This is a genomic window from Sphingopyxis sp. JAI128 (assembly GCF_014207235.1).
In the GTDB taxonomy this organism is placed as follows: Bacteria; Pseudomonadota; Alphaproteobacteria; order Sphingomonadales; family Sphingomonadaceae; genus Sphingopyxis.
In genome coordinates, this window is record NZ_JACHDA010000001.1 from 509671 (window position 1) to 567341 (window position 57671).

The window sequence follows — 57671 nt, forward strand, 5'->3', positions numbered from 1 at the left end:
ACCCGTTCGACTTCGCGCAGCACCCAGTCGCCAAAGGCATAGCAGGTGCCGCCACCGTCGAGCGCGCGGCCGCCCTTTTGGGTGCGGCGCAGCACGGAGCGGATGCGCGCGACCAGTTCGCGGGGATTGAAGGGTTTGACGACATAGTCGTCGGCGCCAATCTCGAGCCCGATGATCCGTTCGGTATCCTCGGCACGCGCCGTCAGCAGGATGACGGGAATATTGGTCGTCTCGCGCAGGTGACGGGTCAGCGAAAGCCCATCCTCGCCCGGCATCATGATGTCGCTGACGACAAGGTCTACGCCCTGCGCGCGCAGCACCGAGCGCGCCTCGGCAGCGCTCGCGGCGTCGGTTACGGCAAAACCCTGCGCAGTCAGATATTCGCCCAGCGGCTCTCGGATCGACGGCTCATCGTCGACGAGGAGGATACGCGGCGCGTCGGTATCGGTCATGGGATTTCCGCCAAAGATGGAGCCAGGGTCGGGATGCTGGTTCGCCCATCGGCCGCGAAGGGCCGATGGGCGATAGCTGGCAGGGACCGGCGGCAAAGGCAATGCCCGGGAGGGGGAGGAAGGCCGTGCGCTTCGCGCCTTGTCCCGGCCAAATGGTCAGGGGTTGGCGGGGGCGGCGGGTGCCGCGCCGCGCTTGGCGCGCCATGCGCCGCGCTGCGCCTTGCGTTCCTCCGGCGTCAACTGGCCGTCCTTGTTGGCGTCGGCGGCGTCGAAGCGGGCGAGCGCCGCGGTCTGGAACTCGGCCTGGCTGATTGCCTTGTCGCCGTCGGCGTCGGCCTTCATCCAGCCGCCGTGACCGGCGCGCATCCCGTGCCCGCCACGCTTGCCGCCATGGCCGCGCATATAGTCGCGCTCGCCTTCACCGGCTTCGCCCGCGGCGGCGCGTTTTTTCTTGCGTTCGGCGCGTTTCGCGGCGCGGTCGGCGCCATGCTGGTCCCATTCGGCCTTGCTGATGCTGCCGTCCGAATTGGCGTCGAGCGTCGCAAAGCGCTTCGCCTGCATTTCGGCACGTTTGGCAGCGCGGTCGGCGGCGTCGAGCTTGCCATCCTTGTTGGCGTCCATCTTGGCGAACATGTCCGCCGCTCTGGCTTGCGCTTCGGCGCGCGTGAGCGTGGCATTGCGGTCCCCGCCGGGAGCGGCAAGGACGGGCACCGCGATCAATGCGGCGCCCAGAGTCAAAAGGGTGATTTTCTTCACGTCATAAACTCCTGCAGGGGATCCTTGGGGAAAGCCCCGGTCCCGATGAAGGCGTTCTAGATGCGATCTGTCCCAACGAATTGCCGGATCGACGATAAATTGTCGCAATATGTTGCAAAAATGCAGCGCCGTTCATTTGCGGGAAAGCGGCGGCGGAAAATTGCGGGCACGTCCGCCCCGCGCGCTTCTTTTCCAAGCCCGGAAACAGGTAAGCCCCGTCGCATTCCTGCGGCGGGGCTCCCTAGACTTCGTCCGAGGACGGAAGTCAATTCCACTCTTTCTTTCGATCAAGCAGATATATAAAACGCGGCTGGTCCAAGATCGTTCCCGTCCGCGCCAATTATTTTCATCGCAGCTTTCGCGCGGCGGCCGAACCCATGATCAGGAAAAGCACGACCAGCGCAAGGCCGACGAAAAACAGGATTTTCGCGATGCCGGCGGCCGCACCGGCGACACCCCCGAAGCCGAGAACACCGGCGAGCAGCGCGATCACCGCAAAAATCAAAGCCCATTTGAACATCTGATATCTCCTTGCATCTCGCGCGGCACACCCGCCTCGAAAGCCATGGCTTTCGACGGGAAACACCGGTGGCCGCGCCTCAAATCTCCGATTGTCGATACGAAGGCATAACGATGCCGCTGCGCCAAAGTTCCCCAAAGCCAGCCACATAAGTCCTTGCCTATCGCGCGCGCGATGCGCTTATGCGCATATCGTTCGAGGGAGTTTCCATGCCAAGATCACCGATGAACCCGCTGCTTGCCGCTACGGCCGCCGCGTTGTGCCTTTCCTCCCCAGCGCAGGGTCAGCCGGCGGACAAGGCCGCGGGTCCGAGCACCGCCTATCTGAACAAGCAGATGGCGGCGCTTGCCGAGCGCAGCGGGATCGACGGCTGGCGCGCCACCCCGTCGGGGCTGCGCTGGCGCCGGATCGCCGGCGACGGCAGCGGCGCCCACCCCGGCCCGACCGACGAAGTCACGGTTCATTATGTCGGCACCTTTACCGACGGACAGGAATTCGACAGTTCGGTCCGGCGCGGCGAGCCGACGACCTTCCCGCTCAACCGCGTGATCGACGGCTGGCAGGAGGGCGTCGCACTGATGGGCGTCGGCGACAAGGTCGAACTCGCGATCCCTTGGCATCTCGCATATGGACCGGACGGCAAGGGCCCTATCCCCGGCGGCGCGACGCTGTTGTTCACCGTCGAGCTTCTGGGCGTCAAACCCGCAGGCTGACCAGGGAAAGCCAACCGGGACGGCTGCGGAAAGGGGATCATACCTCCCCCTTCCCTCTTGCGCTCGCCTCGCGAATAGGTAACAACTTTACGTGAACGTAAAGGTAAAGCAGCCGCGAGAGGATTCTTCCCCATGACCCTTCCGACCTTCAACACCATCAAGCTCGACATCGCCGACAATGTTGGGACGATCACGCTCAATCGTCCCGACCGGCTCAATTCGATGCCGCCAGCGATGGCGGACGATATCCGCGAAGCGCTCGATCATTTGCCGGGCCTTGGCACGCGCGCACTGCTGATCACCGGCGAGGGCCGCGGCTTCTGTTCGGGCGCCGACCTTGCGGGCGACCGCTCGGCGGGCGGCGCGGTCAGCGGCGGGGCGCGGAGCCGCAATGCACTGCGCGGCCATTACAACCCGATGCTGCTTTCGCTCGCCAATCTCGACATCCCCGTCGTCGTTGCGGTCAACGGCCCCGCGGCAGGCGTGGGGTGCAGCTTCGCGCTGTCGGGCGATTTCACCATCGCGGGCAAGAGCGCCTATTTCCTGCAGGCTTTCGTCAACATCGGGCTAGTTCCCGACGGCGGCTCGTCGTGGCTGCTGCCGCGCCTGATCGGCGTGCCGCGCGCATTGCAGATGATGATGCTCGGCGAGAAGATTTCGGCTGATCAGGCCGCCGACTGGGGCATGATCTACAAGAGCGTCGACGACGCCGAGCTGATGGCTGAGGCCAAGGCGCTCGCGGCGCGCCTCGCGAACGGGCCGACCGTGGCGCTCGGAACGATGCGCAAGGTGCTGCGCGACGGGCTGACACAGGATTTCGCGACGACGCTCGACGCCGAAGCCAAGGGGCAGTTCATCGCCGGCGGCACCGCCGACGCGATGGAGGGCATCATGGCCTTCCAGCAGAAGCGCAAGACCGAGTTCAAGGGGAAGTAAACATTGTGATCCCCGGTGAAAGCCGGGGCCTGCAACCAACCGTGAATGGGCCCCGGCTTTCGCCGGGGATCACGATCCTTATTCGGCCGCTTCCTCGACCATCACCTTCTTGTAGATGCTCGTGCGCGGGTAGGAACATATCCGCATCACCATCGGCTCGAAGAATTCAAGCGGCTCGCTGTCGTAATCGGGATCGAACGCCGGCGCGTCGTATTTCTCGCAGAATTCGGCGCACGCCGCATAATGGGGATGATCGCGGAACTGATCGCGCATGTCGCGGTCGAGCCCGAGATAGTGGAAGAAATAATGCCCCTGAAAGATGCCGTGATGCTGGACGATCCACAGATTTTCTTCTGACAGGAACGGCTTGAGGATCGCCGCCGCGACGTCGGGATGATTGAACGCGCCCAATGTGTCGCCGATGTCGTGGAGCAGCGCCATCACGACATATTCCTCGTCGCGGCCGTCCCTGTGCGCACGCGTCGCGGTTTGCAGGCAATGTTCGAGCCGGTCGACAGGAAAGCCGCCATAATCGCCGCCGAGCAGCTTGAGATGCTCGAGGATGCGCTTGCCATTGTTCGGCGCGAACTCCTTCTGTTCGCGCGCGATAATGTCCCAATCTTCCTGCGTCCCGTCGATCATCGACCGGAAGGTCGCATGCTCGTGCGTCATGTCGTTCATGGCAGCCTCTCCTTGTTGGCCGCCAGTCTACGTCATTCGTTGCTGTTTGCAACTATCCGGAGATCGAACCCCGACTGTTCGGCGGCGCCTATTCGAACTCGGCGTTCATGACGCCATATTTGCGGGCTTCGTCCAGCGTCAGGCAGCGCCTCGTCGACTTGTCGGGACCGCTGCCTTTCACCGCCTTCTGCTTGTACATGATGTCGGTAAGCAGCTCGCGCGACAGGAACATGCGAATCATGAAATCATTGTCCTCGCTTGCGAGCTGCGCCGCATCCTGCTCGATCTCGCCGATCAGTTCGGTCGTCGCGTCGGTCCCCATGGCGACGCTGTAGTCGATCGTGCTCCTGTCGCCGGTGCGGGTGAACATGTGCACGATAAACTCGCCGCCGGGATCGATGGTTCGCGATCGCCCGCCCATGAACATGAAGTTGCACGCGCTGTAACAGGCCCAGCCCGAAGGGATGCGCGTGACGACGTCCAGCGTGTCGCGGATCAACCGCCCCGCTTCATTGCCTGCGCGAGCATCGCCGCCTGGCGAGCTCAGCCATATTTCATCGAGGTCGGGATGCTTCGCGAGCGCGGCCTTCAGCCGGGGCACGACATCCTTGTCGATGCGCCCTTCGCCCTTGATGATTTTCCACCCGCCCTGCTCGAAATAGGTGAATTGCATCTGCGGATTGGTCGACCAGCCAGGGTTGAGCGGGCAGGTCGGATTGACCGGATCCTTGGCCGGCGTGCCGCCGATCGCAAGCAGCGCGGAGGCGGCGGCGATCGAAAGACGGGCGAACGGCTTCATGCCGCAACCACATATCGTGCCTGGCCGGGCTCCTTGCACATGCGCTTGGTGACCCGCGTTTCCTCGCCTTCGACAATGATGAAGTCGGTAACGCTCATACAGCGCCGGCCGCCTGCCTCGTCGTTGCGCGCCACGACCGTCGACGATCCGCTGACATTCTCGCGCGTCGCGCTCGTCCAGTTCGCGGTTGCGCCGACCTCTTCGCCGCGCGTCACCTCCTCGGTCGCCGCCGCCGCCTGCACCTGCTCGCCGGGATCGAGGCGGCAGGCGATCGCGTCGGTCAGCGTCCCGCTCACCTCCGCGATCGGCACATAGGAATAGACACCGGCCTTGCTCGCCGCATCGCCGACCGCATCGTTCAGCACATTGCCGATGATGTTGCGGCCGATGCTATTGCCCTTCTTGCCCTTGGGACAGCCGCCATTGCCGCCTTCGCTCGATTTGGGCGCAGGCGTCGTCACCTTGCGTAGCAGACTGCCGAACTGCGCCTGCGCCGGAGCGACGGCGAGCAAGCAGGCCGCAAGAACGGCCGGGGTCGCCCATATTTTACGCATCATAATCCACCCTCGTGGCGCCCGGTGTCGGGCCATCGTGCGACCTTTTATAAGCGCTTTTCATGCCACCCGCTGTGATTTTCATCAACCTTGCAACTTATGTCATCCAGACAGGTTGAATTAACGCCGAATATGTCACAGTAACGCCGCCATGCTCTCGCAAAAGACCCGCTATACGATCCGCGCGTTCCAGCACCTTGCCGACCATTGGGGCAAGGGGCAGGTGCAGCTGGCCGACATTGCGGAGGCGCAGAATATCCCCCCCAAATTCCTGACCGTCATCCTGTCCGAAATGGCCCGCGAGGGGCTGCTCATCTCACAGCGCGGGCGCGACGGCGGATATCAGCTGGCCCTGCCGCCGGTTGACATCAGCTATGGCGACCTTGTCCGGCTGACGCGCGGCTCGCTTGCGCTCGTTCCCTGTGCGGCGCGCAACGCGCACGAACAATGCAAGAACTGCCTCCCCGAAATCGAATGCCGGATGCGCAGCCTGATGCTGAAGGTCCGCGACGACACCGCGGCGATCCTCGACCGCATCACGCTGGCCGACCCGATCAAGATGGAGCCCCTGTTCGAAAAGGACGAGGCGGCCGAATAGCGATAGGAAGCTTCGGCAGACCAGTGGACTTCGGCCGATTGTTGACGTTCGCTCTATCCTAACCCGTTCGCATCGAGCGACGTCGAGATGCCCCTCGGGCTGAGCGCCGCGTCGATGGGTGTCCCGACTTCTGCCGAAGGTCGGAGTTTATGCTGAGCACGCTCAGGGGCAGTCGAAGGGCTCGGCACAACCGGAAAAGATGTTCGTCGACTAGCGAGCGATTGCGGACGCTTTGTTCAGCATGTCATTCCTCCAAATAGACCCGAGAGATATCTTGGCCATTCACAACGCAAATCATACCTCCACCGTCCGGTGTCGGAACTTTCGGAAAAAATTCGAAACATCGCTCGGTATTTTTGCTCGCTTTTTCAAACACGTATTATTTTCGATGAATTTCTGACCCAGACTGTTCCATTACCTTGCCTGCCTGAACCAATGCGCCACGCACAGCCGGATCTCTATTCAACATATTACGACAGTGTAATCTTCCAACCGAAAATTCTCGGTTACGCATAGTCGTTCTTGAGCCGCCTCATGTCCCGCATCTTCGGATAGAGGATGTGTCGTCTGATTGCAGCCCCAAGCGCGAATTTGAACAGGCGGAGAGCCCAAAATACCGCCGCCGGGGGCAGGATGACGTTTGCCGTGCTCATAAACACTCCGCTGACCATTCTTCATTTTGAACACTACTGGAGTGAACGTTCACCACCCCAAACCGACCCATTTTAGGCGGCGTTAGCCCTTGGCTTCCATCCGCGCGCACAATTCGTCGATCTTCGCCGCCAGATCGTTCACGCGCATCTGGTCGAGCTTTTCGTGCAACCGCATGATTTCCAGCTCGGCGCGCAGATTGATCTCGTAATCGACGCTCGCGGTCAGCCGGTCCTTCGCGGACTGCCGGTTCTGGCTCATCATGATGATCGGTGCCTGCACCGCGGCGAGCGTGGAGAGCATCAGATTGAGGAAGATGAAGGGATAGGGATCGAACGCCAGGCTCCAGCGTTCGAGCACCTCGGAATTGAGCAGCATCCAGCCGAACAGCACCAGCGAAAAGACGATGATGAAGCCCCACGATCCGCCGACCGCCGCGACCTTGTCGGCCAGCCGGTCGCCATAGCTCGCCTGCGCATCCTCGATATCGGCGGCGTCGCGGCTGCTCGGCGCACGCGCGGCGATCGCTTCGACGACGCGCCTTTCTTCAGCATCGAGCTGGTCGAACGCGCGGCCCAGCAACCGCAAGGACAGATCGTTGAGATGCGTGACCGCGTTCATCGGGCTCCTATCCGACCCAGCGCCAGATGCCGGCGACCATGTAACCAAGCGCACCATGCGCCCAGGTCGCGGCAATCCAAAGCACTATTCCGCCCAGGAGGGCATGCGGACGGGGGATCGCGTCGCCCCACGGCGATTGGCCCGAAACCTGCTGTGCATAGGGAATGAAGCTCGTGCGCGCCGCCCAACCGCGCCAGGCATCGCCCATCAACCGCGCCTTTTTCGCATCCTGCCCCGCCGACCCGACGAGCGCGAGGAAGGCGATGATCGCCGACAATATGATCTGGCCCGGCATCGGCATTACCATCGCATGCGCCACCGCCCAGAGCGCGAAGCCCCACATCATCGGGTGCCGCGTGATCGCGAACACGCCGCGTGGCGGCGCCGCGGCGGCCTTTTCGGCGCCCGGTGCGGGCAGCGCCGGGTTACCGATGAGCGATCCCATGAACAAAATGCTCGCAAAAAGCACAAGCAGCGACGCGACCGTCCAAAGGCCGTCGCCCACCGCCCACAACGGCGGTTCGGGCGGCATCCCGCGCCACGCCTGCACAACCATGATCAGCGTGGCGATCGCGACGATCGAATAAACGATCTGGAATCCGCGCTCGCCCAGCCGCGCCGCAAGTCCGGCGCGCAAGGGATGCGACAGCAGAAGGTGCGAACCGACGAACAGCACGCCGGTGACGATCAAAAGCGATATCGGTTGCATGGCCATCCTTCCCCGTCCCGCCGATCCCGCCCGTGGCGGGCGACTCGCGGCCTCTGCCGGTACCATCCGCTACAAAGATAACAGTGTCAACATAGAGGTGGAAACGAGGCAGGCGCGCCGCGCCTGTCCGTCGCTAGCGGTCGTAAGCCTTGGGCAGCGCCCCTTCCTGCGGGGTCCGGTAACGATTACGCAGGCGGTCCTGCCGCGTCGTGAGCGATTGCGCCTTGCCGTCGATCCAGATCGCGGTCGGGCGGCTGCCAAGCTCTAGCGGATCATTGTCCCAGATCACGACGTCGCCGGCGCGGCCGGGGCGCAGCGACCCGATGCTGCCCTCCATGCCGACGGCGCGCGCGGGGGCGCTGCTGATCGACGCGAACGCCTGATCCCAGCTCAGCCCGCTCGCACCGGGCAAGCGCGTCAGCCCGACCAGATTGCCCGCATATTGCGTCGCATAGCCCATCTTGTGCGCGTCATCGTCGTCGAACACGCCGACCGCCACGTCGACGCCTGCGGCCTTCAGGCGGCCCGCGTTCGATTGCGTCGCGCCCAGCTGCTCGAAACTCGACGGCAGGTCGGTCAGCGGCGACACCAGCACCGGCACCTTCGCCGCTGCCAGTTCGCGCGCAACGAGCCAGCCTTCAGTCACCCCAACCAGAACGAGCTTCAGCGCGGGAAACTCACCCTTCAGCTTCAGCACATTGACGATGTCGGCGGCGCGGTCGACGCGCACAAACAGTGGCGTCGTGCCGTCGATCACGCGGACGAGCGCGTCGGCGTCGGCGCGCTGGATCATCGCGTCATTGCCCCATTCGGCAAGCGTCGCGGGATTGCGCGCATAGCTGCGCGCCGCGAGCAATTGTTCGCGGAACAAGAGGAAGGTCGCGGCGCGGCTTCCGCCCGCCTTGGCCGATCCATCCTCGCCAAACGCGACATATTGCAGCGCGCGCGGTTTGGTCACCATTTCCATGTCGTCGGCAAGGTCGACGACCGCGCCCTGTCCGGCGAACAGATTGCTGCTGCTCTGCGGCGCGACGATCGCGCGCGTCACGCCCGATGCGCGGTTGACCGCGACGGGCGATCCCATCGGGTTGAGCGCCGGGGCGATATCGAGCCCCGCCGAAAAGCGCGACCGGGTCGCCGAACGATCGTTGGTGCCGCTGACGGCGTCGACCTCGGTCAGTCCGACGCGGCTGAACGCCGCGACGATGCCCGGGGTGACATATTTGCCCTGCGCGTCGACGCGCTCGATGCCCGCGGGCACGGCAACGCCGGCGCCCGACGCGACGATCTTGCCGCCGCGCACGACGACCGTGCCGCCCTCGATGGGCGCGCTGCCATCGCCGATGACAAGCTTCGCATTGACGATGGCGACATCCTGCGCCGCGGCGGGAAGTGCGACCAGCGCCGCGGCAGACAGAAGGAGCGAACGGATCATTTCACATCTCCCTCGCCCGGTTGGCCGAGTTCGAAATCGCTCACCGGACGTCGCTTGGGATCCATCGCGTCGAACATCAGTGCGCCGTCGATCCAGACCTTTTCGGGACGCGTATAGGCGCTGAACGGATTGCCGTTCCACAGCACGACGTCGGCCATCTTGCCCGGCTTCAGGCTGCCCGTCTGGTCGGCGATGCCGAGCGCCTTCGCCGGGTTATACGACAGCCAGGTCCACGCCTGTTCATCACTCACGTCGATGCCGATGCGGCGCCCCGCCGCGCGCGCCTTCGCGGCTTCCTGGTTCAGCCGCTGGATCTGGTTCGCGTCGTCCGAATGGACGATCGTGCAGGCGCCGGCATTATAGACCAGCGGGATATTCTCCGGCACCGAGTCATAGGCTTCCATCTTGAAGCCCCACCAGTCGGCCCACATCGCCGAACAAATGCCTTCCTTCGCGAGGAGGTCGGCGATCTTGTAGCTTTCGACCGCGTGGTGAAAGGTCGACACCTTGTAGCCGAATTCCTTCGACATATCGATGACGAGCGCCATTTCGTCGGCGCGATAGCAATGGTTGTGGACAATTATCTCGCCCGCCAGCACCCCCGCGAGCGTCTCCATCGCCAGGTCGCGGTCGACCGCCTTGCCGTCGTCCATCTTCTTCTTCTTGTAGGCAACCGCCTTTGCCCAGGTCGCGCGGTTGACCGCGAAATTGCCCATGCGGGTCGAGGGCATTCGGCCCTTGCCGCCATAGACGCGCTTCGGATTCTCGCCGCACGCCATTTTCAGGCCATAGGGCGCGCCGGGGAACTTCATCCCCTGCACCGTGCGCGAAGGTACGTTCTTGAGCGTGATCGAACGCCCGCCCATCAGATTTGCGCTGCCCGGCAGGATCTGGAGGGCGGTCACGCCGCCATTCGCCAGCGCACGGCTGAAGCCGGGATCCTGCGGCCACACGCTATGTTCGGACCAGACTTCGGGGGTCGTCGGCGACGTCGCCTCATTGCCGTCCGAATGCGCATCGACGCTGGGCGACGGGTAATCGCCCAGGTGGCTATGAATATCGATGACGCCGGGGGTCAGGAACTTGCCCGTGCCGTCGATCACGTCGGCGTCGGTCGGCAGTTCCATATCGGGACCGCCGATCCGGTCCACCTTCCCGCTCGACATGACGATCGCGCCATTGTCGATCCGCCCGCCCTCGCCGTCGAAGATGGTGACGCCTTTCACCACCGTCAGGCGGGTCGGATATCCCTTGTAGGTCGACGGATAGGGATCCTTTTCGAACTTGGCCGGCTTGGCCGCGGGTGCAGCAGGCGCATCGCCCGCAGACTTCGCCTCGCCCCCGGTCGCCGCGCAGCTGACGAGCGCCAGCGACACCGCAGCCAGCAGGCTGCCCTTCACGCCCCGGATCATCGATTACGCCCCCTTGGGTTCGGGACGAACGCCGGCGGCCTGTGGTTCGGCCAGTTCGCTCTCGCCTGCCAGATCCTCGGCATCGCGTAGCGTGTCGAGATGCATCAGCTTCTTGATCAGCGGCGACACGAGGATCACCAGCACGCCAAAGCCGATCGCCCACAGGCCAATCGTGCCATAGACGTCGAGCACCAGCGCCTTGCCCGCGCCCTCGCCGCTCGCCTTTTCCGAACCCGTCGCCGCCGCGATCAGGCCCGCGGCGAAATTGCCGGTCGCCGATGCGAAGAACCAGGTGCCCATGATCAGCGACGCCATATGCGCCGGCGCCAGCCGGTTCATCGCGCTGAGGCCCACGGGCGACAGGCAAAGCTCGCCCGTCGTGTGGAGCAGGTAGATCAGGAAGATGAATAGCACCGGGGTCGCGTTTTCCAGACCCGCGGCTTCGGCACCCCATTTGAGGACGAAAAAGCCGAGCCCGAGCTGGAGCATCGCAAGACCGAACTTGGCAGGCGCCGAAGGCTCCCACCCCCGGCGGCCGAGCCAGGTCCATAGCGTGGCGAATACCGGGGCGAAAAGGACGATATAACCGGCGTTGAGCGACTGGAAGACCGACGCCGGAACGCCCGCGCGGTCGACATAACGGTCGGCAAAGAGATTGAGCGACGAACCCGCCTGTTCGAACAGTGCCCAGAAGAGGATCGATCCAAGGATCAGGAACATCGCGGCGAAAATGCGATCGCGGTCATGGGGCGGCAGCTTCACGACCGCGGTGAAGACGACATAGAGGACGAGCGCCGCGCCCGCGACGCCGAGCAGCGTCCCGACGAGTGCCTGATTCTGCACCATCCACCAGCAGACACCGACCGCGAGCAGGCCGACTATATAGAGTAGCCATTCGAACTTGATGCCCATCACGGGCTGCGCCAGCTTCGCCGGGTCGTCGGGCTCACCGCGGCCAAGCAGCAGCGGCTTGCCCCAGATAAAGACGATCAGGCCGAGCAGCATGCCGAAGCCCGCGGCGCCGAAGCCATAGGACCAGCCATAGGTTTCGCCGAGATAGCCGCAGAGCAGCGAACCGAGGAAGGCGCCGAGGTTAATCCCCATGTAGAAGATCGTATAGGCGCCGTCGCGGCGCACGTCGGTGCGCGGATAGAGTTGGCCCACGATCACCGAGATGTTCGCTTTCAGGAAGCCCGAGCCGACGATGATGAAGGCAAGCGCGAGCCAGAAGATGCTGAGGCTGCCCGGATCCTGCCCGCCATCGCCCTCGAATCCCATGATGAAATGGCCGAATGTCAGCAATATGGCGCCATAGGCGACCGCTTTCCGCTGCCCCAACCAACGGTCGGCAAGATAGCCGCCGAGCACCGGGGTAATATAGACCAGCGCCGTATAGGCGCCATAGATCACGCCCGATTCACTGTCCGAGAACAGCCAATGCTTGGTCAGGTAGAAAATGAGCAGCGCGCGCATCCCATAATAGGAAAAACGCTCCCACATTTCGGCGAAAAACAGGACAAAAAGGCCCTTCGGGTGGCCGAGAAAAGTCCCGGCGGCATCCCCGTGCTGGGCATAGGCTTTGGTCATGGCGACCCTTCCCTGGAATATGATGTTGGCCCCGGAAACGGGGCGGATGGCGGTAACACTAGCGTCAAAATTGCGTATGGGAAGAATCTAATTGCGCGCGAAACCATCGCAATCGGTCGGAAATTTGCTGCGAATCGTTCGCAACACTTGCGCAAAGCAGCGCAAAAGGCCAAATGGCGCGCATGTTCAACGACCGCTCCTCGCTCCTCGCCCACCTCGCCACGCGCCGTTCGGGCAAGGCCCGCGACATGATATCGCCGGGTCCTGACGCAGCGCAGCTCAGGGACATCATCGCGCTCGCGCTGCGCACCCCCGACCATGGCAAGCTCGCCCCTTGGCGGATCGTCACGATCGCCGACGACCAGCGCGAAGCCTTCGCCGCGCTGCTCAAGGCAAGCTGGGTAAAGGAAAACCCCGGCGCGGCGGGCGTAGACCTGTCGGCGCTCGACCAATTCGCGCATCAGGCACCGACGCTGCTCGTGCTGCTTTCGACGCCGGTCGCGGGGAGCAAGATCCCGGTCTGGGAGCAACAGATGTCGGCGGGCGCGGTGGGGATGAACCTGCTCCACGCCGCGCACGCCCATGGTTTCGTCGGCAGCTGGCTCACCGGCTGGGCCGCCTATAATTCCGATGTTGCCGCGGCCTTCGGTGCGCGCGACGGCGATACGATCGTGGGCTATTTCTTCCTCGGCACCGCGGGCCGCGCGCTCGACGAACGCCCGCGCCCCGAATATGACGATACTGTCCGCGCTTGGGAAATTTAATTTCGTCGTTATGGTATACTTTGTAACGGAACGAATTTGACTGTGCTGCTGTCTTATGGCATTAAGGCGGCATGCTCGATCAGTCCAAACCCGTATACCAACGTTTGCGCGACGTCATCGCCAATGCGATCCTCGACGGCAGTTTTCGCGACGGCGACATGCTCCCCTCGGTTCGCTCGCTCGCGGCCGAGGAAGGCGCCAACCCGCTGACGGTCGCCAAGGCGTACCAGACATTTCAGGACGAAGGGCTGGTCACGGTCAAGCGCGGGGTCGGCATGTTCGTCGCCGAAGGGGCGACCGAACGGCTGCGCGACCTGATGCGCGCGGATTTCCTGACCAATGTGTGGCCCCCCGTCGCCCAGCAGATGCGCCGCATCGGCCTTGACGCCCGGACGCTGCTCGATCTGACCGAGGCGTAAGCCGTCCCTCGGCTTCGGGGTGGGGAACCGACGGTGCAGCCCCCCTCCACCACCGCTTCGCGGCGGTCCCCCTCCCCATGGCTGCGCCACAGGGAGGACTTTATGTCCGCAACCAGTCGAAACCGGCTATCCCCTGCCTACCGGCCGATCTGCGCCGCCTTGTCGCGCAAATCCGCCGCGGCCTGGCGCTCCCCTCGCCGGTCGAGCAGGCCCGCATAAAATTCCATGATCCCGGCATTGAGCGGCTGCAACCGGTACGCCCGATCGATCAGCGGCAGCGCGCGCCGGTCGTCGTCCTTGGCGGCCCAGGCGCGCGCCAATTCGCGCAGGATCACCACGTCGCGATTGCCGATCCGGCTGCGCACCCGCTCGAAATGTGCGATCGCCTGGTCCCAGCGCTCCAGGTCCATCGCCAGATGCCCGGCCAGCCGATCGGCGGCGATACTCGATGGCTGGCTGTCGCGCAGCGCCAGGATGGCCGCACCCGATCCCGCGACATCGCCCGCCCGGAACAAGGCATTGGCAAGTCGCAAGGTCGTCCGCTCGCCGGCGTCAAGGTCGCGCGCGGCGCGATAGGCCTGCACCGCAAGCTCGTAGCGCCCGCCGGCGAGTGCCGCGTCGCCAAGCAGGATATGTGCGTCGGCAACGCCGCGGTTCGCGTCGCGCAGCCGCATCGCGCGCTCGATCGCGCTGCTGCTGTTCCCGCTCGATATGTCGGCCGAAATCGCCGGGATCACTTTTGCCGGATCGAGCGGCGCATTGTCGGCCGCCATCGTCAGCAGGCCATAATCATTGTTCGCGGCAAAGGGCACCGCCTCGCCGCGCGTCAGCATCGCTGCGCGTGCCAGATAATCGGCGGCTTCGCCGCCCCGCCCCAGTTCGGAGGCGGCGCGCGCGGCGAGCAGCAGCGACCAGCTGTCGGCATCGGGCCGGTCGACGATGGGCGCCAGCGCCTCGATCGCGCCGTCGGCATCGCCGTCGGCCCAGTTGGCGGCCGCGAGGATACGGTGCGCGCTGAAATTCTGCGGCTGCTGCGTGATCAGCCGGTCGGCCCAGGTCGCGGCGACCGCTTCGCCGCCCAGTTCCAGTTCGACGATCGCGCTCAACAGCATGAACGACGGCTGGTCGTCGAGTTCGCCGCGCGTTCGCTGGAGCAGGCTGCGCGCCAGCCTGTAATTGTCGGCGCGCGCCGCGAGCACGGCTTGCAGGTAAAAAAGGCGCGGGTCGCGCGGGACGAGCGTTGCGGCATGGCGGAGCGCAGCCAGCATGTCGCGATACCGGCCGAGGTCGCCGAGCGTCGCCGCCTGTTCGATCAGCGCGTCGGCATTGTCGGGATCGGCAGCGAGCGCGCGGTCGTACCAGTCGAGTGAGGCGTTGAGGCCGTCTTCGGTGCGGACAAGGTTCGCCTTGAACGCCAGCGCGGCGCTGTTCGCCTTGTTGAGTTCGATCGCATAATCGACCGCGTCGCGCGCGCCGAGCGTGTCGGCATTGGCATCGCGGAACCGCGCGACATCGACCCACAGCGCCGCGTCGCGCGGCAGTTCGTGAACCGCGCGGTCATAGGCCTCGCGCGCCGCGCCGAGGTCGCCGTTTTCCAGATGGACGTCGCCCGCGACCCACGCCGCCTCGCCGATCATCTCGGGAATGATCGGCCCGGCATCGATCGTCTGGAGCGCCCGCGCGCTCGCGCCCTGCATGGCATAGGCCCGCGCGAGCAGCGGACGCAGCGCCGCTTCTTTCGCTCCCGCCGCCAGCGCGCCCTTGACCGCCGCCTCGGCGCCGACGCCGTCACCCAGCCGGATCGCGACGCGCGCCAGTTCGACGCGCTCGGCGATCGCCTGGGGATTCTCGCGGATCGCCTCTTGCAATTCGGCGCGCCGCTCCTCGAACGCGCGGCGCGGCGCGGGGGCACCGCCCCCATCGCACCCTGCGAGGAACGCCGCGATCAGCAGCGTGCCGGTCCAGGAACGGAGCGAGCGCACTCAGGCCTGCATCCGATATTGTTTGAGCAGGTCGTACAGCGTCGGGCGGCTGATCCCCAGCAGCTTGGCGGCGAGCGAGATATTGCCCTCGCTCTGCGTCATCGCGCGGCGGATCGCGACCCGGTCGGCCGCCTCGCGCGCGCCGCGCAGGTTCAGCCACGCCTCGTCGCCCCCCTCGCCGCTTTCGCTGCCCGCCATATCGAGATCCTCGCGCATCACCAGCTTGCCGTCGGCCATGATAACGGCGCGCTTGATGCGATTTTCAAGTTCGCGCACATTGCCCGGCCAGCGCGCCTCGTCGATCGCCTGCAACGCATCCGGCGCAAAGCCGCGCACGCCGGGGTTCATGTCGGGCGCATATTGATGGAGGAAGTGCCGCGCGAGCAGCACCGCATCGCCCGGCCGCTCGGCCAGCGACGGTATCTTCACCACCATTTCGGCGAGCCGGTAATAGAGATCGTCGCGGAAACTTTGTTCGGCGATCATCGCATCGAGGTCGCGGTGCGTCGCGCAGACGATGCGTGTATCGACGGCGATCGGCTTGCGCCCGCCGATCCGCTCGATCGTGCGCTCCTGCAGAAAGCGCAGCAATTTTACCTGCAAGGGCAGCGGGATGTCGCCGACTTCGTCGAGGAAGAGCGTGCCGCCATGCGCGAGCTCGATCTTGCCTTCGGTCGTCTTTACTGCCCCGGTAAACGCCCCCTTCTCGTGCCCGAACAGCTCGCTTTCGAGCAGGTTTTCGGGGATGGCGGCGCAGTTGATCGCGACGAACGCGCCGTCGCGCCGCGTGCTCGCTTCGTGCAGGCCGCGCGCGAGCAGCTCCTTGCCCGTCCCGCTGGCGCCGAGTAGCATCACCGACACGTCGAGGTTCGCGACGCGTTCGATGGTGCGCGCGACTTTCAACATTTCGGGGGCGCCGGTGATCATCCCGCCGAGCGTGCGGTTGTCGCTGGTCCCCTGCTGCGCCAGCCGGGCATTTTCGGCTTCGAGCTCGCGCACATGAAAGGCGCGTGCGACGATCAGGCCCAGTTCCTCGATATTGATCGGTTTCTGGTAGAAATCCCACGCGCCGCTGGCGATGGCGGTCAGCGCGCTCGCGCGCTCGCCATGCCCTGATACGACGATCACCTTCGTATCGGGCTTCGCCTCGGCGATCGCCTTCAGCGTCCGGAACCCCTCGCGCGTACCGTCGGGATCGGGTGGCAGCCCCAGGTCGAGTGTGACGACGTCGGGCTCCTCGGCGCGCAGCAATTCGATCGCGGTATCATGGTCGCCCGCGACGAACACCCGATAATCCTCATAGGCCCATTTAAGCTGCGCCTGCAGCCCGGGATCGTCCTCGACCACAAGCAATGTGCGGATATCGACCCCCGCCTCCCTTGTTTCCGCACTCATTTCGATCCCACTTTCATCATGCGCGGGTCGATGCCCGCTTCGCCCTGCGCGTCGGCAAGCGGCAGCCACAGCGTGAAGTCGCTGCCTTGGCCGGGCTCGCTCGCTACGTCGATCGCACCGCCCATTGCCTGGGCGATCTGCAAGGCTTCAAAGGCACCCAGCCCGAATCCCGCATCCTTCGTCGACACGAAGGGTTTGAACAATTCGTCGCGAATGAAATCGCGAGTCATGCCGCACCCTTGGTCGATCACGTCGATCCGCACCCGCCCCTGTTCGGCGACCGCGACAAGCTGCACCGGCGTTTCGGGCGCCGATGCATCGACCGCATTGGTGACGAGGTGCTGAACGACCTGGCGGATTGATCCCCTGTCGCCCCAGGCGGCGAGCCCCGCCTGGCAACCGACGAACAGCGCGCGGCGCGGACGCACCTCGGCGGCGACGTCGGCCAGCAACGGCTCGATCAGTACCCGCCCGGCCTCCGCTGCGGGGCCGCGCTCGCGCGGCGACAGGCGGACGAGCAGGTCCGAGAGCCGCCCCGCCGAAATCTTCAGCGTTTCGACCATGTCGGCGCGAAAATCGGGTTTGTCGGCATGCCGTTCGGCGTTGCGCGCAAGCAGGCCGATCTGGCTCGCCAGATTCTTGATGTCGTGCATGATGAAGGCAAAGCGGCGATTGAACTCGTCGAAACGCCGCGCCTCGGACAGCGCCTGCTGGCTCTGCGATTCGGCAAGGTAGCTCGCTGCCTGCTGGCCCGCGATGCGCAGCACGTCGAGGTCTTCCCAATCGAGCGCGCGCGACACCGGCGGGCGGTGGAGCACGACGACCGCGATCATCCGCTGGAAATGCACGACGGGCACCACGACCCAGGCGCGATTGTCGGCGATCAGCCAGTCCGGGATCGCAAGATCCTGCGCCGGCTGGCCGCGCCGCTGGGCGTCGAGGTCGACGATATGCCGCGATTCCTGCAGCATGAACGCCGACCGCAATGACAGCGTCGCATCCTCGTCGATCCCCGCCGGCCAGCGCCATTGTTCCGCGACGCGAAAGCCGCCCCTCGCAGCCGGCAGCATCAGCCACGCGCCGGGGCTGCCTGTCAGTTCGGCGAGCGCCTTTGCGACGCGGCGGTAAAGATTGCCGTCGTCTTCGCCGTCGCCCTTGGCCCCTTGCCCCAGCGTCGCGGTGAACCGCATCCATTCGGTACGATAATCGTAGCGATGCTCGAAAAAATGCTTGGAAATCATAACCGACAGCCACGCGCGCGCGCGCGCCGACGCCAATAATATGCCGCCGGTCCCCAACGCCACGACCAGCGACGTCGCCTGCGCCAGTTCGGTATAATCGCCGCCGATCATCCGCGCCACGGCGCCGGTCAGCCCGATCAGCACCAGATAGGCGGCGCCGCCGAGCAGCAGCAGTGTGCGCATCGCGGCGGTACGCGACAGCTGCATCCGTTCGCGGCCGGCATCCATCGCCGCCACGACATAAGTCGGCAGGACAAGCAGCGCGACGGCGGGCAACAGCTGGATCAGCGTCGATGCCGTCTCGCCCGTCAGCGCGCCGATCAGCTGCACATTGAGTTCATACGCCCACAGCATCGCAAAGCCGCCGGCGACCGCCATCATCGGCATGCGTTGCCCCGCACCGGCACGGCGCACCCCGCTGTCGACGATCAGTAGCCCGCCGACCGCCACCAGCATCGCGCCGACGGTCAGCGTCGGCGTCATCCACGGGAAGGCCGCCGCCCCCGCGCGCAAATAGGCCGCGCCGCCCAGCAGCAGCGCGAACAGGTCGATCGTCACGAGCATCCACAGGATCACCCGCTGCGGCCGCGACATCGGCGCGCTCGCCGACCAGAAGGTTCCCGACAGCCAGAACAGCATCGCCAGGTCGCGAAGCGACTGGATGACAAGCGCCTGCGACGATCCCGGGGAAAAGGCATAAAGCGCGCCGCACCATATCGCGGTCGCGGCCGCCGCCAGCGCCAGCCGGCGCGGCACGGGCGTCGGCGCAGCCATGCGTGCCGGCGGTCGCGCCGCCAACCACAGGGCGACCCCGGCAAAGCCCGCAAGGGCCATCATCGACAGGAATTGGGACAGGCTCACGAGCGCGGTCATGGCGTCAACGCGCGCCGTCCGGCCACAGCACGACGCGCACCGTCTGGAGCAGGATCAACAGGTCGAGAAAGGGCGAGTAATTTTTGGCGTAATAAAGGTCATATTCCAGCTTGACCCGCGCGTCCTCGACCGACGCCCCATAAGGATAGTTGATCTGCGCCCAGCCCGTCAGTCCGGGCTTCACCATATGGCGCTCGGCATAATAGGGCAGCTTCTGTTCAAGCTCCTCGACAAAGCTCGGCCGTTCGGGGCGCGGGCCAACGAAGCTCATATCGCCTTTCAGCACGCACCAGGTCTGCGGCAGTTCGTCGATGCGCAGCTTGCGGATCACCCGGCCAACGCGAGTCACGCGCGGGTCGTTCTTGCTCGCCCACACCGCCTTGCCCGCGGCTTCGGCGTCGGTGCGCATCGACCGGATTTTGAAGATTTCATAGGTTTCGCCGAACAGTCCGACGCGCGGCTGCCGATAGAAAACCGGCCCGCGGCTGTCGAGTTTCACCGCGATCGCCGCCACGATAACGATCGGTAGGCCGATTACCAGCACGCACAGGCTGGCAAGGATGTCGAACAATCGCTTGCCGACCTTGGAAATCCGCTGCCCCGCCGAAAAGCCGTCGGAAAAAATCAACCCGCTTGGATTAGTGGTCGCCAGGTCGACGCGCCCCGTTTCGCGTTCGATGAAGCTCGCAATATCGTTGACATGCACTCCGGTCGTCTTGACGCGCAGCAGGTCGTTCAGCGGCAAGGTGTTGCGCCGTTCCTCGAGCGCGAGCACCACCTCGCCCGCCCGCAGCGAGAGGACATGATCCGACAGATTCTCGATCGCCTCGCGCGGGATCGCGCCCGGCACCGTCTTTTCGATCCCGCTCATCGCGACGAAGCCGACCATTTCCAGCCCGCTTCCGGGTTCGCGCGCCAGCGCAGCGAGCCGCGCCGCGCGCGGCCCCGCGCCAAGCACGAGGATGCGGCGGCGAAAGGCGTCGGCGCCCGCCGACTGGGTGAGCGCCAGCCGGATGACGAACAACGCTGCGATCGCGAACACCATCGCATAGAGGCTGTTCGCGCGCCACAGCGTCGCGGTCGGCAGCAGGAACCCCAGCACCGACAGGAAAATCACGCCCAGCGAAATCGCGGCGAGCAGGCGCGCGGTGGCAAAGCGCATCGACCGCAGCCCTTCGTTCCCGTACATGCCCGTCGCCATCATCGCGAGCGAGTTGGCGATGCCGAAGGTGACGAGCGGCAGCCAGCGGTTGCCCAGTGGCCCGGCGTCGAACCCCGCCTGACGCGCATAAAGATGCCACGCCCCCTCGGCCGAGATGAGCAGCGCGACGAACTCGATCAGCGCCAGCCAGACGACGGCGTGCGGGACATAATGTTTGAACAGCCGGAACATCTTATCGCGGGACCCTTTCGCCCGCGCGATACTACAGCCGAGGCGTCAACTGTCGGTTAATTTTACACTTATCATTTGCTTCTTCCGGCGGCCACATCACAGCCGCCGCGCATGCTCACCCCATCTTATCGCTTGCCCCCCCGGCAGGGGGCGATAGACCTGCCTTATGACCTTGATGATCCAGCCCGTTATTTTGTGCGGGGGTGCCGGGACGCGCCTCTGGCCCGAATCGCGGGGAACGCGCGCCAAGCAGTTCCTACTCCTCCACGGCCGGCGCAGCCTGTTCCGCCAGACGGTCGAACGTACCCCCGCCGGACCCGATTTCCTGCCCCCCATCGTGCTGTGCGGCGATGGGCATGTCGCGATGGTCCGCGAACAGATGGGCGACCGCGAGGAACAGTTGCTCGTCGAACCGATGCCCCGTAACACCGCCGCCGCAATTGCGCTCGCCGTCGCGCAGGCCGACGCCGATACGCTGCTCCTCGTCATGCCGAGCGACCATGTCATCTCCGACGTCGCGGCCTTTCACGCCGCGATCGCCAAGGGCGTGCATCTCGCGCAACGCGACTGGCTCGTCACCTTCGGTATCACGCCCGACCGGCCCGAAACCGGTTTTGGCTATATCGCTGCGGGCCGGCCGCTCGGCGATGGCGACGAAAATTGGGGCTTCGCGGTCGATCGCTTCGTCGAAAAGCCGCCGCTCGTCGATGCCGAGGCGATGCTTGCGGCGGGTGGTTACAGCTGGAACGCCGGGATTTTCCTGTTCCGCGCGGCGAGGATGCGCGATGCGATGCTGACACATTGCCGCCCGATTTTCGAAGCGGCGGACAAGGCGATCGCGGCGGGCATGCGCGACGGCGATGCGCTCTATGCCGACGCGATCGAATTTGCGAAAGCGTCTTCGGATTCCATCGATTATGCCGTGATGGAAAAGGATGATCGCGTCGCCGTCGTCCCCGCGGCGATGGGCTGGTCCGATCTTGGGTGCTGGCACACGATCCATGCGCTCGCCGAAAAGGACGATGCCGACAATGCCGTAACGGGCGACGCCTTTCTCCACGAAAGCCGCGGCAATCTCGTCCGCGCGGGCGACAAGCGCGTGTCGATACTCGGCATGGACAATATCGCGGTCATCGTCGACGGCGACGATATATTGGTCATCCCGCTCGAACGGTCGCAGGAGGTTCGCGCGGCGGCAAAGGCGCGCGAATAGGATCATGGCATCGCCGCCCTGCTTCGCCGCCGCCCCGCTGGGCCTGCTCGACCACGGCCCCGGCGAATTGCGCGACCGCCATTGCCACAACGACGCCTTTGTCGCGGTCGTGCTCGAAGGCGGATATCAGGAGGCCGGCGACGAGGGGCGCTGGAACGTTCGCCCTGGCGACGCGCTGATCCATCACGCCTATGAATCGCATCTCGACCGGTTCGAGGCGAAGGGCGCGCGCGTGCTGGTGCTCGACCTGCCGGCGAGGCTCGCCGCGACGACGGTCGTCCGCGGGCATGTCGCCGATCCCGACAGCCTCGTCCGGCTCGCCGAGCGCGATCGCCGGGCCGCGTCGGCGCTGTTCGGCGAGATGTTCGCCGCCGCCGCGCCCGCCGCGCTCGACTGGCCCGACATGCTCGCCGACGATTTGCGCCGGCTGTCCCCCTTCACGCTCGCCGACTGGGCCGACGACAAGGGCGTCCGCCCCGAAACGCTCAGCCGCGGCTTCCGCTCGGCCTATGGCTGCACGCCCAAATCCTATCGCGCCGACGTTCGCGCGCGTGCCGCCTTTGCCGCCGCGCGCCTCGGCGGCGAGCCCTTCGCCGACATTGCGCATCGCCTGAACTTCACCGACCAGGCGCATATGACGCACGCGGTTACGGGCCTGACCGGCGCTACACCCGGTTGGTGGCGGCGACGTCAAATGGGTACAAGACAGCGCTGACGCGGCGCCGTTATATTCGGGCAATACACAGTCAACGGAGACCTCCCCATGCTCGACCGCCGTACCCTGATCGCCACGCTTGCCGCGACCTCCACCCTCGCCGGCGTCCGCTCGCCCGCGCGCGCGATGACCGCAGACGGCCCTGACGGCGAAGGCGCGAAGCTTACCGCGCTCTACGAACGCCTCTATGACCGCCTCGTCGATGAAAGCCCCGAATTCGCGACCGCGCTTGGGCTCGACAAGGACGCCCGCCTGCCACTCAAGGCGAAGCTCGACGACCGCTCGCCGGCGGGCATCAAGCGGAGCCATCAGCTCTATCGCGACGGTCTCGCCGAACTGAAAAAGATCGACGCGTCAAAGCTTTCTGGCATGGACCTCGTAAATTACGAAACTTTCCGCGGCCCATGGGAACATTTCGTCAACGCCTATAACACGTTCGACTATGGCCTCCACAGCTGGCCCGAACCGCATCCGGTGACACAGCTTTCGGGCACCTACCGTTCGATCCCCGATTTTCTGATCAACCAGCACAGCATCGCGAACGCCGCCGATGCCGAGGCCTATCTCGCGCGCTGCGCCGATTTCGCGGTGCAACTCGATAATGAAACGGGCCGCATCAAGGCCGATCATGCGAACGGGGTCATCCCGCCCGATTTCGTCATCGACCGCGCGCTCGGCCAGTTCGACCGCATCTGGGCCCCCACCGCCGACGCCAACGGCCTGACGAAGAATCTCGCCGCCAAGACGAAGGACATTCCCGGCGACTGGGCCAAACGCTGCGCCGAGCTTGTCGAGGGCAAAATCTATCCTGCGATGCGCCGCCAGGCCGAAGAGCTCCGCGCCGCGCGCCCGCGCGCCACGCATGACGCCGGCGTCTGGCGCCTGCCCAAGGGCGACGAATATTATGCCTATGCGCTGCGCTACGCGACAACCACGGGCATGTCGGCCGAGGAGGTGCACCAGCTCGGGCTCGACCGCGTCGCCGATCTCAGCGCGCGCGCCGACGCGATCTTCAAGGCGCAGGGCATGACCAAGGGGACAGTCGCCGAACGGATGCGCGCGCTCGGCAAGGACCCGCGCTTTCTCTATCCCAACACCGACGACGGCAAGTTCAAGCTGATCGCCGAGCTCAACGCCCAGATGCAGGCGATCCAGGCGCGCCTGCCCGAAGCCTTCGGGCGCCTGCCCAAGGCGAAGGTCGAGATTCGCCGCGTCCCCGCCGATATCGAGGATGGCGCAACGGGCGGCTATTACCAGATCCCCGCGCTCGACGGCTCGCGCCCCGGCGCCTATTATATCAACCTGCGCGACACCGCCGAAAACCCGAGCTGGACGCTGCCGACGCTCACCTATCACGAAGCCTCGCCCGGCCATCACCACCAGATTGCGCTGGCGCAGGAAGCCGAAGGAATCCCGCGCCTTCGCCGCCTTCCCGCCTACTCGGTCTATACCGAGGGCTGGGGCCTCTATGCCGAGCAGCTCGCCGACGAGATGGGTGTCTATAAAAACGACCCGTGGGGCCGGCTCGGCTATCTGCAATCCTATATGTTCCGCGCCGCGCGCCTCGTCGCCGACACCGGGCTTCACCATTATAGATGGACCCGAGAAAAGGCGATCCGCTATTATAGCGACACGCTCGGCACCCCCGAACCGTCGAACGTTACCGAGATCGAGCGCTATTGCGTCTGGCCCGGACAGGCGACGAGCTACATGGTCGGCCAGACGCGCTGGGTCGCGATCCGCGAGCAGGCGAAGGCCGCCCTCGGCGACAAGTTCGACCTGCGGGGTTTCCACGACACCGCGCTTGCGGCGGGCGCGATGCCGATTTCGGTGCTCGAATCGGTGATCACCCGCTGGACCTCCGCGCAAATGACCTGACGCGGGCAAGACTTCGCCGCTTCGAGCAGGCGGAAGGTTGCACGCCCCCGGGGGCGGCGCGAGGCATTTTTCGGCCAACACTCATACGAATGTCAATATCCCTAGCCACGCGACTAATTGAGATCGAGTCGCAAAAAAGGGAATATATGAACTTCGTCCGGACGCTCGTCATGGGGGGCGCCGCGGACCTCGTCTTCACGGCCGCCGCCGCGCGCGCCGACGAAACGGCGAACACGCTCGTCACCGCCACCGCCTTCAAGATCGAGGAACGCAACCGCGTTCTCTATCTCGCCGCCGGCGGCACCGCCCAGTCGGGCGTGCTCGATACCAAGGGTTTCGAGATCGAGGTCAGCCACACGCTACCCGGCAATTTCGAGCTCCTCGCCAACTACGGCTATTCGAAGCTCAAGTCCGAAACCAACACCAGCCTCGATCATATGCCGCGCCATACCGCGTCACTCTGGTCGACCAAGACTTTCGGCCTCCGCGAAGACGCGCAACTGCGCCTCGGCGGCGGGGTCGCCATAGCGGCGACGGTCGATGTACTCGCCGAAATCTATTGGAGCAATCTGCGGTTCGCGGTCAACGCCACGAACCTGCTCAACAACAAATATTACGCATCTGCCTCGCCCGCGGCGACTGCTTCGTCGGAGTTCCGCGCAACGTCATGGGAACGATCAGCTACCGCTTCTGACCGCCGCATTCGCTATCGCGGCATCCGCGGCGGCGCCTGCAGTTTGCGGCGATGCTTCATTGGGCGCCGCTAGGGTCAGGATTCTCGCCCGCAGCCTCTCCCAATCGTCGAACCGCCAGAAACTGGGGCTGTCGCGTCCGACGATCCGCGGATGGGCCGCAGACGGAGCGATCGCACGATCGACGGGGTCGATTTCGGCCAGCATCGCGCAATCGAAAAAGGAGCGAACGACGACATCCTCGTCGGCTTCGCCGGCGCTTCCGACGACAATGCCCAACTCGCCGGTGGACAGCCGGACCAAGGTTCCGACGGCATAAATGCCCAGGCTGTCGGCAAAACGGTCGAGCAGCAACGGGTCGAAATGCCCCTCCCACTGCGTCATCGCCGTCATCGCCTCGCAGGGCGTCCACGCCTGCTTGTAGGGGCGGTTCGACGTGACCGCATCATAAACGTCGCAAATCGCTCCCATGCGCGCGGCGAGCGATAGCTCGTCGCCCTTCAGCCCGCCGGGATAGCCGGTGCCGTCGATCTTCTCATGGTGGCGCAAACAGAGCTCCAGCGCGACGGCGGGGGCACCAGGCGAACTCGCAAGCAGGCGATGTCCAGCGACCGGGTGCGAACGGACCGAGCGCATTTCCTTCTTTGACAGCCCGCCGGGTTTGTTCAAAACCTGATCGGACACGGCGACCTTGCCGACGTCGTGCAACAGCCCCGCAACCCCCATGTCCTCGACCTCTTGGGGGCCGAGTTCGAGATGACGGGCGAAATTGATCATCAGCGCGCACACCGCGACCGAGTGGAGATAGGTATATTCGTCCTTCTCCTTTAACCGGACGAGGTTGATCAGCGCCCTTGAATCGCGTTCGATCGAGGCGCCGATCGCACTTGCGAGCTGGACCATTCGGCGAACCTCGACCGCACGGCCGAGCCGCGCCCCGTCGAACATGTCCGCCACCGCCGCGCGGCTCCGCTCGATCGTTCGCTTTGCCCGGCGGCATTCGCCGGCGTAGCCCGCGCGGCGGCGCGGCGCTTCGTCCGCGGACGATTGCGGTGGCGCGAGGGCTCCGCCGGCGCGAACCCGCTTGGCCTTGCTCCCCGCCTGCCCGGATACCGGCGCGCGCCCGGCGCGCCATATTTGCGTCGGTGCGACGGGCTCGCAGCCGTCGGCGGGCCCGCGCCCGCGCGCGTCGTCGATGATAATCCCGTCGATGTCCGAATTGCGGATCCGGTCGAGCTGTTCCTGTGTCTCCACGCGGAAATAGCGGCGCCAGAACGGGTGATCGAACCACGACCCTTCAAAGGCATGGACGAACATGCCGATTTCGACGTCCTTCAATTCGATTCGAACAAGCATTTCGGGTCCCGTTGCGGCCATCTGATCAGCACGCACCCTTCCCAATACGGCACGGCGCGTGCCAATTTAAGCGGTACCGCGATCGAGGGATCAATCGCCGGCGAAATCGAACGCCGAAACTCCCCGCTCGCCGTCGCGAAAGCGCAGCGGCCGGCCGAGTGGCGGCATCGATCGCTGGACGCAGCCGGTGCGCGTGCAACGCCTGCATCCGAGGCCTATCGGTGTGGCGGGACTGCGCATCAGGTCGAGCCCGCGCGCGGCGACCAGCGGCGCCGCCACCTTCGCGTCGACCCCCACGCAGACGGCAAAGCGCGCCGGAGTGCCGCTACCCGTCGCGCCGGGTGCCGCGACCGAGCGCGACTGGGTGAACCAGCGCGAACCGTCCTCGAGTTCGACGAGGTCGGCGACGACCTCGCCCGGACGCGCGAAGGCTTCGTGGATGCCCCAAAGCGGACAGCGCGCGTCGCCGCCCGTCAGCGGCGACTGGCTCGCCCCGGCATAGCGCTTGCTCCCCTGCCCCGCGCGATCGATGCGCAGCATGAAAAAGGGCAGTCCACGGGCACCCACACGCTGCAAGGTCGTCAGCCGGTGCGCGACCTGCTCATAACCCGCGCCGAAGCGCCGCTGGAGAAGCAACAGATCGTACCCCGTCGCGTCGCACGCGCGCAGAAAGCGGCTGTACGGCATCATCAGCGCGGCGGCGAAATAGTGGACCAGGTGCCGCTCGAACAGGCGCGCCGCGGCGGTCTCGGCAAATTCGGCGCCCACGACCAGCGCGTCGATCTCGCCCTTTGCCTCGACCTGTGCCAGTGTCGCCGCCGCCTGGAAGGTGCGCGACGCGGGGCGCAGCAGTTCGCTCAGCATAAGTTGCCGCGCGTGCCAGTCGAGCCAGCGCAGCCGGTCGGGCATTACGTCGCTCGGCAATATACGGATGCCCAGCTGGTGCCGTGTGCGTAAACGCTCTGAAATCGTGCCATAAAGATCGCCGCCAGCGAGCCGCAATTCGTCGGCCAGTTCCTCGGCCTGACGGTCGAGATCGGGGAAATGGTTGCGCCATTTCTCGATTGCGCGGCGCACTGCGGCCACTTCGGGCGCATCGCCCTCACCTTCCGAATGCTCCTCGGGCGCCGCATCGAACAGCCGTGCAAAGGCGGCGGCGGTCGCCGGGGCGGTCTGCAACCACTCCTCGACCTCTTGCGCGCCGATGCCGAGGTCGGCGAAGCGCGGGTCGGCGAGCCGGCGACGCAGCCCCGCCGCGCCCCCCGGCACGTCCTCGCCGCCGAGGCTCGCGGCGTCGAAACCGAAACGTTCCGCCAGCTTTACCAGCACTGTCGCGCTCAGCGGTCGCTGGCCATGTTCGATCAGATTGAGGTAGCTCGGCGAAATATCGAGCGCCTCGGCCATGGCGGCCTGCGTCATCCCCGCGTCGCGTCGGGCGCGTCGCACCGCCGGTCCCGCAAACACCCTTCGCTCGGCCATTGTCGTGTAACTTTCTTTACTAATTTACACGCCAATTTACACCTTATTCCCGTATTTCACAAATTTTATTGACAAAGCTTTTCACTTTCCGCGGCACTTTCGCCAACTTCCACCCATCACCTCCTCTCAAGGACAAAGACGATGGGTTACCAAGAAGACATGGCGCAGGCAGGCCGCCTCATTCGCGATTATGACGGCACGTGGGACGGCATCAGCGGCGAGAGCATCGCCCGCATGCGCGCCCAGAACAAGTTCCGCACCGGCCTCGACATCGCTCGCTACACCGCGCGCATCATGCGCGCCGACATGGCGGCCTATGACGCCGACCCCGCGAACTACACCCAGTCCCTGGGCTGCTGGCACGGCTTCATCGCGCAGCAGAAGATGATCTCGATCAAGAAGCATTTCGGCACCACCAAGGGCCGCTACATCTACCTCTCGGGCTGGATGATCGCCGCGCTGCGCAGCGAATTCGGTCCGCTGCCCGACCAGTCGATGCACGAAAAGACCAGCGTCCCGGCGCTGATCGAGGAAATCTACACCTTCCTGCGCCAGGCCGACGCCCGCGAACTCGGCATGCTGTTCCGCGACCTCGACGCCGCGCGCGCCGAAGGAGATGAGCTCAAGGCAAAGCAGGTTCAGGCCGCGATCGACAATCATGAAACGCACGTCGTTCCGATCATCGCCGACATCGACGCCGGCTTCGGCAATGCCGAGGCGACCTATCTGCTGGCCAAGAAGATGATCGAGGCTGGCGCCTGCGCGCTCCAGATCGAAAATCAGGTGTCGGACGAAAAGCAGTGCGGCCACCAGGACGGCAAGGTCACCGTGCCGCACGAGGATTTCATCGCGAAGATCCGTGCCTGCCGCTACGCCTTCATGGAACTCGGCGTGGAAGACGGCATCATCGTGACGCGCACCGACAGCCTCGGCGCGGGCCTGACTAAACAGATCGCCTTCTCGAAGGAACCCGGCGACCTCGGCGACCAGTACAACAGCTATCTCGATTGCGAAGAGGTCGAAGGCGCGGGCAACCCCGGCGACGTCCTCATCAACCGCGACGGCAAGTTGATGCGCCCGAAGCGCCTGCCCTCGAACCTCTACCAGTTCCGCCCCGGAACCGGCGAGGACCGCTGCGTCATGGATTGCATCGCATCCTTGCAGAACGGCGCCGACCTGCTGTGGATCGAAACCGAAAAGCCGCACATCGAACAGATCGCCGGCATGGTAGACCGCATCCGCGAAGTCGTCCCCAATGCGAAGCTTGCCTATAATAATTCGCCCAGCTTCAACTGGACGCTCAACTTTCGCCAGCAGGTGTTCGACGCGTGGGAGAAGGACGGCAAGGACGTCAGCGCGTATGACCGTGCAAAGCTGATGAGCGTCGATTACGACGACACCGAGCTCAGCAAAGAGGCCGACAACCGCATCCGCACCTTCCAGCGCGACGCGGCGAAGCGGGCGGGAATCTTTCACCACCTCATCACGCTGCCGACCTACCACACCGCGGCGCTGTCGACCGACAATCTCGCCAAGGAATATTTCGGCGACGAAGCGATGCTTGGCTACGTCAAGGGCGTCCAGCGCGCGGAAATCCGTCAGGGCATCGCCTGTGTCAAACATCAGAACATGTCGGGCAGCGACATCGGCGATGATCACAAGGAATATTTCGCCGGCGAAGCGGCGCTGAAAGCCGCGGGCAAGGACAATACGATGAACCAGTTCGCCGCCTGATACGAGTTCGGCGCGAGGGGCCCGTTGCAACCCCTCGCGCCAACCCTCTTGGCGCGGGGTCAGGGACCCGCCTCGCGCCTCCCGAGCTTTCCTGGGGAGGAAAGCCTGTCCGCCGGAAGCCCTTGTGCTTCCGGCGGACATTTTTATCGCGGCAACACCGCTTCTTGGTCGCGCGTCTTGACCAGCGACCAGATGATCCCGCCCGCGATCAGCGCGACGGTGACGCCGAGGCTGACCAACGGCGGGAATTTGTCGCCGCCGAGGAAGAAGTCCGCCACGAAGATCTTCGAACCGATGAAGACGAGCACCAGCGCCAGCGCATATTTGAGATAGTGGAAGCGATGGACCATCGCCGACAGCGCGAAATAGAGTGCGCGCAGGCCGAGGATCGCCATGATATTCGACGTATAGACGATAAAGGTGTCGGTCGTGATGGCGAAGATCGCCGGCACGCTGTCGACCGCGAACACGAGGTCGGCGAGGTTGATCACGACGAGCGCGAGGAGCAGCGGAGTCGCCGTAAGCACCAGCTTGCCCGTCTTGCTGTCCGCCACGCGCACGAAGAATTTCTCGCCGTGCAGTTCGTGCGTCAGCGGGATGTGCCGCGACAGCCATTTGACGACCGGATTGCCCTTCACATCCATCGGCGTATCGCTTGCAAACAGCATCTTGACGCCGGTGAAGACGAGGAAGGCCGCGAAAATATAGAGTATCCAGCCATATTCGGTGACCAGCGCAGCACCGCCGGCAATCATGATGCCGCGCAGCACGATCACCGCGACTATGCCCCAAAGGAGCGCGCGATACTGGTAGCGCGGCGGGATCGCGAAGGTGGTGAAGATCAGCGAGATAACAAAGATATTGTCGATCGACAGCGCCTTCTCGATGAAGAAGCCGGTATAATATTGCAAGCCGGCCTCGCCGCCCTTCGCGACCCAGACCCACGCGCCGAATGCCATCGCGATACCGATATAGAGCGCCGAGAGCTTCAGACTCTCGCCGATCCCCATCTCCTTGTTTTCCTTGTTGAGGACGCCAAGGTCGAAGGCGGTCAACGCGACCACCAGCGTGATGAACGAAAGCCAGAACCAGGCCGGGGTGCCCAGCCAGTCGGCAAACAGAAACTCCATGATATCTTTCCCTGGATGCGCCGAAAGCGCCGCCTTTCGGCAGCGCTCCGGTCGTCAGATGTCGGTGATCAGCGGGCGAGCGCCGGGCGCAACGCGGGCGAACGCATCGTCAGCGCCGCCAGCCGCTCCTTGACCGCGAGCTTCAACGTCTTCAGCCGCAGCAGGCGGAACGGATCGGCACCGCGGCGGCGCGCCTCGCGCCGCTCGGCATCGTCAAGCTGGCGATGGAGCTGGGTCAGGCGATAGAAATTGGGAGAAAAGGTCATCGAAAAGGGCCTCCTGATTGAGAAATCAAGCAGGTGACGCCGATGCCGTTACCCTCAAAACAGGGGGGAGAAAGGGCCGCAAGCATCGGTGTCACCCGATGCGGTCCGACATCACGTGGCGGGACATGTCCCGCCGACGCCAGAGGGGCCCGGCCCGCATAAACGATATGTAGGAAGCGCGCCCGCCGCTTGCAAGTCCCCCCGTCCCGCGCCACGCTGCATGCCTTGGAGGAACAACCGATGAGCGTCACCATCGCAAAGGACGGCCCCGTCACGATCGTCACCATCGATCGCCCGGCGAAGCGCAATGCCGTCGATCCGCTCACCGCGCTCGCGCTCCGCGAAGCCTTCGCGGCGTTCGCGAAAGATGCCGGCGCGCGCGTCGCGATCCTGACCGGCAGTTCGGGCCATTTCTGTGCCGGCTTCGACCTCGGCGCGGTCGGCGCCTCGCGCTACGACCCCGACGGTCCGGGGCCGATGGGGCCGACGCGGATGCTGCTCGAAAAGCCGGTGATCGCCGCGGTCGAAGGGCACGCCGTCGCGGGCGGGCTCGAACTCGCGCTTTGGTGCGACCTCCGCGTCGCGGCGGAAAGCGCGGTTTTCGGCGTCTATTGCCGCCGCTGGGGCGTGCCATTGATCGACGGCGGCACGGTGCGCCTGCCGCGTATCGTCGGCCAGGGCCGCGCGCTCGACATGATCCTGACCGGCCGCCCCGTTGCCGCCGATGAAGCCCATCGCATCGGCCTCGCCGACCGCATCGTCGCCGACGGCACCGCGCTCGCCGCCGCGATCGAGCTCGCCAAACAGGTCGCCGCCTTCCCGCAAATCTGCATGAACAGCGACCGGCTGAGCGCGTACCGCCAATGGGATTTCGACATCGAGGACGCCCTCGCCCACGAAGCCCACGCCGGCATGGCCCCCTTACGCGAAGGCGCGGCGACGGGCGCAAAACGCTTTACCGACGGCGCCGGCCGCGGCGGCAGCTTTGCCGCATTCACGGGGGAATGAACGAAAACCATAAAAGGCGGCCCCCCGGGGACAAGCCCCGGGGGTGCGGAAGGTTGGGAGGGGGCATGGCGCGCCCGACGTCTGCGACTTTGCAAGCCCGAACGCGTGAGGTCCGGCATTTCTTCGAAGCCCCGCGCGATGCCATTGGCGGAAGCGATCAGGAAACGCGATTAAAGTGCGTCGTTTCCAGTTTTTGAAGCTTGTCGCTCGACCACACAATCGTTTCGGTCATGGATTTCTGGTCCTTGGCAACGGTATAAACGCGCGTCGACACCCGCGCGCCCGCCTTTCCCAGCGTCATGACCAACGTGTCCGGCGCCGGCTGACGCAGGGCGACGCTATCGATAAAATCCATATTGCCGGTGATGGGCACGGCGACGCCATCAAGCGCGGCGGTCGATTCCGCATATCTGGGGGAGCCGTCCGGCGCGACGATTTCGACCCGCGTCGTCCATTTGCCGTCGTGCGTGGGCCGGAACGTCATCGTCACGCGCTGAGGCCGTTCTTGCTCGGGCATTTGCGAAGCGTCGAGCGACCAGCTTCCCGCAAGCGGCGGCTGGGCCGCAGCACCATGAACAGCATTTGATATGCCGATCTGGTCGGTGGGAGCCGGGGCTGCGACCATCAATCCGACGGCCGCCAGAGATATTGCGATGAACATGGCAATCATTCCTTTCGAACCGCGAACCCCGATGGTTGCGGTGCGCGCCAAATCTGTCACCGCGGCGCGCGAGCCCGGAAGATCGATATTTTCGTCACAAGTTTTTTGGATATCCAGAAGCCGCGCCAGTTCGCGGCTGCTACCGACCCCCGTCTTGCGACGAGCGGAACGCAAACGCTCGTTGATCGAGGTTTCTGATCGGCCCAGCCGCGCCGCGATGGTCTTGACGGTATGCCCTGCAACCAACAGGCGCAGAACTTCCATTTCCCGGTCGGTAAGGCATGCGGACAAGCCGGGAGCAGGTCGATTGGCAGACATGGCTTTCGCTCACCACAGCCCCGCGAACAGGTCCATCCCAATTTATTTGGGAAATGGCAGCGGGCTCCAGCCTACCCCTTCCCCATCAGCTTCAGCGTCATCGCCGTTAGCGCCTCGGTCGCGGTCGAGATCACGGCGGGGGCGTCGGGCGCCCAGAAGGGCGAGTGCAGGCTGGGCAGCGTCCGGCCGTCCTTCTTCGCTGCATCATATTCGGCCTGCGGCACCCCGCCGACCCAGACGATCAGGCTCTTGATGCTCTTGTCCTCGCGCCCAAAGCGGCCGAAATCCTCGCCGCCCATCACCGGCGGCATCTGAACGACCCGGTCGTCGCCAAACCCGGCCTTCAGGAACGTCGCCATCTCCTGGGTAAAATCGGGAGTATTAAACGTTGCCGGCGTATATTCGTCGCGTTGCACCGTTACGACCGGCATCTTGTCGTCCGGCATCCCTGCGGCGATCGCCTCGCCCTTCGCGATGCGCGCGATGCCGTCCAGCAGGTGATCGCGCACCTCGTCGGTGTAGCTGCGCACGGTCAGCTGCAACTTTGCCTCGTCGGAAATGATATTATGCTTCGCGCCAGCGTGAAAGCTGCCAACCGTGACCACCGCACTGTCGAGCGGGCTGACCTCGCGCGATACGAGCGTCTGGAGCGCGCCGACGATGCGGCTCGCAAGTACGATCGGGTCTTTCGTCGTCTGCGGATAGGCGCCGTGACCGCCGACACCCTTGACCGTTATATCGACGCTATCGACATTGGCGAGCGCATAGCCCGGCGTATAGCCAATCTTGCCCGCGGGAAATTGCGCGGCGTCGTGGAACGCAAGGGCATATTGCGGCTTGGGAAAACGCGTATAAAGACCGTCCTCGAGCATCATCCGCGCGCCCGCGCCACGTTCCTCGGCGGGCTGGCCGATCATCACCAGCGTGCCCGACCACTTCGCCTTATTCGCCGCCATCAGCCGCGCGACGCCGATCCAGGCGGTCATATGCGTGTCGTGCCCGCACGCGTGCATTACGCCCGTTTCGACGCCTTCCTTGGTGGTGACGCGCACCTTCGATGCGCCGGGCAAGCCCGTCTGCTCGGTCACCGGCAGCCCGTCCATGTCGGCACGGACCATCACCACCGGGCCGGGGCCGTTCTCCATCACCGCGACGACGCCGGTGCCGCCTACCCTTTCGGTCACCTTGAAACCCAGCTTGCGCGCCTCGGCGGCGAGGATGCCCGCCGAGCGCACCTCCATGAAGCTTAGTTCGGGATTGGCGTGGAAATCCTTGTAGATCGCCATCAGCGACGGCATCTGCTTATCCACCTCGCCGCGAAGCGACTGCGCCGAAGCCGGCATCGCGAGCGCCAGGGCCGCTGCGCCCGTCCACAAAATCCGCATCATCATTCCCCTGTTTGCCGGTCTGTCCGTTCTGCCCTCAGCCCGCCGGGACCAGTTCGATCACGTCGAGCAGCGATTCATAGGCGGGTGCCGGAAGCACCAGCCGCCAGCGATTGTCGCCGATCCGTTCGACCAGCCCCGCCATGTCGCGCAGGCGGTCGCTGCCGTAATTGACCGCGATCTTCTCGTCGCCGAGTTCGAGCGTGCCGAGGAAAACCTGCCGTTTCAGATTGTCGGGAAAGATCAACCCGACGGGACGCTGCGAGCCGGTCAGCTTGGTCAGGCTCGACAATCCCTGTTCGGGCGCGACGCGGCAGCGGAACCAGCTGTAACCGACATAGCCCAGCGTTCCGCGCCCCTGCGTCCCGATCTTAACGGTGCGGCAGCGATAATCGCCCGCGGGCAGGTGCGGATTGGGGAGCGCCGCCATCGGTTGCAACAGCACACCCTCGCGGTCGATATCGGCGCCAAAACCCTTTGCGCGCGCGTCGGCCAGCGCCGCCTGCCAGCTGCGGTACCAGCCGCGGATGCGTTCCTTGTCGGCATCGGTCGCCGTCGCCCGCCACGTACCCGATGTATCCGCCGGCACGTCGGCCGCCGACGGCGGAATCGCCGGCACGGTCTTGCAAGCGCCCAAGGTAGCGCACAGCGCCACCGCCAAAACCCCTATGGTGCGACCCATGATTCTCCGCGTCTCCCCACTCCCTCGATGGTTAACCTTAGGAGTGCAAAGGAGATTGCTCAAGGGCGGAGCGGATCAGGCAGCGGTCCAGCCGCCATCGACACTGAGGTTCGCGCCGGTGATGTTCGCCGCTTCGTCGCGCGTCAGGAAGGAGGCGATCGCCGCGACCTGTTCCACTGTGACGAATTGCTTGGTCGGTTGACCCGCGAGCAGCACGTCGTTGATCACCTGTTCGCGCGTCATCCCACGTGCCTTCATCGTGTCAGGAATCTGGTTTTCGACGAGCGGCGTCCAGACATAGCCCGGGCTGATGCAATTGACCGTGATCCCGGCCTCGGCGACCTCGAGCGCGACGGTCTTGGTCAGGCCCGCAAGGCCGTGCTTCGCCGTCACATAGGCCGATTTGAACGGCGAGGCGACGAGCGAATGCGCTGATGCCGTGCCGATGATCCGCCCCCATTTCTTCTTGCGCATCGTCGGTACCGCGTGACGGATCGTGTGAAAGGCCGCGGTCAGGTTGAGCGCGATGATCATATCCCATTTGTCGACCGGGAAATCCTCGACCGGCGAGACGAACTGCATCCCGGCGTTGTTGACGAGGATGTCAACGCCGTCGAAGTCTTTTTCGGCGCGCTTGAACATCTCTTCGATCGCCTCGGGCTTCGTGAGATCGGCGCCGTCATAGGCGGCCCTTCCCCCGCTGATCGCCTCGAGTCCCTTGCGCTCCGCCTCGATCGCCTCCGCCTCGCCGAAGCCGTTGATGATGATGTCGGCGCCATCGGCCGCAAAGGCCTTGGCGATGCCGAGCCCGATTCCCGACGTTGATCCCGTGACGAGGGCGGTCTTTCCTTTGAGGCGCATGATAGGGGTCCTTTCGGTGGGGGAGAGCATATCAAGAAACGTCGGGTTCGGCCTTTGGTCGCAAGGCATTCGATTGCACGGCAAAACTGTCCGACCGCCCTTCGGCGATGCTCTCGGCGAGCAGGTGGCCATCCTTCATCGCCGCTTCGACCGCGGCGCGGCCGAGCGCCCAATTGACCTCCATCGTCGATCGCGAAAATTCGAAATCGCGCGCGCCAGTCTGCCACGCGGGCGGTTCGTGGATTAATTGGACGACGTTGAGCGCCTTGCAGTCGACCATCCGCCGCACCGCCTTCACCTCGGGCAGCTCGGCATATTCCTGCGGAAGCTTGTCAAGCATCCGGTCGATCAACCGATGTTCCTTGCGCCGCCGCACCAGCCCATCCGAAATGCGCCGCGTGCGACTCGAATAGCGGATATCCTTCTCACGCGACCAGGCCTCTTCCAGATCGTGCGGCCGCACGCCGCGCGCGGGGAACAGGTCGACCTGGAACACCAGCATATCCTCGTTCGCCGACGCGACGACATGCTCGAGCGGGGTATTGGAGACGAGCCCGCCGTCCCAATACCAAGTCCCGTCGATCTCGACCGGCGGCAGACCGGGCGGCAGCGCCCCCGACGCCAGGATATGCCGCGCGTCGACCGTATCGCACGTCGTATCGAAATAACGGAAATTCCCCGTTTCGACCGCCACCGCGCCGACCGACAGCCGCACCTTGCCCCTGTTCACGCGGTCCCAGTCGACCAGCCGGTCGAGCGTCGCGACCAGCGGCGCCGTGTCGTAAAAGCTGATCGCCTCGGGCGTCTGCCGCTCGGCGAAGGCGGGGGGCGGAAAGCGGGGGGTGAAGAAGCCCGGAACGCCGAACGCCATCACCTGCCCCGCCGCCGCCATATGCGACCATTCGCGCGCCCAGTCATTGTCGGGCGTCGGCAGCGAGGGTAGCGCCGACGATACGCCCTCCCAGAAGGTGCGCATCTTGCCGACCGCCTGATCGCGCTCGTTCCCCGCGATGATCGCGGCGTTGACGGCTCCGATCGAAATGCCCGCAACCCAGTCGAGCTCGATGCCGAGTTCGATCAGCGCCTCATAGACCCCGGCTTGAAACGCCCCGAGCGCGCCGCCGCCCTGCAGGACGAGCACGACAAGGTCTGGAAGCGGCAAGGCAGCGCGGGCGGCTCGGCGGGGCATGGACTCAAGGGATCCTTGGTTGCGGAGGCGCGTTTTGTGCACCGCAACACGCGTCATTGCAATGGCTTGTCTGCCGCGAAGGCCCTTCCAATTGCCCGCCGCTGCTGTAACAGTCGCCGCCACAGGACCCTTGCCGCCGGAGAAAGCCCATGCGCCTCGACGATTATGATCCCGGAGATGATATTCGCGATCTCGGCCGGGGCGGCGGCGGTTTCGGCGGCGGCGGTGGCGGCGGCCTTGGCGGACTGCTGATCGGTTTCCTGCCGATGTTGCTAGGGCGCAAGATGGGCTGCGGGACGATCCTGCTAATCGGCGCGGTCGCCTTTTTTCTGCTCGGCCCCGGCGCCAACCTTCTGAGCACCGGTGGCGGCACGAGCGACCCGATGACCGACAGCCGCAGCGGCGCCAATGTTGCGTGCGATACGCAGGCCGAACGCTTCGCATGCAACGTCTTCGGCTCGACGCACCAGGTGTGGGGCGATCTGGTCAGTGGCTATCAGAAGCCGACGCTTAACTTCTTCACCGACCAGAACCGCTCGGGCTGCGGCGCAGCGCAGGCGGCGATGGGCCCCTTTTATTGCCCCGCCGATCAGGGCGTCTATCTCGACACCGCCTTCTTCCGAGAGCTCGACAGCAAGTTCGGCGCCGCGGGTGACGCCGCACAAGCCTATGTCGTCGCGCACGAGGTCGGCCATCATATCCAGACGATCACCGGCATTTCGGATCAGGTCCGCCGCGCGCAGGGTCGTGCCTCGCAAGCCGAGGGCAATGCGCTGCAGGTCCGCATGGAATTACAGGCCGATTGCTACGCCGGCGTCTGGGCGGCGCGCGCACGCACCAGCGCCGGCCAGCCGGTGATGGAGCCGGGAGACATGGAAGAAGCGATGCGCGCCGCCAATGCGATCGGCGACGACACGCTGATGCGCTCGGCGGGTCAGCGCCCGGTGCCAGAAAGCTTCACTCACGGGACGAGCGAACAACGGATGACCTGGCTGCGCCGCGGCCTGCAAACGGGAGATCCACGCCAGTGCAACGCTTTCGATACCGCCATCTGAGCGCCGCCATCGCGGCAGGCCTTTTGGCGGCATCGCCCGCGTCGGCCGAAACACTCTATATCAAGGCGGGACGGCTGATCGACGGCGTCTCGAACGAAGTGCGCAACGGCCAGTGCATCATCGTCCAGGCCCAACGCATCAAGGCGATCGGTGCGTGCGGCAAGGTGCCTGATGGCGCGACCGTCGTGGACTGGTCGGCCTTCACCGTTCTTCCCGGCCTGATGGACCTCCACACCCACCTCGCCGATCTCGGCCAGAGCGCCGATCTTGCGGCCCCCATGAAGGCCTCGCCCGCCGAAACTGCGCTCGTCGGAGCGCGCAACGCGCGCGTTACGCTCAATGCCGGATTCACCAGCGTGCGCGACGTCGGTACCTATCGCGGGCTGACCGACGTGACGCTGCGCAACGCGATCGACCGCGGCGACGTGCCGGGTCCCCGGATGTGGGTCGCTGGTGCCTATCTCACGATTCCCAAGGGCGGCGGCGAACTCAATGGCGTTGTTCCGAACGAACAATTACCGCCCGACATGCGCCTCGGCGTCGCCGCGACGCCCGAAGAGGCGGCCGAGAAAACCGCCTATCTGCTCGACCATGGTGCCGATTTCATCAAGACCATCGCCACCGGTGCGGTGCTCGCGATCGGCACCGAACCCGGCGCGCCCGAACTGACGCCCGAACAGCTTCGCGCAATCGTCAAGGTCGCCCATTCCCGCGGAAAAAAGGTCACCGCCCACGCGCACGGGGCGATCGGCATCCGGAACGCGATCGAGGCCGGGGTCGACAGCATCGAACACGCCAGCCTTGCCGACGAAGCTACGCTCCAGCTCGCGAAAAAACACGGCACATGGCTCGCGATGGATATCTATAACGGCACCTATATCGACGAGGTCGGCACGAAGGAGGGCTGGCCCGAGGAATATCTGCGCAAGAATCGCGAAACGACCGATGCCCAGCGCGCCGCCTTCCGCCGTGCGGTCGAACTTGGCGTCAACATCGGTTACGCCACCGACGCCGGCGTCTATCCGCATGGGCTTAACGCGCGGCAATTCCGCAACATGGTCAAATATGGGATGACGCCGATGCAGGCGATTCAGTCGGCGACGGGACGCGCCGCCGAGGAAATGGGGCGCGGGGACGTCGGCGCGATCCTTCCCGGCCGCTACGCCGATTTCGTCGCAGTGAAGGCCGATCCGCTCGTCGACATCAGCGTGCTCGAAAAGATCGACCATGTCATGAAGGGCGGCGCACTCGTTCGTTAATTCTTTTCCCGTTCCGCCGCATGCACCTCGGCACGGTCGAGCAGCAGCGCAAGGTCCTCGCGGCTGATATCGAAAGTTTCACCAAGATCGTCGAGCGCGGCATCGATATCGTCCATCAGCAACCCGGAAGCCGGCGTCGGCGGCAAGACCTTGCCTTCGACCGGCTTCGCACGATGCGGATAGCTGTGTCCCGAAAAGCGGTGAAATAGCCAGCCGATCCCCACCATCAACAGCGAATTGACCAGCACGACGATCAGGAAATCGATCATATGCGCCGAAAACAGCGCATAGCCGCCAAGAACAGCGCTCAGCGCCGCCGCTCCTCCCGGAGGATGAAGGCAGCGCAGTAGCGACATCGTCAGGATGGCGAGCGAAACCGCAACCGCAGCGGCAATCGCCGGGTCGGGACAAGCCCAGGCGACGATCACGCCGACGATGGCCGAAACGACATTGCCGCCGGCAATCGACCAGGGCTGCGCCAACGGGCTCGCGGGCACGGCGAACAGCAGCACAGCCGAGGCACCCATCGGCGCGACGATCCAGGGCATCGATGACGGGAACAGCGAGGTGCAGACCAGCCCGACAAAACCAATCCCGATCAGCGCGCCGATGCTCGCGATCATACGGTCGCGCAGACTCGCCCCCGCGAGCAGCGGCACGAACAGGCGACCTGTATTCATGATGGCGCGGACCATATTCATCCCTCCGGCTTCGCGACCGGCGCGATGCAATCTTTCGAACCGCGCGGCCAGAGAGGTTTATTTGCGCCTTCGCAAGCCAGAATATTGCGGACAGCCACCGCCGCGCGGTTCCGCCTTGAACCGGCGCGCCGCATCGCTAAACCGCTTTCATGCGAAACCATATCCTGTCCAGCGCGATCGCGCTCGCCGCCGCCCTCTCCACCCCCGCCTTCGCCCGGCCGATGACCGAGGTCGACCTTGCAACCTTGAAACGCGTCGCCGCGCCGGCAGCGTCGCCCGACGGGCGCTGGGTCGTCTTCCAGATGACCGAAACCGAAAAGGACACGTACAAGCGCTCGACCGGTCTCTGGCTCGTCGACCGCAACGCAAAGGGCGCGAAACCGGCGCCGATCGCCGACACCGCGGGCAAGAATGAAAGCGCGCCCGCCTTCGACAAGGACGGCTTCCTCTATTTCCTTTCCGACGCATCGGGCAAGGATCAGGTCTGGCGTATCGATCCCAAGGCGGGCGGTGCCGCGACGCAGGTTACCGATACCGCAGCCGATGTCGCGGGCTTCAAGATTTCACCCGACGCGACCAAGTTGCTCGCGTGGGGCGACATTCCGAAAGAGTGCACCGATTTCGGCTGCGACGCGAAAGACAAGGGCGCGCTGACCGGACCCGGCACCGGGCGTCTCTACAAGGACGGCGCAGGCTTCGTCCGCCACTGGGACCATTGGGAAACCCCCGGCACCTACAGCCGCCCCTTCGTCTTCAACCTCGAGGGTGGCAAGGCGACCGCCGCGCGTCCGGCCGACGCGGGGCTGATCGGCGACACCCCCTCCAAACCCTTTGGCGGCGGAGAAGAACTCGCGTGGGGCGCCGACAGCCGCACCGTCTTTTTCACGCTGCGCAAGGCCGACCGGAACGAACCGATGTCGACCAATCTCGATATCTATAGCTGGCTCGTCGACAGCCGGATGATGCCGGTGAACCTGACCGAGAGCAACCAGGCGACCGATACCTTCCCCACCCCCTCACCCGACGGCAAGTGGCTCGCTTATGTCGCGATGGCACGTCCGGGCTACGAGGCCGATCGCCAGGTTCTGATGCTCCGCAATCTCCAAAATGGCGAGACGCGGCGGCTGACCGGCGCGTGGGATCGCTCGGTCGGCTCGATCGCCTGGGCGCCCGACAGCAAATCGCTATACGTCACCGCGCAGGACACGCTCGAACATCCGGTCTTTCGCGTCGAGGCCGCCACGGGCAAGATTGAGCGACTAAAGGCCTCGCCCGAAGCGTTCGAAGGTAATATCGGCGACGTTACTCCGCTCCCCGGCGGCGCCCTGCTTTATTCGCGCAACAGCGCGCTCGTACCGACCGACCTGTTCGTTCGCGATGCCAAGGGCAAGATAGGCCAACTCACCGACGTCAACGCCGCAACTCTCGCCGAATTCGATCCGGTGAAGCTCGAAAAGATCCAGTTCGCCGGGGCGAACGGCGACAAGGTGTGGGGCATGATCCTCAAGCCGGCGAACGGCGCCGCGAAGCTGCCGGTTGCCTTCATCGTCCATGGCGGCCCGCAGGGCAGTTTCGGCAACAGCTGGTCGACGCGCTGGAACCCGCGCCTCTTCGCGCAGCAGGGCTATGGCGTCGTCACCGTCGATTTCCACGGATCGACAGGTTACGGGCAAGCCTTCACCGACAGCATTAACAAGGATTGGGGCGGCAAGCCGCTCGAAGATTTGAAGCTCGGCCTTGCCGCCGCGGGCCGGCAGGATGCACAGCTCGACCTCGGCAACGCCTGTGCGCTCGGCGCATCCTACGGCGGCTATATGATGAACTGGATTGCGGGCCAATGGACCGACGGGTTCAAATGCCTCGTCCAGCACGACGGCGTCTTCGATCTGCGCGCAATGGCGTTCGAGACCGAAGAGCTGTGGTTCGACGAATGGGATCACGGCGGCCCGTGGTGGGAACGCACCGATCCCGAAAAATGGAACCCGGTGAATCATGTCGCCAAATGGAAAACACCGATGCTGGTGATCACCGGCGAAAAGGATTTCCGCATCCCCTACAGTCAGGGTCTCGCCGCCTTCACCGCGCTCCAGCGTCGCGGCATTCCGTCAGAGCTGCTTGTCTTCCCCGACGAGAATCACTGGGTGCTGAAGGGCGCGAACAGCGTCCAATGGCACCAGACGGTGTTCAACTGGCTGGATAGTCATTTGAAGAAGTAGGCCAACCTCTCCCTACATCGTCACCCCGGACTTGATCCGGGGTCCATCTCCGCCACCGCGGAATGGATGCCGGATCAAGTCCGGCATGACGCGATGGGGCCGATCCCCCCTTGCCGCCTTGCGCCCCGGCTGGCAAAGGCGCCCGGCTATGCCGATGGAAAAAACCTTCGATCCCGCCGCTATCGAGGCGAAATGGGCCCATGAATGGGAAAGCCGCGGGCTGTTTCGCCCCGCGCGTCCCGACGCCGAACCGTTCACGATCGTCAATCCGCCGCCGAACGTCACGGGCGCGCTGCACATCGGCCATGCGCTCGACAATACGCTGCAGGACGTGCTCGTCCGCTACGAGCGGCTGCGCGGCAAGGATGCGCTCTGGGTCGTCGGCATGGACCATGCGGGCATCGCGACCCAGATGGTGGTCGAACGCCAGATGGAAGAGCGGCAGGACAAGCGCACCAACTACAGCCGCGAAGATTTCATCGACAAGGTGTGGCAGTGGAAGGCGGAAAGCGGCGGCCAGATCACCGGCCAGCTCCGCCGTCTCGGCTGCTCGATGGACTGGAGCCGCGAGCAGTTCACGATGGACCCGCATTTCACCAAGGCGGTGGTCAAGGTGTTCGTCGACCTTCACAAAAAGGGCCTGATCTACCGCGACAAACGGCTCGTGAACTGGGACCCGAAGCTCAAGACCGCGATTTCGGACCTCGAGGTCGAAACGCACGAGGTCCAGGGCGGCTTCTGGCACTTCAAATATCCGCTCGCCGACGGCGTGAAACTCGACGACGGGCGCGATTATATCGAGGTCGCGACGACGCGCCCCGAAACGATGCTCGCCGACATGGCGGTCGCGGTGCACCCCGACGATCCGCGCTACAAAAGCGTGATCGGCAAGTCCGTCGAGCTGCCGATCACCGGGCGCCGCGTTCGCATCGTCGCGGACGAACATGCCGACCCTGAACTGGGCAGCGGCGCGGTGAAGATCACGCCAGGGCATGATTTCAACGACTTTGAAGTGGGCAAGCGAGCAGGGTTCAAGCCCGGCGAGATGCTCAACATGCTCAACGGCGACGCGAACGTCATCCAGACCGCCGATGGGCTGATTCCCGACGAATATTTCGGCCTCCACCGCTTCAAGCGCGAGGGCAAGGACGGTGCGCGTGAACTGGTCGTGCAGCGGATGAAGGAGCTTGGCTTCCTGATCCCGCACGTCGACAAGGACGGCAACGAACATGACGCCGAGCCGCGCACGATCCAGACGCCGTTCGGCGACCGCGGCGGCGTGGTGATCGAGCCCTGGCTGACCGACCAATGGTATGTCGACGCCGAAACGCTCGCGCAGCCGCCGATGGCGGCGGTCCGCGACGGGCGGATCAACATCGTCCCCAAGACGTGGGAAAAAACCTTCTTCAACTGGATGGAGAATATCCAGCCCTGGTGCGTGTCGCGCCAGCTTTGGTGGGGGCATCGGATTCCGGCGTGGTTCGGGCCGAAAGTCGCTGACGAAAGGATCATCTACGATCTCGACTCAGGGAACGTCGAAATTTTTGTGGCAGACAACGAGTATGAAGCGTCGCTGTTGGCGCAGAAACACTATAGCGAACTCGGCCTGGCTCGGCCGGTTGAGGTGACTGAGCCGGATAAGCTCGCTTCCCTCATTAAAAAGGGGAATGATCCAGACCAAATTTGGATCTACCAAGATTCCGACGTTCTCGACACCTGGTTCTCCTCTGCTCTCTGGCCCTTCGCAACGCTGGGCTGGCCGGAGGACACGGAACTGCTCAAGCGCCACTACCCCAACGACGTCCTCATCTCCGGCTTCGACATCCTGTTCTTCTGGGATGCGCGCATGGCGATGCAGGGAATGGAGTTCATGGGCGATGTCCCGTGGAAGACGCTTTACCTCCACGGCCTAGTCCGCGCGCCCGATGGCGCCAAGATGTCGAAGTCGAAGGGCAATGTCGTCGATCCGCTCGGCCTGATCGACCAATATGGTGCCGACGCGCTGCGTTTCTTCATGGCGGCGATGGAAAGCCAGGGCCGCGACATCAAGATGGATGACGCGCGCCTCGCGGGCTATCGCAATTTCGCGACCAAGCTGTGGAACGCCGCGCGTTTCTGCGAAGCCAATGGCATTGCGGCGTCGACCAGCTTCGAGGCACCCGCCGCGAGCCTGCCGGTCAATCGCTGGATCATCGGCGAAGTCGCCGCGACCGTTGCGGCGATGGAAAACGCCTTCGCCGCCTTTCGCTTCGACGAGGCCGCGAACGCGATCTACAGCTTCGCGTGGGACCGCTTCTGCGACTGGTATCTCGAACTGATCAAGGGCGCGATCGATGACGAGACCAAGGCCGTCGCCGGCTGGGTGCTCGACCAGATCCTCGTCATGCTCCACCCCTTCATGCCCTTCATTACCGAAGAGCTGTGGACGGGGCTCGGCGATCGCGCCGACTATCCGCTGATCACCGCGAAATGGCCTGCTCCGGCTGCCGAAAAGGACGCCGAAGCTAGCGCCGACATCGACTGGCTGATCAAGCTCGTGAGCGAACTGCGCACCGCCAAGGCCGAACTCGGCCTGCCGCCCGGCGCGCGCCTTACCGCGCATTTCCCGGCGTCGCTCAAAGGCCGCACCGACAAACTCGCGGCGCAGCTCGACCGGCTCGCACGGCTCGAAGCGATCAGCTTCGATCCGGCGCCTTCGGGCGCCTCGGCGCAGCTCGTCGTCGAGGGCGAGACGATCACCGTTCCGCTCGAAGGCGTCATCGACATCACTGCGGAACGCGACCGCCTGACCAAAGCGCTCGCCGCCGCGGCAAGGGAACGCGACGGCCTCGCCGGCCGCCTGAACAACCCGTCGTTCGTCGAGCGCGCCAAGCCCGAAGCGGTCGAAAAGGCCCGTGCCGACCATGCCGCCAAGGAAGCCGAGGCCGACCGCCTGACCGCCGCGCTGGCGCGTCTGGGGTGAGCGACGGCGAGAGCCCCGTCACGCCCACGCCGGTCGCGGCGGCCGCCGACCCCGCGGCAAGCCCCGTGCCGCCGCGCCAGACCGCGCGCGGCGGCGGGCGGATGAACCTCACCCAAGGCCCCATCACCAAAACACTGATCCTCTTCGCATTGCCGACGCTCGCGTCGAACATCCTCCAGACGCTCTCGGGATCGGTGAACTCGATCTGGGTCGGGCAATTCCTCGGCGAAGCCGCGCTCGCCGCGACCGCCAATGCCAACATCATCATGTTCCTGATGTTCGGTGCTTTTTTCGGCTTCGGCATGGCGGCGACGGTACTCATCGGCCAAGCGGTCGGTCGTGGGGACATCGATGCGGCGCGGCGCGCAACCGGCGGGGTGATCGGGCTCGCGCTGCTCTTCTCGCTCGTCATCGCATTTGTCGGCTGGTTCGCGTCGGACGCGATCCTGCGGCTGCTCGAAACCCCGCCCGAAGCCTTCGCACTCGCGCATGATTATCTCCGCGTTACCTTCATCGCGATCCCCGCGAGCATGTTGATGGTCACGCTGATGATGGCCTCGCGCGGCGCCGGAGACGCGGTGACGCCGCTGCGTTTCATGATTCTGTCGGTCGGGCTCGACATCATACTCAACCCGGTTCTGATCCTCGGCCTCGGCCCTTTCCCGCGACTCGGCATCACGGGTAGCGCGCTCGCGACCGCGATCGCCGGAACGATCAGCCTCACCGCGATGCTCGGCTGGTTCTATGCAAAAGACCATATGCTGCGCCTGCGGGGACGCGAACTCGGCTATCTGCTGCCCAGCGCCGGGGAACTGCGCTTCATCATCGGACGCGGGCTGCCGATGGGCGCGCAGATGCTCGTCATCTCGGGCGCCGGGCTCGTTATGGTCGGACTGGTCAACCGCGAGGGGCTGGTCACCTCGGCCGCCTATGGAGCGACGCTCCAGCTCTGGAACTATATCCAGATGCCCGCGCTCGCGGTCGGCGCCGCGGTCAGCTCGATGGCGGCGCAGAATATCGGTGCCGGGCGCTGGGATCGCGTCGCGTCGGTGACGAACAGCGGCATCGCGATCAACCTCGCGATGACCGGCGTGCTGATCGTCCTGCTCCTGATCTTCGACCGCGCGGCTCTCGCGCTCTTCCTTGGCAGCGAGAGTCCGGCGATCGACGTCGCGCGCAATATTCAGTTGATCGCCACCTGGACTTTCCTGCCCTTCGGTACGACGATCGTGCTGATCAGTACGCTGCGCGCCAACGGCTCGGTCGTGCCGCCGCTCGTCATCCTGTTCCTTTCGATGTTCCCGATCCGCCTCGGCATCTATTATTTCGGCTATCCGGCGGTCGGCAGCGACATCCTTTGGTGGAGCTTCCCCCTCTCCTCGCTCGCGTCCTTGGCAATGGCCTGGGCCATCTACCGGCGCGGCAACTGGCGCCGGACGCTGCCAGCGCCCGCGCGCTGACCGGCCAGCGACTTTCGACCAAGACGCGCACCCCTTCGACTGGCGGCCCGGTGACCGCTAGCCATGACGCCGGATTTGGCGCTAAAGCAGCGCCAATGAACGGAACGAACCGCAAAGATGCGCTGCGTGACCAGCGTGCGAAAATGCTGGCTGCGGCGCCCGACTGGCGCGCGTCCGACGCGCGGGTCAATCCGCGCGTCGCCATCGGGTCGATCATCGCGATGTGGCTGATCTATTTCCTGATCACCACCGGCCTTGCGATGCTGACCGGCGCCACCGAACAATGGTCCTATGCCGGCCGGCGCGGTATCGTCGTGGTCGCCGGCATCCTGTGCACCTTCGTGCTGTACCAGCTGCTCCAGCGTGCCCAGCCGAAGAGCTTCGGTGCCCGGCTGGCGGCCGCGTTGGGCGCCGCGATCCCGTTGGTCGTCGTCTATGCGACGATCAACCTGCTCGTCTTTTTCTATTGGTTTCCCGGCCCCGACGCGAGCAAGATCGTCGAAGAAGTGCAATCAAAATTTCCGGTCGCGTGGGAAACGGTGCTAATTCTCGACAGTTCGATCCGCTGGTATTTCTTCTTTGCCGTGTGGGCGGCGCTCTATGTTGCCTTCGGCTATGCCAACGAAATGCGCGTGGTCGAACGGCGCGCCAATCATTTCCGGATGGAGGCACAGACGGCGCAGCTCCGCGCCCTCCACTATCAGGTCAATCCGCATTTCCTGTTCAACACGCTCAACTCGCTTTCGACCCTCGTCCTCAAAGGGTCGAAGGCCGAGGCCGAGACGATGATCATGAACCTGTCCTCCTTCCTGCGCTCCAGTCTTGCGATCGATCCCGAACAGCTGGTCAGCCTCGACGAGGAAATCGCGCTCCAGCGCCTCTATCTCGATATCGAGCAGACGCGCTTTCCCGACCGGCTGCAAGTCGAAGTGACGATGCCAGGTGAGCTGAAGAACGCCTGCGTGCCCGTGCTGATCCTGCAACCGATTATCGAAAACGCGATCAAATACGGCGTGTCGCCCAGCAAGGGAAAGATAGCGATCCGTCTCGCAGCCAGCGCCGAGCATGGACTGCTGGTGCTGCGGATCGAAAACGACATCGATCCAAAGGCGCCCGCCCCGGCGTCGGGAACGGGCCTCGGCCTTGGCAATGTCCGCGAACGTCTGCTCACCCGCTACGGTCCCGCGGCGGGCTGCGAATGGGGCAAGTCGGACGACGGCGGCTTTGTCGTCTCGCTCTGGCTGCCGCTGGCAAAGGAAGCTTGCTAGGGTCAGGCCCCACCAATCGCGCGATCGAGGTTTGAAGCGATTTTGTTCAGTGTGAGAAGGCAAGGCGCAGTAATATGTCAATATTTCCAGACTTGCCGACGAGGCACTGGACAAAATCGGTCAATTCCCGAAGGGACGCCGAAATGGCTTCGATCTTGGATTCGTGCGACCTTGCGGGTAGCGATGCTACCCGCTGCATTCGCCCGGACCCAACATCTTCGCCATTCCGACGCCTCGAACGTGCAATTGGTGGGGCCTGACCCGCATGATCCAGACACTTCGCACCCTGATCGTCGATGACGAACCGCTGGCAATCGAGCGGCTCCAGATTCTGACCGGCCAGCAAGAAGGGATTTCGCTCGTCGGTACCGCCAGCGACGGGGCTTCGGCGCTGCGCATGGTCGATGCGCTCGCCCCCGACCTTGTCCTGTGCGACATAGCGATGCCCGATCTCAATGGGCTGGACGTTGCTGCAGCGATCGAATCGCTTGAAAACCCGCCGGCGGTCATCTTCGTCACCGCCTTCGACCGTTATGCCGTCGCCGCGTTCGACGTCGCGGCGGTCGACTATCTGCTCAAACCCGTATCGCCCGAACGGCTCGGCCGCGCTCTTGCGCGCGTGCGCGAATGGCGCGCGGCCGATCGCGGACAAACGAAACAGAAGAGCAAATGGATCGGCGAATTCTGGGTGCAGAATCGCGGCGAGATGCTTCGTATCGACGCCGCGCAGGTCGATCTGATCGAGGCAGAGCGTGACTATATGCGCCTGCACGTCGGCGCGCGCAGCTGGCTGATCCATCAGACGATCAAATCATTGGAAGCGCGGATGAACCCCGACCAGTTCATGCGCATCCACCGGTCGAAAATGGTCCGCCGCGACGGCATCGTCGGCCTCAAACATCATGGCGACGGCGCGTGGAGCGTCGATCTGGGCGAAGGCGGCGTGCATCGCATCGGCCGCACTTATCTGCATGACGTCAAGGCGATCATGCACGAATGAACGGACAAAGGTGGCCATGCCGGGGCATGACCACCTTTGGGAACCGAACAAGGCGCCCGCCGTCAGGGAGCCGAAACGACCAGCGGGCCGCGATCGGCCAAACGGGCGTGACTGCCGTTGAACAGACTCGCAAGCCGCGTGTCGGCTTCGCGGCGGGCCTCGACTTCGCAGCGCCGCGTATCGGCGCGCTCCGCAATCGTTCGGCGGCTGTTCGAACCGCAGACTTGGCGGATCGCCACCTTGACCCGGCCGGTCAGCCGGTCACGGCCGCTCTCGCTGGCCAGGTTCAAATCGCCGTACCGGACGGTCACGCTCTGCTTTTCTTCGCCCGCAGCCGACGCGGCGGCGGGTGCGATGGCACCGATGGCGGCCAGCGGCGCCGCGATCAGAATGATGGAAAATTTCGCCATGGGGGAGTCCTCTCTTGCAAAGGATGCGGGATACCGGACCCATGGACCGGGGAGACCATCGCTCCGATATCCCGCATCGTTGGAATACCCCCTGGACGTCACGGGAATCCAACTTGGATCGATCGGGGCGAACGACCGCTCGATTGAGAGACGAAAGGCGTTGACGTATCGACGAATGGCCGAGCGGCGTTACCGATCTACGCCCTTGCAACTACCGTCCGGCCACGGCCATCATAAAGCCATGGCGAGGCGTAGATATTCCGCGGCGAGTCGCGACAGGAGAGCTGCCAAGTTGATCCGTTGGCCGTTGCTGCTGCTCGCCGGGATTGGCGCAGGGCTGTTGCTGGGCGAGTTTTCCGCCGGGCAACGGACCGTCACCCATTCGGACGGGATCGCTTCTTTTTCGCGCCTCAGCGCCAATCCCGACGCGATGGTGGCGCAAGGCGAGGGCGCGCCGTCGTGCCTCGATTGTCCCGACAGCCATCGCGCCGGCCTGCGTGTGCGTGGCAGCCGCGACGACCGCATGAGCAGCGAATTTCGCGAACTGGGCGCAGTAGAACTCGATCCGCCGGCACCCGCCGATACCGACGACGGCTATCGCTATGGCGGCCGCTTCCCCGATCCCGACCCACCTGCGCGGGAAGAAATGCCGGGCGAACCCTTTTCGACCGGTCCGGACGGCCCGCCATTGGGCGAAATATCGCTCCCGCCGCCAGCAGAATTTTAGCGCGGCGGCGTCGCGGGCTGAGCGCAGCGCGTCGCGTCGCCGGCTTTGCAGGCGGCGACATCGGCCTCCCATTTCAACCGTTCCTCCGCCGACATGGCGGCGACCCGGGCCTTTTCCGCCTCATAGGCTGCGGTTTCGTCGGCAAACACGGCTTGGTCATGCGCGACCTGCTGTTTCGCCGCCGACACTTCCTGTTCATAGGTCGTCGTTTCGGCCTTGGCCTGCGCCGCCTGCGCTGCGTTCAAGCGCGCTGTATTCGCCCGCTCTTCCGCCGTCGTGCCGTCGGGCAGCTTCTTGTCCGCAGGCGCAGCCTCGACGACCGCGGTGTCGGTGGGCTGCTGGAAGGCCGCGGCCTGTCCGTTCGCCAGTAGCGCGCAGGCGGCGATGGCCGCGAATATCGTCCTCGTCATCGAAGTTCTCCGTCAATCAACCATGGTGCCGGTCCAACGCGCCGCCGCATATCCCGTTCCCGACCATGATTTGACCTCGTCCGGGGCAATCGCCATGCTGCACCGCCTTATCCTCTCTTATCGGCCGATCTATTGCCAGCATCCGCTACCCATCCGCTCAATCGCCCGGTCTTTTTCACGCCGCTCGCGGTGCTTCTGGCCGCCGTCCTCCTCAGCCTTTGGCAGGGGAGCGCGTTCGTCGCGGTCGAAACGGCGATCAACGACTGGATCCTGCGCAGCTTTTCGCCGCTCTTCGCCTCGGCGGGGGTCGCTTTCCTCGCGCTGCTCGCGGGCATCGCGCTGTCGCCGCTCGGCGGACGCATCATCGGCGGACCGCAGGCTACTCCGATATTGAGCCGCTGGCGATGGTTCGCGGTTACGCTTTGCACGACGATCGCGACCGGGATCCTGTTCTGGGGCGCCGCCGAACCGCTGTTCCATCTCAACGATCCGCCCGCGATGCTCGGGCTCGAACCGGGCAGCGACGCCGCCGCGACATTCGCCATGTCGACGATGTTCCTGCACTGGACGCTCACGCCTTACGCCATTTACACCGTCGCGGGCCTTGCCTTTGCCCTCGTCTATTATAACCGCCGCGAACCCTTCAGCCTGTCGTCCTTGTTCGTGCCGCTGATCGGCCAGCGCGCGCATGGCCCCGTCGGGACGGGGATCGATATCGTCTGCCTCTACGCGCTCGTCGCGGGCATGGCCGCGTCGCTCGGTGCCGGCGTTCTCGCACTGGCCGGAGGTATCGAGGGGTTGAGCGGTCTCTCCGGCGGCGCACCGTTGCGCTGGGCGATCGCCATCGCGATCGTGGCGACGTTCGTCGTTTCGGCCGCCCTCGGCCTCCGGCGCGGCATCACCCGCCTCTCGCTCCTGAATATCTGGCTGTTCTTTGCCATCCTGCTGTTCGTGCTTGTCGCCAGCCCGGCCACCGGACGCCTCCCGATGCTGGGACTTTCCGGCCTGGGCGATTATGCCGGGACCTTCCTGCCGCGCAGTGTGGGGGCCGACGTCGATCCCGATTGGCACCGGCAATGGACGATCTTCAACTGGGGCAACTGGTTTGCGTGGGCGCCCGTGACCGCATTGTTCCTCGGCCGCCTCGCGGTCGGCTATTCGGTGCGCACCTTCATCCTGTTCAACCTCCTCCTACCAGCCTTGTTTGGCGCAATCTGGATGATCGTTATCGCCGGCACCACGATTGCGCTCGATCAGCAGTCGGGGGGCAGTCTTTATGCCGTCCTCAACAGCGTCGGCCCAGATCCCCTGCTCTACCGGCTATTCAGTCAGCTCGGCGGCGGCAGCCCGGTACTGATGCTGCTCATCGGCGCGATCTTCCTTTCTTATGTTACCGCCGCCGACAGCAATGTCTCGGCGATGAGCGCGCTGTCCACAAATGGCATTTCACCCGAGACGCCCGAAGCGCCGCTCGCGGTCAAGATCATCTGGGGGGTCGTGGTCGGGCTCGTCGCTACCGTACTCGTCGCGGCGTCGGGAATCGACGGGATCCGCATGATGTCGGTACTCGGTGGTTTCCCTGCACTGTTCGTTATCCTCGGCGCCGCCTTGTCGCTGGCGGTGATGGCGGTACGGGGACGGCACGAGGCCGCCCCCGCCCAATCCTGAGAAAGGGGTCTCAGGACTACCAGATTTTCGTGCGCGCTTCGGGCCTCAGATAATATTTCGCGCCTGCTTCGACGCCGAACGCCCTGTACCACGCGTCGACGTTCCGCACAGGTCCGATAATGCGCCAGCGCGCGGGACTGTGCGGATCGCTCGCGACCTGCTGTTTGATCGAATCCTCGCGCGCCTTGTCGCGCCAGGCCTGCGCGAAGGCGAGAAAGAAGCGTTGATCCCCGGTCAGCCCGTCGATCACCGGCGCCTGCTTCCCACCCAGCGAGCGATGGTAGGCGTCGTAGGCGACTTCCAGCCCCGCGAGGTCGGCGATATTCTCACCCATCGTCAGGTCGGGGTTGATGAAGGCGCCCGGGGCGGCTTCATAGGTCGCATATTGCGCCCCGAACGCCTTTGCCTGCGCATCGAACCGGGCGGCATCCTCGGGCGTCCACCAGTCGCGCACCGCGCCTTCGGCATCGATCTTGCGCCCCTGATCGTCGAAGCCATGGGTGATCTCGTGGCCGATGACGGCACCGATCGCGCCATAGTGTACCGCGTCATCGACACCTTCGCTGAAATAGGGCGCCTGAAGGATGCCCGCCGGGAACACGATCTTGTTTTCCAGCCCGCCGTTGTAGGCGTTCACTTCCTGCGGGTTCATCGACCATTTCTTGCGATCGACGGGCTTGTTCAGATCGGACAGCGAATAGGCATATTCGAAGGCTGCGCTGCGCTTCACATTACCGTACAGATCGGCGGGATCGATCTGGAGCCCCGAATAGTCGCGCCATTTGTCGGGATAGCCGACCATGACGTCCATCTTCGAAAGCTTCGCCAGCGCCGCTTCCTTCGTCGCCGGCGCCATCCAGCTGTTGGCGCGAATGCGATCGCCCATCGCCAGCTTCAAATTGGCGACCAGCGTTTCCATCTTGGTCTTCGCGCTCGCCGGGAAATATTGCGTCGAATAGGTTTCGCCGACCAACTCGCCAAGGCTGCCGTCGACAAGTGTGAGCCCGCGTTTCCACCGCGGGCGGAGTTCGCCCACCCCGCTCAGCGCCTTTGTATATTCGAAGCGGCTGTCGACGAAGGCTTTTGACAAATAGGGCGCCGCATTATGGGCGACATGGAATTGCTGCCAAAGCTTGATCGTGTCGAGCGGCGTTTTCGCATAGAGCGCCGCGATGTCGCGGATCGCGGTATTTTCGTTGACGATGATGCGCTTTTGCGGCGCGATTCCCGCGCCGGCGAACCAGGCGCTCCAGTCGAGCCCCGGCGCATAAGCCGCGAGTTCGTCCGACGACATCGGATTGTTGATCTTGCCGATATCGCGGCGGTCGGCGATCGCCCAGCTGACCTTCGCAATCTGGGTCTCGAATGTCATAATCGCATCGGCTGCCTTTTCTGGCGCGGCGTTCCCGATCATCTTCATGGTTCGCGCGATATAGGCGCGATAGGCGTCGCGCTGCGCCTTGAAGCTGTCGTTCAGATAATAGTCGCGTTCGGGCATACCGAGCCCGCCCTGCCCCAGCCAAAGGACGTTGACCGTCGGATCGGCCGTATCGGCATAGGGTCCGCCGCCGACGATCGTCGCCCCGAAGGTCCCCTGCGTTTCGCCCATGAAGCGCGCCATGGCGCTCTTGTCCGCGATCCTCGCGACGGCATCGATATCGGCCATCAGCGGCGTCGCGCCCAAGGCCTCGACCCGCGCCTCGTCCATGAAGCTCTGGTACAGGCCGCCCACCTGGCTCGTCGCCGGGGCGCCCGCCACGAGCGCGCGCAACTGGCGCTGGGTCAGGTTATAGACGTCGTAATCGACCCCCGCCGAGGCCTGATCGGACGGAATTTCGGTGCGCGCGAACCAGCCGCCATTGGCATATTTGTCGAAATCGTCGCCCGGCTTGACCGAGGTATCGCGGGCGCCCAGATCGACGCCCCATTCGCCGAAGGTCAGGGCTTTCAGCGATCCCCCATCCTTGCCGCCCGCGCCTTCCGCTGTCCCCGCAACATAGGCTGCAGGCACATTTTCGCGCGCCAAAGCCGGCGGCGCCATGAACGTCGCGGCGATCGCGAGGCCTGCGGCCCCGCCCAGATATTTCGTCATTCCCCAGTCTCCTGCGGCCCCGGCGGCGTTCCACCGGCGCTGGGGCGATGTCTCCCCTTGTCCGGCTGAAGCGCCGAACGGTCAAGCGACCGGCCCGGCATTGGTCGAAGGCTTTGGGAGGTTGGTGGAAAGGGCGCCGTTGCACCCGCTCCATTCGTTCCTATCTACCGCATGATGCTGGGTCGAAGGCCCCTTGCGCCCCAAGAACAAATCTGGAACATACCTCTCCCATGAGTCTCACCCATATTTCCCATCAGCATGGGTGTTCCCAATGCTGACCCACATTAAAGTTCGCGGCGCGCGCGAACATAATCTCAAGGGCGTCGACGTCGACCTGCCGCGCGACGCGCTGATCGTCATTACCGGGCTGTCGGGCAGCGGCAAATCGTCGCTTGCCTTCGACACCATCTATGCCGAAGGGCAAAGGCGCTACGTCGAGAGCCTGTCGGCCTATGCGCGCCAGTTTCTGGAAATGATGCAGAAGCCCGATGTCGAGCATATCGACGGCCTCTCCCCGGCGATCAGCATCGAGCAGAAGACGACAAGCCGCAACCCGCGCTCGACCGTCGCGACGGTGACGGAGATATACGATTATATGCGCCTGTTGTGGGCGCGCGTCGGCATTCCCTATTCGCCCGCGACGGGGGAGCCGATTTCGGCGCAGACGGTCAGCCAGATGGTCGACCGCGTGATGGAATTGCCCGAGGGCACGCGCGCCTATCTGCTCGCGCCGGTCGTGCGCGGCCGCAAGGGCGAGTATAAGAAGGAACTCGCGCAGTGGCAGAAGGACGGCTTCACGCGCGTCCGCATCGACGGCGAATTTTACGAGATCGGCGAAGCCCCGGCGCTCGACAAGAAATACAAGCATGACATCGAGGTCGTCGTCGACCGCGTCGCCGTGCGCGAAGGCCTGGAGACCCGGCTCGCCGACAGCTTCGAGACCGCGCTGAAACTTGCCGAAGGGCTCGCCTATATCGACCTCGCCGACGGCCCGGTGCCGGGACGCGAGGAGGAGGACACCGGCGGCGCCCAAGAACAGAAAATGAAGGGCGCGGGCATCCCCGCCAACCGCCTTATCTTCTCCGAAAAATTCGCCTGCCCCGTCAGCGGATTCACGATCGCCGAGATCGAACCGCGATTGTTCAGCTTCAACGCGCCGCAGGGCGCATGCCCCGCGTGCGACGGCCTCGGCGAGCGGCAGGAGTTCGACCCCGACCTCGTCGTACCCAACCATGCGCTGTCCCTCAAGAAGGGCGCGATCGTGCCGTGGGCGAAATCGAACCCGCCCTCGCCCTATTATATGCAGGTGCTCGAAAGCCTCGGCAAAGCCTATGGCTTCGACCTGACGACGCCCTGGCAGGACCTGCCCGGCGAGGTCCAATTGATCATCCTCTATGGCAGCGGCGGCAAGCCCGTCGAGCTGACCTTCAAGGACGGCAAGCGCAGCTACACGACGCACAAGGCGTTCGAGGGTGTCATCGGCAACCTCAACCGCCGGATGTTGCAGACCGAGAGCGCGTGGATGCGCGAGGAGCTGGGAAAATACCAGACCGCGCAGCCGTGCGAGACGTGCCACGGCGCGCGGCTGCGCCCCGAACCGCTCGCGGTCAAGATCGCGGGCGAGGATATCAGCATGTCGGCGCAGCGCAGCGTCGCCGATGCCCTCCATTGGTTCAGCACGCTCGACGAGAAGCTGAACGACACGCAGCGGCAGATCGCAAAGGCGATCCTCAAGGAAATCAACGAACGGCTCGGCTTCCTCAACAATGTCGGGCTCGATTACCTCAACCTCAATCGCACCAGCGGCACACTCAGCGGCGGCGAGAGCCAGCGCATCCGTCTCGCGAGCCAGATCGGCAGCGGCCTGTCGGGCGTGCTCTATGTCCTCGACGAACCGAGCATCGGCCTCCACCAGCGCGACAACGACCGGCTGCTCGCGACGCTGAAGCGGCTGCGCGACCTCGGCAACACGGTGATCGTCGTCGAGCATGACGAGGATGCGATCCGCCACGCCGACTATGTCGTCGATATGGGGCCCGGCGCCGGCGTCCATGGCGGCGAGATCGTCGCGCAAGGCACGCTGAAACAGGTGCTCGCGAACAAGGAGAGCCTGACCGCGGCGTACCTCACCGGCGCGAAGAAGATCGAGGTGCCCGCGCACCGCCGCCCCGGCAACGGTTTCGATCTCGTGCTGAAGGGCGCGCGCGCGAACAACCTCAACAATGTCACCGCCAAGATCCCGCTCGGCACCTTCACCTGCGTCACCGGCCTGTCGGGCAGCGGCAAGTCGAGCCTGATCATCGACACGCTCTATGCCAGCGCGGCGCGCGTGCTCAACGGCGCGCGGATGGTCGCGGGGCCGCACGACAGCCTGAAGGGGCTCGAGCATTGCGACAAGGTGATCGACATCGACCAGTCGCCGATCGGCCGCACCCCGCGCAGCAATCCCGCCACTTATACAGGCGCCTTCACGATCATCCGCGACTGGTTCGCCGGGCTGCCCGAAAGCCAGGCGCGCGGGTACAAGCCCGGGCGCTTCAGCTTCAACGTCAAGGGCGGACGGTGCGAGACCTGCACCGGCGACGGGCTGATCAAGATCGAGATGCACTTCCTGCCCGACGTCTATGTGACGTGCGAGACGTGCCACGGAAAACGCTACAACCGCGAAACGCTCGAGGTGAAGTTCAAGGGGATGAGCATCGCCGACGTGCTCGACATGACGGTCGAGGATGCGGCGGAGTTTTTCAAGGCGGTGCCCGCGATCCGCGACAAGATGGCGATGCTCGTCCGCGTGGGCCTTGGCTATATCAAGGTCGGGCAACAGGCGACGACGCTGTCGGGGGGCGAGGCGCAGCGGGTGAAGCTCGCCAAGGAGCTATCGCGGCGCTCGACCGGGCAGACGCTCTATATCCTCGACGAGCCGACGACGGGCCTCCATTTCGAGGATGTGCGAAAATTGCTCGAAGTGCTGCAGGCGCTGGTCGATCAGGGCAATAGCGTGATCGTGATCGAGCATAACCTCGATGTCATCAAGACCGCCGACTATATCCTCGACCTCGGCCCCGAAGGCGGGGTGAAGGGCGGCGAGATCGTCGCCGCGGGGACCCCCGAACAGGTAGTGAAGGAAAAGCGCAGCTTCACCGGGCAATATCTGGCGCCGTTGCTGAAATAAGCCCCTCTCTTCAGGAAAGTGTTGGGGCTTGTTCCACAGCCTCGTCATCCCGGACTTGATCCGGGGTCGGCGCCGAGCGCGATCATGCGCTCGCGATGCTCGGTGGCGAGGATGACGTGGCCGGTGATGACACTTCCATGACACTCCCTGTCACAAACGCGTCACACAAAACCCCCATTGGCGGCTCAGCGAGTCGCCGCGGGGGTGGCGGCT

The 57671-nt window shown here is 64.7% G+C and carries 48 protein-coding genes and 1 pseudogene (1 of these 49 running past the window's edge); 21 read left to right on the forward strand and 28 right to left on the reverse strand.

Annotated elements, in window-relative coordinates; genetic code table 11:
* The 3 genes from HDC35_RS02465 to HDC35_RS02475 all read right to left on the reverse strand — a co-directional run.
* On the reverse strand, positions 1 to 452 hold the 5' portion of the coding sequence (locus HDC35_RS02465) for a response regulator (protein WP_184643306.1). 283 nt of this gene lie to the left of the window's left edge; only the first 452 of its 735 coding nucleotides appear in the window; it begins with the start codon at positions 450 to 452; its stop codon lies off the left edge, out of view.
* 156 nt (positions 453 to 608) lie between these two features.
* Positions 609 to 1208 carry an EF-hand domain-containing protein gene (locus HDC35_RS02470; protein WP_184643308.1) on the reverse strand — a complete coding sequence of 200 codons (600 nt, stop codon included), beginning with the start codon at positions 1206 to 1208 and terminating at the stop codon, positions 609 to 611.
* A gap of 346 nt (positions 1209 to 1554) precedes the next feature.
* Positions 1555 to 1728 (reverse strand): DUF1328 domain-containing protein, encoded by a 174-nt coding sequence (locus HDC35_RS02475; protein ID WP_184643310.1) that lies wholly within the window; start codon positions 1726 to 1728, stop codon positions 1555 to 1557.
* 209 nt (positions 1729 to 1937) lie between these two features.
* On the opposite strand from HDC35_RS02475, the gene HDC35_RS02480 reads away from it, so the two are divergent.
* Together HDC35_RS02480 and HDC35_RS02485 are read left to right on the forward strand one after the other, a co-directional pair.
* Positions 1938 to 2441 carry an FKBP-type peptidyl-prolyl cis-trans isomerase gene (locus HDC35_RS02480; protein ID WP_260397451.1) on the forward strand — a complete coding sequence of 168 codons (504 nt, stop codon included), beginning with the start codon at positions 1938 to 1940 and terminating at the stop codon, positions 2439 to 2441.
* 132 nt (positions 2442 to 2573) lie between these two features.
* Positions 2574 to 3377, forward strand: coding sequence for an enoyl-CoA hydratase-related protein (locus HDC35_RS02485; protein WP_184643312.1), 804 nt, complete (start codon positions 2574 to 2576; stop codon positions 3375 to 3377).
* A gap of 78 nt (positions 3378 to 3455) precedes the next feature.
* Here HDC35_RS02485 and HDC35_RS02490 read toward each other — a convergent pair whose 3' ends face one another.
* The 3 genes from HDC35_RS02490 to HDC35_RS02500 all read right to left on the reverse strand — a co-directional run bounded on the left by HDC35_RS02490 (position 3456) and on the right by HDC35_RS02500 (position 5414).
* Positions 3456 to 4058: an HD domain-containing protein gene (locus HDC35_RS02490; RefSeq protein ID WP_184643314.1), complete on the reverse strand. Its 603-nt coding sequence runs from the start codon at positions 4056 to 4058 to the stop codon at positions 3456 to 3458.
* Between the two features lie 88 nt (positions 4059 to 4146).
* Positions 4147 to 4857, reverse strand: a complete 711-nt coding sequence (locus HDC35_RS02495) for a hypothetical protein (protein WP_260397453.1) — start codon at positions 4855 to 4857, stop codon at positions 4147 to 4149.
* Positions 4854 to 5414 (reverse strand): hypothetical protein, encoded by a 561-nt coding sequence (locus HDC35_RS02500; RefSeq protein ID WP_260397454.1) that lies wholly within the window; start codon positions 5412 to 5414, stop codon positions 4854 to 4856. Before HDC35_RS02500 ends, HDC35_RS02495 begins: the two co-directional genes overlap by 4 nt.
* A 148-nt stretch (positions 5415 to 5562) precedes the next feature.
* On the opposite strand from HDC35_RS02500, the gene HDC35_RS02505 reads away from it, so the two are divergent.
* On the forward strand, positions 5563 to 6009 hold the full coding sequence (locus tag HDC35_RS02505) for an Rrf2 family transcriptional regulator (RefSeq protein WP_058803848.1): 447 nt from the start codon (positions 5563 to 5565) through the stop codon (positions 6007 to 6009).
* 735 nt (positions 6010 to 6744) lie between these two features.
* Here HDC35_RS02505 and HDC35_RS02510 read toward each other — a convergent pair.
* The 5 genes from HDC35_RS02510 to HDC35_RS02530 all read right to left on the reverse strand — a co-directional run bounded on the left by HDC35_RS02510 (position 6745) and on the right by HDC35_RS02530 (position 12424).
* The gene (locus HDC35_RS02510) at positions 6745 to 7281 is read right to left on the reverse strand and encodes a DUF1003 domain-containing protein (RefSeq protein WP_184643316.1); all 537 of its coding nucleotides are present in this window, start codon (positions 7279 to 7281) and stop codon (positions 6745 to 6747) included.
* A 7-nt stretch (positions 7282 to 7288) separates the two neighbouring features.
* Positions 7289 to 7990 (reverse strand): NnrU family protein, encoded by a 702-nt coding sequence (locus tag HDC35_RS02515; protein ID WP_184643318.1) that lies wholly within the window; start codon positions 7988 to 7990, stop codon positions 7289 to 7291.
* 133 nt (positions 7991 to 8123) lie between these two features.
* On the reverse strand, positions 8124 to 9425 hold the full coding sequence (locus tag HDC35_RS02520) for an amidohydrolase family protein (protein WP_184643320.1): 1302 nt from the start codon (positions 9423 to 9425) through the stop codon (positions 8124 to 8126).
* Positions 9422 to 10837 (reverse strand): amidohydrolase, encoded by a 1416-nt coding sequence (locus HDC35_RS02525; protein ID WP_184643322.1) that lies wholly within the window; start codon positions 10835 to 10837, stop codon positions 9422 to 9424. Before HDC35_RS02525 ends, HDC35_RS02520 begins: the two co-directional genes overlap by 4 nt.
* A 3-nt stretch (positions 10838 to 10840) precedes the next feature.
* Complete coding sequence (locus HDC35_RS02530; protein ID WP_184643324.1) at positions 10841 to 12424, reverse strand: peptide MFS transporter; 1584 nt, start codon at positions 12422 to 12424, stop codon at positions 10841 to 10843.
* A 182-nt stretch (positions 12425 to 12606) separates the two neighbouring features.
* On the opposite strand from HDC35_RS02530, the gene HDC35_RS02535 reads away from it, so the two are divergent.
* Together HDC35_RS02535 and HDC35_RS02540 are read left to right on the forward strand one after the other, a co-directional pair.
* Complete coding sequence (locus HDC35_RS02535; RefSeq protein WP_184643962.1) at positions 12607 to 13188, forward strand: nitroreductase; 582 nt, start codon at positions 12607 to 12609, stop codon at positions 13186 to 13188.
* Positions 13189 to 13259: 71 nt separating this feature from the next.
* Positions 13260 to 13607, forward strand: coding sequence for a GntR family transcriptional regulator (locus HDC35_RS02540; RefSeq protein WP_184643327.1), 348 nt, complete (start codon positions 13260 to 13262; stop codon positions 13605 to 13607).
* Between the two features lie 137 nt (positions 13608 to 13744).
* On the opposite strand, the gene HDC35_RS02545 is transcribed toward HDC35_RS02540, so the two are convergent.
* The 4 genes from HDC35_RS02545 to HDC35_RS02560 are packed head-to-tail and all read right to left on the reverse strand — an operon-like array spanning position 13745 to position 20491.
* Positions 13745 to 15589 carry a tetratricopeptide repeat protein gene (locus HDC35_RS02545; protein ID WP_184643329.1) on the reverse strand — a complete coding sequence of 615 codons (1845 nt, stop codon included), beginning with the start codon at positions 15587 to 15589 and terminating at the stop codon, positions 13745 to 13747.
* Positions 15590 to 16984 carry a PEP-CTERM-box response regulator transcription factor gene (prsR, locus tag HDC35_RS02550; protein WP_184643330.1) on the reverse strand — a complete coding sequence of 465 codons (1395 nt, stop codon included), beginning with the start codon at positions 16982 to 16984 and terminating at the stop codon, positions 15590 to 15592.
* Complete coding sequence (prsK, locus tag HDC35_RS02555) at positions 16981 to 19098, reverse strand: XrtA/PEP-CTERM system histidine kinase PrsK (RefSeq protein ID WP_184643332.1); 2118 nt, start codon at positions 19096 to 19098, stop codon at positions 16981 to 16983. The genes prsR and prsK overlap by 4 nt, the downstream gene beginning before the upstream one ends.
* 4 nt (positions 19099 to 19102) lie before the next feature.
* Positions 19103 to 20491 carry a TIGR03013 family XrtA/PEP-CTERM system glycosyltransferase gene (locus tag HDC35_RS02560; RefSeq protein WP_184643334.1) on the reverse strand — a complete coding sequence of 463 codons (1389 nt, stop codon included), beginning with the start codon at positions 20489 to 20491 and terminating at the stop codon, positions 19103 to 19105.
* 166 nt (positions 20492 to 20657) lie between these two features.
* Between HDC35_RS02560 and HDC35_RS02565 the strand changes: the two genes are divergently transcribed.
* From HDC35_RS02565 to HDC35_RS02580, 4 genes and pseudogenes are all read left to right on the forward strand, one after another.
* The gene (locus tag HDC35_RS02565) at positions 20658 to 21704 is read left to right on the forward strand and encodes a mannose-1-phosphate guanylyltransferase (protein WP_260397455.1); all 1047 of its coding nucleotides are present in this window, start codon (positions 20658 to 20660) and stop codon (positions 21702 to 21704) included.
* A gap of 4 nt (positions 21705 to 21708) precedes the next feature.
* Positions 21709 to 22419 carry an AraC family transcriptional regulator gene (locus HDC35_RS02570; RefSeq protein WP_184643336.1) on the forward strand — a complete coding sequence of 237 codons (711 nt, stop codon included), beginning with the start codon at positions 21709 to 21711 and terminating at the stop codon, positions 22417 to 22419.
* A gap of 48 nt (positions 22420 to 22467) precedes the next feature.
* Positions 22468 to 24297 carry a DUF885 family protein gene (locus HDC35_RS02575; protein ID WP_184643338.1) on the forward strand — a complete coding sequence of 610 codons (1830 nt, stop codon included), beginning with the start codon at positions 22468 to 22470 and terminating at the stop codon, positions 24295 to 24297.
* Between the two features lie 230 nt (positions 24298 to 24527).
* Positions 24528 to 24991: pseudogene (locus HDC35_RS02580) on the forward strand (TonB-dependent receptor domain-containing protein); the annotation flags it as partial.
* Here the strand turns inward: HDC35_RS02580 and HDC35_RS02585 are convergent.
* Together HDC35_RS02585 and HDC35_RS02590 are read right to left on the reverse strand one after the other, a co-directional pair.
* Entirely contained in the window at positions 24975 to 26345 is a 1371-nt protein-coding gene (locus HDC35_RS02585; protein ID WP_184643340.1) for an HD-GYP domain-containing protein, read from the reverse strand. The pseudogene HDC35_RS02580 and the gene HDC35_RS02585 overlap by 17 nt on opposite strands.
* A 90-nt stretch (positions 26346 to 26435) precedes the next feature.
* Entirely contained in the window at positions 26436 to 27824 is a 1389-nt protein-coding gene (locus HDC35_RS02590; RefSeq protein ID WP_184643342.1) for a short-chain fatty acyl-CoA regulator family protein, read from the reverse strand.
* A 141-nt stretch (positions 27825 to 27965) separates the two neighbouring features.
* On the opposite strand from HDC35_RS02590, the gene HDC35_RS02595 reads away from it, so the two are divergent.
* A complete protein-coding gene (locus HDC35_RS02595; RefSeq protein WP_184643344.1) occupies positions 27966 to 29558 on the forward strand; it encodes an isocitrate lyase in 1593 nt (530 codons plus the stop codon).
* Positions 29559 to 29701: 143 nt separating this feature from the next.
* On the opposite strand, the gene HDC35_RS02600 is transcribed toward HDC35_RS02595, so the two are convergent.
* Both HDC35_RS02600 and HDC35_RS02605 read right to left on the reverse strand, forming a co-directional pair.
* A complete protein-coding gene (locus HDC35_RS02600) occupies positions 29702 to 30688 on the reverse strand; it encodes a TerC family protein (protein ID WP_184643346.1) in 987 nt (328 codons plus the stop codon).
* A 68-nt stretch (positions 30689 to 30756) separates the two neighbouring features.
* Positions 30757 to 30954 (reverse strand): DUF465 domain-containing protein, encoded by a 198-nt coding sequence (locus HDC35_RS02605; RefSeq protein ID WP_184643348.1) that lies wholly within the window; start codon positions 30952 to 30954, stop codon positions 30757 to 30759.
* A 240-nt stretch (positions 30955 to 31194) separates the two neighbouring features.
* Between HDC35_RS02605 and HDC35_RS02610 the strand changes: the two genes are divergently transcribed.
* Positions 31195 to 31962 (forward strand): crotonase/enoyl-CoA hydratase family protein, encoded by a 768-nt coding sequence (locus HDC35_RS02610; RefSeq protein WP_184643350.1) that lies wholly within the window; start codon positions 31195 to 31197, stop codon positions 31960 to 31962.
* A gap of 157 nt (positions 31963 to 32119) precedes the next feature.
* Here the strand turns inward: HDC35_RS02610 and HDC35_RS02615 are convergent, their stop codons facing one another.
* The 5 genes from HDC35_RS02615 to HDC35_RS02635 all read right to left on the reverse strand — a co-directional run bounded on the left by HDC35_RS02615 (position 32120) and on the right by HDC35_RS02635 (position 37058).
* The gene (locus HDC35_RS02615) at positions 32120 to 32941 is read right to left on the reverse strand and encodes a helix-turn-helix transcriptional regulator (protein WP_221438070.1); all 822 of its coding nucleotides are present in this window, start codon (positions 32939 to 32941) and stop codon (positions 32120 to 32122) included.
* A 71-nt stretch (positions 32942 to 33012) separates the two neighbouring features.
* Positions 33013 to 34329, reverse strand: a complete 1317-nt coding sequence (locus tag HDC35_RS02620; protein WP_184643968.1) for an amidohydrolase — start codon at positions 34327 to 34329, stop codon at positions 33013 to 33015.
* Between the two features lie 34 nt (positions 34330 to 34363).
* Positions 34364 to 35008, reverse strand: coding sequence for a DUF4893 domain-containing protein (locus HDC35_RS02625; protein WP_184643352.1), 645 nt, complete (start codon positions 35006 to 35008; stop codon positions 34364 to 34366).
* A gap of 75 nt (positions 35009 to 35083) precedes the next feature.
* Entirely contained in the window at positions 35084 to 35869 is a 786-nt protein-coding gene (locus HDC35_RS02630; RefSeq protein ID WP_184643354.1) for a 3-hydroxybutyrate dehydrogenase, read from the reverse strand.
* Positions 35870 to 35900: 31 nt separating this feature from the next.
* A complete protein-coding gene (locus HDC35_RS02635) occupies positions 35901 to 37058 on the reverse strand; it encodes a patatin-like phospholipase family protein (RefSeq protein WP_184643356.1) in 1158 nt (385 codons plus the stop codon).
* Positions 37059 to 37207: 149 nt separating this feature from the next.
* Between HDC35_RS02635 and HDC35_RS02640 the strand changes: the two genes are divergently transcribed.
* Together HDC35_RS02640 and HDC35_RS02645 are read left to right on the forward strand one after the other, a co-directional pair.
* Positions 37208 to 38113, forward strand: coding sequence for a neutral zinc metallopeptidase (locus tag HDC35_RS02640; RefSeq protein ID WP_184643358.1), 906 nt, complete (start codon positions 37208 to 37210; stop codon positions 38111 to 38113).
* Complete coding sequence (locus tag HDC35_RS02645) at positions 38086 to 39372, forward strand: amidohydrolase family protein (protein ID WP_184643360.1); 1287 nt, start codon at positions 38086 to 38088, stop codon at positions 39370 to 39372. The genes HDC35_RS02640 and HDC35_RS02645 overlap by 28 nt, the downstream gene beginning before the upstream one ends.
* Here HDC35_RS02645 and HDC35_RS02650 read toward each other — a convergent pair.
* On the reverse strand, positions 39369 to 40067 hold the full coding sequence (locus tag HDC35_RS02650; protein WP_260397458.1) for an HPP family protein: 699 nt from the start codon (positions 40065 to 40067) through the stop codon (positions 39369 to 39371). The genes HDC35_RS02645 and HDC35_RS02650 overlap by 4 nt on opposite strands.
* Positions 40068 to 40222: 155 nt before the next feature.
* Between HDC35_RS02650 and HDC35_RS02655 the strand changes: the two genes are divergently transcribed.
* The 5 genes from HDC35_RS02655 to HDC35_RS02675 all read left to right on the forward strand — a co-directional run bounded on the left by HDC35_RS02655 (position 40223) and on the right by HDC35_RS02675 (position 48979).
* Entirely contained in the window at positions 40223 to 42289 is a 2067-nt protein-coding gene (locus tag HDC35_RS02655) for a S9 family peptidase (RefSeq protein WP_184643364.1), read from the forward strand.
* Positions 42290 to 42437: 148 nt separating this feature from the next.
* A complete protein-coding gene (locus HDC35_RS02660; RefSeq protein ID WP_184643366.1) occupies positions 42438 to 45251 on the forward strand; it encodes a valine--tRNA ligase in 2814 nt (937 codons plus the stop codon).
* 101 nt (positions 45252 to 45352) lie between these two features.
* Positions 45353 to 46711: an MATE family efflux transporter gene (locus HDC35_RS02665; protein ID WP_184643970.1), complete on the forward strand. Its 1359-nt coding sequence runs from the start codon at positions 45353 to 45355 to the stop codon at positions 46709 to 46711.
* Positions 46712 to 46806: 95 nt separating this feature from the next.
* Positions 46807 to 47979: a sensor histidine kinase gene (locus tag HDC35_RS02670; RefSeq protein ID WP_184643368.1), complete on the forward strand. Its 1173-nt coding sequence runs from the start codon at positions 46807 to 46809 to the stop codon at positions 47977 to 47979.
* A 265-nt stretch (positions 47980 to 48244) separates the two neighbouring features.
* Positions 48245 to 48979 carry a LytTR family DNA-binding domain-containing protein gene (locus HDC35_RS02675; protein WP_184643370.1) on the forward strand — a complete coding sequence of 245 codons (735 nt, stop codon included), beginning with the start codon at positions 48245 to 48247 and terminating at the stop codon, positions 48977 to 48979.
* 62 nt (positions 48980 to 49041) lie between these two features.
* Here the strand turns inward: HDC35_RS02675 and HDC35_RS02680 are convergent, their stop codons facing one another.
* Positions 49042 to 49389 carry a UrcA family protein gene (locus tag HDC35_RS02680; protein WP_184643372.1) on the reverse strand — a complete coding sequence of 116 codons (348 nt, stop codon included), beginning with the start codon at positions 49387 to 49389 and terminating at the stop codon, positions 49042 to 49044.
* Positions 49390 to 49681: 292 nt separating this feature from the next.
* Between HDC35_RS02680 and HDC35_RS02685 the strand changes: the two genes are divergently transcribed.
* Positions 49682 to 50116, forward strand: a complete 435-nt coding sequence (locus tag HDC35_RS02685) for a hypothetical protein (RefSeq protein ID WP_184643374.1) — start codon at positions 49682 to 49684, stop codon at positions 50114 to 50116.
* Here the strand turns inward: HDC35_RS02685 and HDC35_RS02690 are convergent.
* Positions 50113 to 50526, reverse strand: a complete 414-nt coding sequence (locus HDC35_RS02690) for a hypothetical protein (RefSeq protein ID WP_184643376.1) — start codon at positions 50524 to 50526, stop codon at positions 50113 to 50115. The two genes, HDC35_RS02685 and HDC35_RS02690, sit on opposite strands and share 4 nt — an antisense overlap.
* A 132-nt stretch (positions 50527 to 50658) precedes the next feature.
* Here HDC35_RS02690 and HDC35_RS02695 point away from each other — a divergent pair, with 132 nt between their 5' ends.
* The gene (locus tag HDC35_RS02695; protein ID WP_184643378.1) at positions 50659 to 52194 is read left to right on the forward strand and encodes a BCCT family transporter; all 1536 of its coding nucleotides are present in this window, start codon (positions 50659 to 50661) and stop codon (positions 52192 to 52194) included.
* 16 nt (positions 52195 to 52210) lie between these two features.
* Here the strand turns inward: HDC35_RS02695 and HDC35_RS02700 are convergent, their stop codons facing one another.
* Positions 52211 to 54286, reverse strand: coding sequence for a M13 family metallopeptidase (locus HDC35_RS02700; protein ID WP_184643380.1), 2076 nt, complete (start codon positions 54284 to 54286; stop codon positions 52211 to 52213).
* Between the two features lie 271 nt (positions 54287 to 54557).
* Here HDC35_RS02700 and uvrA point away from each other — a divergent pair, with 271 nt between their 5' ends.
* The gene (uvrA, locus tag HDC35_RS02705; RefSeq protein ID WP_184643383.1) at positions 54558 to 57458 is read left to right on the forward strand and encodes an excinuclease ABC subunit UvrA; all 2901 of its coding nucleotides are present in this window, start codon (positions 54558 to 54560) and stop codon (positions 57456 to 57458) included.
* Positions 57459 to 57671 lie beyond the last annotated feature (213 nt).

Bases quoted from the DNA above. Each gene is read 5' to 3' on its own strand.
- HDC35_RS02475 (WP_184643310.1), bottom strand. From the start codon at position 1,728: ATGTTCAAATGGGCTTTGATTTTTGCGGTGATCGCGCTGCTCGCCGGT.
- HDC35_RS02480 (WP_260397451.1), top strand. From the start codon at position 1,938: ATGCCAAGATCACCGATGAACCCGCTGCTTGCCGCTACGGCCGCCGCG.
- HDC35_RS02485 (WP_184643312.1), top strand. From the start codon at position 2,574: ATGACCCTTCCGACCTTCAACACCATCAAGCTCGACATCGCCGACAAT.
- HDC35_RS02490 (WP_184643314.1), bottom strand. From the start codon at position 4,058: ATGAACGACATGACGCACGAGCATGCGACCTTCCGGTCGATGATCGAC.
- HDC35_RS02495 (WP_260397453.1), bottom strand. From the start codon at position 4,857: ATGAAGCCGTTCGCCCGTCTTTCGATCGCCGCCGCCTCCGCGCTGCTT.
- HDC35_RS02500 (WP_260397454.1), bottom strand. From the start codon at position 5,414: ATGATGCGTAAAATATGGGCGACCCCGGCCGTTCTTGCGGCCTGCTTG.
- HDC35_RS02505 (WP_058803848.1), top strand. From the start codon at position 5,563: ATGCTCTCGCAAAAGACCCGCTATACGATCCGCGCGTTCCAGCACCTT.
- HDC35_RS02510 (WP_184643316.1), bottom strand. From the start codon at position 7,281: ATGAACGCGGTCACGCATCTCAACGATCTGTCCTTGCGGTTGCTGGGC.
- HDC35_RS02515 (WP_184643318.1), bottom strand. From the start codon at position 7,990: ATGCAACCGATATCGCTTTTGATCGTCACCGGCGTGCTGTTCGTCGGT.
- HDC35_RS02520 (WP_184643320.1), bottom strand. From the start codon at position 9,425: ATGATCCGTTCGCTCCTTCTGTCTGCCGCGGCGCTGGTCGCACTTCCC.
- HDC35_RS02525 (WP_184643322.1), bottom strand. From the start codon at position 10,837: ATGATCCGGGGCGTGAAGGGCAGCCTGCTGGCTGCGGTGTCGCTGGCG.
- HDC35_RS02530 (WP_184643324.1), bottom strand. From the start codon at position 12,424: ATGACCAAAGCCTATGCCCAGCACGGGGATGCCGCCGGGACTTTTCTC.
- HDC35_RS02535 (WP_184643962.1), top strand. From the start codon at position 12,607: ATGTTCAACGACCGCTCCTCGCTCCTCGCCCACCTCGCCACGCGCCGT.
- HDC35_RS02540 (WP_184643327.1), top strand. From the start codon at position 13,260: ATGCTCGATCAGTCCAAACCCGTATACCAACGTTTGCGCGACGTCATC.
- prsR (WP_184643330.1), bottom strand. From the start codon at position 16,984: ATGAGTGCGGAAACAAGGGAGGCGGGGGTCGATATCCGCACATTGCTT.
- prsK (WP_184643332.1), bottom strand. From the start codon at position 19,098: ATGACCGCGCTCGTGAGCCTGTCCCAATTCCTGTCGATGATGGCCCTT.
- HDC35_RS02560 (WP_184643334.1), bottom strand. From the start codon at position 20,491: ATGTTCCGGCTGTTCAAACATTATGTCCCGCACGCCGTCGTCTGGCTG.
- HDC35_RS02565 (WP_260397455.1), top strand. From the start codon at position 20,658: ATGACCTTGATGATCCAGCCCGTTATTTTGTGCGGGGGTGCCGGGACG.
- HDC35_RS02570 (WP_184643336.1), top strand. From the start codon at position 21,709: ATGGCATCGCCGCCCTGCTTCGCCGCCGCCCCGCTGGGCCTGCTCGAC.
- HDC35_RS02575 (WP_184643338.1), top strand. From the start codon at position 22,468: ATGCTCGACCGCCGTACCCTGATCGCCACGCTTGCCGCGACCTCCACC.
- HDC35_RS02585 (WP_184643340.1), bottom strand. From the start codon at position 26,345: ATGCTTGTTCGAATCGAATTGAAGGACGTCGAAATCGGCATGTTCGTC.
- HDC35_RS02590 (WP_184643342.1), bottom strand. From the start codon at position 27,824: ATGGCCGAGCGAAGGGTGTTTGCGGGACCGGCGGTGCGACGCGCCCGA.
- HDC35_RS02595 (WP_184643344.1), top strand. From the start codon at position 27,966: ATGGGTTACCAAGAAGACATGGCGCAGGCAGGCCGCCTCATTCGCGAT.
- HDC35_RS02600 (WP_184643346.1), bottom strand. From the start codon at position 30,688: ATGGAGTTTCTGTTTGCCGACTGGCTGGGCACCCCGGCCTGGTTCTGG.
- HDC35_RS02605 (WP_184643348.1), bottom strand. From the start codon at position 30,954: ATGACCTTTTCTCCCAATTTCTATCGCCTGACCCAGCTCCATCGCCAG.
- HDC35_RS02610 (WP_184643350.1), top strand. From the start codon at position 31,195: ATGAGCGTCACCATCGCAAAGGACGGCCCCGTCACGATCGTCACCATC.
- HDC35_RS02615 (WP_221438070.1), bottom strand. From the start codon at position 32,941: ATGTCTGCCAATCGACCTGCTCCCGGCTTGTCCGCATGCCTTACCGAC.
- HDC35_RS02620 (WP_184643968.1), bottom strand. From the start codon at position 34,329: ATGATGCGGATTTTGTGGACGGGCGCAGCGGCCCTGGCGCTCGCGATG.
- HDC35_RS02625 (WP_184643352.1), bottom strand. From the start codon at position 35,008: ATGGGTCGCACCATAGGGGTTTTGGCGGTGGCGCTGTGCGCTACCTTG.
- HDC35_RS02630 (WP_184643354.1), bottom strand. From the start codon at position 35,869: ATGCGCCTCAAAGGAAAGACCGCCCTCGTCACGGGATCAACGTCGGGA.
- HDC35_RS02635 (WP_184643356.1), bottom strand. From the start codon at position 37,058: ATGCCCCGCCGAGCCGCCCGCGCTGCCTTGCCGCTTCCAGACCTTGTC.
- HDC35_RS02640 (WP_184643358.1), top strand. From the start codon at position 37,208: ATGCGCCTCGACGATTATGATCCCGGAGATGATATTCGCGATCTCGGC.
- HDC35_RS02650 (WP_260397458.1), bottom strand. From the start codon at position 40,067: ATGGTCCGCGCCATCATGAATACAGGTCGCCTGTTCGTGCCGCTGCTC.
- HDC35_RS02655 (WP_184643364.1), top strand. From the start codon at position 40,223: ATGCGAAACCATATCCTGTCCAGCGCGATCGCGCTCGCCGCCGCCCTC.
- HDC35_RS02660 (WP_184643366.1), top strand. From the start codon at position 42,438: ATGCCGATGGAAAAAACCTTCGATCCCGCCGCTATCGAGGCGAAATGG.
- HDC35_RS02665 (WP_184643970.1), top strand. From the start codon at position 45,353: ATGAACCTCACCCAAGGCCCCATCACCAAAACACTGATCCTCTTCGCA.
- HDC35_RS02670 (WP_184643368.1), top strand. From the start codon at position 46,807: ATGAACGGAACGAACCGCAAAGATGCGCTGCGTGACCAGCGTGCGAAA.
- HDC35_RS02675 (WP_184643370.1), top strand. From the start codon at position 48,245: ATGATCCAGACACTTCGCACCCTGATCGTCGATGACGAACCGCTGGCA.
- HDC35_RS02680 (WP_184643372.1), bottom strand. From the start codon at position 49,389: ATGGCGAAATTTTCCATCATTCTGATCGCGGCGCCGCTGGCCGCCATC.
- HDC35_RS02690 (WP_184643376.1), bottom strand. From the start codon at position 50,526: ATGACGAGGACGATATTCGCGGCCATCGCCGCCTGCGCGCTACTGGCG.
- HDC35_RS02700 (WP_184643380.1), bottom strand. From the start codon at position 54,286: ATGACGAAATATCTGGGCGGGGCCGCAGGCCTCGCGATCGCCGCGACG.
- uvrA (WP_184643383.1), top strand. From the start codon at position 54,558: ATGCTGACCCACATTAAAGTTCGCGGCGCGCGCGAACATAATCTCAAG.